Origin of the sequence: Dyadobacter luticola, from assembly GCF_005860805.1 — a bacterium.
In the GTDB taxonomy this organism is placed as follows: Bacteria; Bacteroidota; Bacteroidia; order Cytophagales; family Spirosomataceae; genus Dyadobacter; species Dyadobacter luticola.
Window position 1 is genome coordinate 1 of record NZ_VCEJ01000002.1, and the last position, 57671, is coordinate 57671.

At 49.2% G+C, this 57671-nt stretch carries 40 protein-coding genes (1 of these 40 running past the window's edge); 24 read left to right on the forward strand and 16 right to left on the reverse strand.

Features of this window, described 5'->3' with window-relative positions:
- Nucleotides 1–470 precede the first annotated feature (470 nt).
- A complete protein-coding gene (locus FEN17_RS00055; RefSeq protein WP_138363287.1) occupies nucleotides 471–653 on the reverse strand; it encodes a hypothetical protein in 183 nt (60 codons plus the stop codon).
- Nucleotides 654–935: 282 nt separating this feature from the next.
- Between FEN17_RS00055 and FEN17_RS00060 the strand changes: the two genes are divergently transcribed.
- The 15 genes from FEN17_RS00060 to FEN17_RS00130 all read left to right on the forward strand — a co-directional run bounded on the left by FEN17_RS00060 (nucleotide 936) and on the right by FEN17_RS00130 (nucleotide 27887).
- The gene (locus tag FEN17_RS00060) at nucleotides 936–1556 is read left to right on the forward strand and encodes an RNA polymerase sigma factor (RefSeq protein ID WP_138363288.1); all 621 of its coding nucleotides are present in this window, start codon (nucleotides 936–938) and stop codon (nucleotides 1554–1556) included.
- An 87-nt stretch (nucleotides 1557–1643) separates the two neighbouring features.
- The gene (locus tag FEN17_RS00065) at nucleotides 1644–2732 is read left to right on the forward strand and encodes a FecR family protein (protein WP_171037788.1); all 1089 of its coding nucleotides are present in this window, start codon (nucleotides 1644–1646) and stop codon (nucleotides 2730–2732) included.
- Nucleotides 2733–2880: 148 nt separating this feature from the next.
- Complete coding sequence (locus tag FEN17_RS00070) at nucleotides 2881–6447, forward strand: SusC/RagA family TonB-linked outer membrane protein (protein ID WP_171037789.1); 3567 nt, start codon at nucleotides 2881–2883, stop codon at nucleotides 6445–6447.
- A gap of 12 nt (nucleotides 6448–6459) precedes the next feature.
- Nucleotides 6460–8133, forward strand: coding sequence for a SusD/RagB family nutrient-binding outer membrane lipoprotein (locus FEN17_RS00075; protein ID WP_138363291.1), 1674 nt, complete (start codon nucleotides 6460–6462; stop codon nucleotides 8131–8133).
- A gap of 266 nt (nucleotides 8134–8399) precedes the next feature.
- The gene (locus FEN17_RS00080; RefSeq protein WP_138363292.1) at nucleotides 8400–11468 is read left to right on the forward strand and encodes a SusC/RagA family TonB-linked outer membrane protein; all 3069 of its coding nucleotides are present in this window, start codon (nucleotides 8400–8402) and stop codon (nucleotides 11466–11468) included.
- Nucleotides 11469–11493: 25 nt separating this feature from the next.
- Nucleotides 11494–12948 carry a RagB/SusD family nutrient uptake outer membrane protein gene (locus FEN17_RS00085; protein ID WP_138363293.1) on the forward strand — a complete coding sequence of 485 codons (1455 nt, stop codon included), beginning with the start codon at nucleotides 11494–11496 and terminating at the stop codon, nucleotides 12946–12948.
- Entirely contained in the window at nucleotides 12948–15308 is a 2361-nt protein-coding gene (locus FEN17_RS00090) for a GH92 family glycosyl hydrolase (protein WP_138363294.1), read from the forward strand. Before FEN17_RS00085 ends, FEN17_RS00090 begins: the two co-directional genes overlap by 1 nt.
- Before the next feature lie 52 nt (nucleotides 15309–15360).
- Nucleotides 15361–17922 (forward strand): glycoside hydrolase family 38 C-terminal domain-containing protein, encoded by a 2562-nt coding sequence (locus tag FEN17_RS00095; RefSeq protein ID WP_205748076.1) that lies wholly within the window; start codon nucleotides 15361–15363, stop codon nucleotides 17920–17922.
- A 26-nt stretch (nucleotides 17923–17948) separates the two neighbouring features.
- Entirely contained in the window at nucleotides 17949–19427 is a 1479-nt protein-coding gene (locus FEN17_RS00100) for a sialate O-acetylesterase (RefSeq protein WP_138363295.1), read from the forward strand.
- Between the two features lie 99 nt (nucleotides 19428–19526).
- Nucleotides 19527–20543, forward strand: coding sequence for a LacI family DNA-binding transcriptional regulator (locus tag FEN17_RS00105; protein ID WP_171037790.1), 1017 nt, complete (start codon nucleotides 19527–19529; stop codon nucleotides 20541–20543).
- A 36-nt stretch (nucleotides 20544–20579) separates the two neighbouring features.
- The gene (locus FEN17_RS00110; protein ID WP_138363297.1) at nucleotides 20580–21815 is read left to right on the forward strand and encodes an MFS transporter; all 1236 of its coding nucleotides are present in this window, start codon (nucleotides 20580–20582) and stop codon (nucleotides 21813–21815) included.
- 75 nt (nucleotides 21816–21890) lie between these two features.
- Nucleotides 21891–25187 (forward strand): VCBS repeat-containing protein, encoded by a 3297-nt coding sequence (locus FEN17_RS00115; protein ID WP_138363298.1) that lies wholly within the window; start codon nucleotides 21891–21893, stop codon nucleotides 25185–25187.
- Nucleotides 25188–25546: 359 nt separating this feature from the next.
- Complete coding sequence (locus tag FEN17_RS00120) at nucleotides 25547–26344, forward strand: glycosyltransferase family 2 protein (RefSeq protein ID WP_138363299.1); 798 nt, start codon at nucleotides 25547–25549, stop codon at nucleotides 26342–26344.
- Complete coding sequence (locus FEN17_RS00125) at nucleotides 26322–27173, forward strand: glycosyltransferase family 2 protein (protein ID WP_138363300.1); 852 nt, start codon at nucleotides 26322–26324, stop codon at nucleotides 27171–27173. Before FEN17_RS00120 ends, FEN17_RS00125 begins: the two co-directional genes overlap by 23 nt.
- Nucleotides 27174–27179: 6 nt before the next feature.
- Nucleotides 27180–27887, forward strand: a complete 708-nt coding sequence (locus FEN17_RS00130; protein WP_138363301.1) for a glycosyltransferase — start codon at nucleotides 27180–27182, stop codon at nucleotides 27885–27887.
- Here the strand turns inward: FEN17_RS00130 and FEN17_RS00135 are convergent.
- Nucleotides 27884–28753, reverse strand: coding sequence for a glycosyltransferase family 2 protein (locus FEN17_RS00135; protein WP_229208627.1), 870 nt, complete (start codon nucleotides 28751–28753; stop codon nucleotides 27884–27886). The genes FEN17_RS00130 and FEN17_RS00135 overlap by 4 nt on opposite strands.
- Nucleotides 28744–29751, reverse strand: coding sequence for a glycosyl transferase (locus FEN17_RS00140; RefSeq protein WP_171037791.1), 1008 nt, complete (start codon nucleotides 29749–29751; stop codon nucleotides 28744–28746). Before FEN17_RS00140 ends, FEN17_RS00135 begins: the two co-directional genes overlap by 10 nt.
- A gap of 114 nt (nucleotides 29752–29865) precedes the next feature.
- Between FEN17_RS00140 and FEN17_RS00145 the strand changes: the two genes are divergently transcribed.
- Nucleotides 29866–30663, forward strand: coding sequence for a methyltransferase, TIGR04325 family (locus tag FEN17_RS00145; RefSeq protein ID WP_138363302.1), 798 nt, complete (start codon nucleotides 29866–29868; stop codon nucleotides 30661–30663).
- Here FEN17_RS00145 and FEN17_RS00150 read toward each other — a convergent pair.
- Nucleotides 30644–31807, reverse strand: a complete 1164-nt coding sequence (locus tag FEN17_RS00150; RefSeq protein WP_138363303.1) for an FAD-dependent oxidoreductase — start codon at nucleotides 31805–31807, stop codon at nucleotides 30644–30646. The two genes, FEN17_RS00145 and FEN17_RS00150, sit on opposite strands and share 20 nt — an antisense overlap.
- Before the next feature lie 87 nt (nucleotides 31808–31894).
- Here FEN17_RS00150 and FEN17_RS00155 point away from each other — a divergent pair, with 87 nt between their 5' ends.
- From FEN17_RS00155 to FEN17_RS00165, 3 genes are all read left to right on the forward strand, one after another.
- Complete coding sequence (locus FEN17_RS00155) at nucleotides 31895–32860, forward strand: helix-turn-helix transcriptional regulator (protein ID WP_138363304.1); 966 nt, start codon at nucleotides 31895–31897, stop codon at nucleotides 32858–32860.
- 248 nt (nucleotides 32861–33108) lie between these two features.
- On the forward strand, nucleotides 33109–34023 hold the full coding sequence (locus FEN17_RS00160) for a ClpXP adapter SpxH family protein (RefSeq protein WP_205748077.1): 915 nt from the start codon (nucleotides 33109–33111) through the stop codon (nucleotides 34021–34023).
- Nucleotides 34024–34143: 120 nt separating this feature from the next.
- The gene (locus FEN17_RS00165) at nucleotides 34144–35883 is read left to right on the forward strand and encodes a DUF885 domain-containing protein (protein ID WP_138363305.1); all 1740 of its coding nucleotides are present in this window, start codon (nucleotides 34144–34146) and stop codon (nucleotides 35881–35883) included.
- A 33-nt stretch (nucleotides 35884–35916) separates the two neighbouring features.
- Here FEN17_RS00165 and FEN17_RS00170 read toward each other — a convergent pair whose 3' ends face one another.
- From FEN17_RS00170 to FEN17_RS00220, 11 genes are all read right to left on the reverse strand, one after another.
- Complete coding sequence (locus tag FEN17_RS00170) at nucleotides 35917–36879, reverse strand: amidohydrolase family protein (protein WP_138363306.1); 963 nt, start codon at nucleotides 36877–36879, stop codon at nucleotides 35917–35919.
- Between the two features lie 25 nt (nucleotides 36880–36904).
- Nucleotides 36905–38077, reverse strand: a complete 1173-nt coding sequence (locus tag FEN17_RS00175) for a cytochrome-c peroxidase (RefSeq protein ID WP_138363307.1) — start codon at nucleotides 38075–38077, stop codon at nucleotides 36905–36907.
- Between the two features lie 429 nt (nucleotides 38078–38506).
- Nucleotides 38507–40672: a glycogen debranching protein GlgX gene (gene glgX / locus FEN17_RS00180; protein ID WP_138363308.1), complete on the reverse strand. Its 2166-nt coding sequence runs from the start codon at nucleotides 40670–40672 to the stop codon at nucleotides 38507–38509.
- Between the two features lie 103 nt (nucleotides 40673–40775).
- A complete protein-coding gene (locus FEN17_RS00185; protein WP_138363309.1) occupies nucleotides 40776–42500 on the reverse strand; it encodes a HAMP domain-containing sensor histidine kinase in 1725 nt (574 codons plus the stop codon).
- 21 nt (nucleotides 42501–42521) lie between these two features.
- Nucleotides 42522–43646 carry a sensor protein KdpD gene (locus tag FEN17_RS00190; RefSeq protein ID WP_138363310.1) on the reverse strand — a complete coding sequence of 375 codons (1125 nt, stop codon included), beginning with the start codon at nucleotides 43644–43646 and terminating at the stop codon, nucleotides 42522–42524.
- A gap of 48 nt (nucleotides 43647–43694) precedes the next feature.
- Nucleotides 43695–44798, reverse strand: coding sequence for a porin (locus FEN17_RS00195; protein WP_138363311.1), 1104 nt, complete (start codon nucleotides 44796–44798; stop codon nucleotides 43695–43697).
- A 31-nt stretch (nucleotides 44799–44829) separates the two neighbouring features.
- Nucleotides 44830–45387, reverse strand: coding sequence for a K(+)-transporting ATPase subunit C (locus tag FEN17_RS00200; RefSeq protein WP_138363312.1), 558 nt, complete (start codon nucleotides 45385–45387; stop codon nucleotides 44830–44832).
- A gap of 12 nt (nucleotides 45388–45399) precedes the next feature.
- The gene (gene kdpB, locus FEN17_RS00205) at nucleotides 45400–47439 is read right to left on the reverse strand and encodes a potassium-transporting ATPase subunit KdpB (RefSeq protein WP_138363313.1); all 2040 of its coding nucleotides are present in this window, start codon (nucleotides 47437–47439) and stop codon (nucleotides 45400–45402) included.
- Nucleotides 47440–47505: 66 nt separating this feature from the next.
- Nucleotides 47506–49191 (reverse strand): potassium-transporting ATPase subunit KdpA, encoded by a 1686-nt coding sequence (gene kdpA, locus FEN17_RS00210; RefSeq protein ID WP_138363314.1) that lies wholly within the window; start codon nucleotides 49189–49191, stop codon nucleotides 47506–47508.
- Between the two features lie 12 nt (nucleotides 49192–49203).
- Entirely contained in the window at nucleotides 49204–49299 is a 96-nt protein-coding gene (locus FEN17_RS00215) for a potassium-transporting ATPase subunit F (protein ID WP_205748078.1), read from the reverse strand.
- Between the two features lie 300 nt (nucleotides 49300–49599).
- Nucleotides 49600–50421: a Panacea domain-containing protein gene (locus FEN17_RS00220; RefSeq protein ID WP_171037792.1), complete on the reverse strand. Its 822-nt coding sequence runs from the start codon at nucleotides 50419–50421 to the stop codon at nucleotides 49600–49602.
- A gap of 119 nt (nucleotides 50422–50540) precedes the next feature.
- On the opposite strand from FEN17_RS00220, the gene FEN17_RS00225 reads away from it, so the two are divergent.
- The 5 genes from FEN17_RS00225 to FEN17_RS00245 all read left to right on the forward strand — a co-directional run bounded on the left by FEN17_RS00225 (nucleotide 50541) and on the right by FEN17_RS00245 (nucleotide 57220).
- Nucleotides 50541–52946 carry an outer membrane beta-barrel family protein gene (locus FEN17_RS00225; protein WP_138363316.1) on the forward strand — a complete coding sequence of 802 codons (2406 nt, stop codon included), beginning with the start codon at nucleotides 50541–50543 and terminating at the stop codon, nucleotides 52944–52946.
- Nucleotides 52947–53006: 60 nt separating this feature from the next.
- Nucleotides 53007–53684 (forward strand): response regulator transcription factor, encoded by a 678-nt coding sequence (locus tag FEN17_RS00230; RefSeq protein WP_138363317.1) that lies wholly within the window; start codon nucleotides 53007–53009, stop codon nucleotides 53682–53684.
- A complete protein-coding gene (locus FEN17_RS00235) occupies nucleotides 53681–54961 on the forward strand; it encodes a sensor histidine kinase (RefSeq protein ID WP_138363318.1) in 1281 nt (426 codons plus the stop codon). Before FEN17_RS00230 ends, FEN17_RS00235 begins: the two co-directional genes overlap by 4 nt.
- A 69-nt stretch (nucleotides 54962–55030) precedes the next feature.
- Complete coding sequence (locus FEN17_RS00240; protein WP_138363319.1) at nucleotides 55031–55864, forward strand: HAEPLYID family protein; 834 nt, start codon at nucleotides 55031–55033, stop codon at nucleotides 55862–55864.
- A gap of 39 nt (nucleotides 55865–55903) precedes the next feature.
- Nucleotides 55904–57220 (forward strand): voltage-gated chloride channel family protein, encoded by a 1317-nt coding sequence (locus tag FEN17_RS00245; protein WP_138363320.1) that lies wholly within the window; start codon nucleotides 55904–55906, stop codon nucleotides 57218–57220.
- On the opposite strand, the gene FEN17_RS00250 is transcribed toward FEN17_RS00245, so the two are convergent.
- Nucleotides 57212–57671 carry the end of a GntR family transcriptional regulator gene (locus FEN17_RS00250; protein ID WP_138363321.1) on the reverse strand. The gene runs 518 nt beyond the window's last position, so 460 of the gene's 978 nt are visible here — the last part of the coding sequence; its start codon lies off the right edge, out of view; the stop codon is at nucleotides 57212–57214. The two genes, FEN17_RS00245 and FEN17_RS00250, sit on opposite strands and share 9 nt — an antisense overlap.

Below are 57671 nucleotides of genomic sequence, written 5' to 3' on the forward strand. Positions count from 1 at the left end.
AGAAGAATACAATCAACGAAGACCTCACGAAGGACTCAGCAATATGACACCTTTTGAATGGAAAGACCTGCTGATGAAAAAGGAAATACAACAACTAATAGCTGTCTGAGAAACGGGGTACATACAAACAGCTGTTAAATAGCCTGTTCCTGCATCTGGCAAGCCCGTCAGTATCCTCGCAAATCATTGAAACTGCCTTGTTCGGATTGCTTTCAAAAAGCTCGATCAGGATTGATGAAACGGTGTCAATAATTCTTGGGTCATGCTTTTGATTTAAAGTTTTTGATACCCTCGTTCCTAAATAAATGGCTTCACGATGTTCCCCAAAGGGTTCGAACGTGAAGCCTAAAATGTTGTTATTGAATTCCGGATAGTCTAAAAAATATCCCGATGAATCGGAAAAATATGCAACGTATTCAACTTTTGCATCTGTTTGAAACCAGTATGTGTGTTTACCAGTATCAACAATTTTATATGGGTTTAACAAGTTTGATACCTCTCGCGTTTAAATCTGATTCTGTTACCTTACCTCTGATGTGGTCGGATAAAACTTTTTTGTCTTCCAACATTTGTTGAAAGAGCGTTTTGGGTCTCACCTGATTTTTTGCACCATCAGCAACTTTTACTTCCGGGGCATTTGCTGTTTTTTTCATGGTGTTATTTATGAAGGAATGTTGGTAACCCGTTTCTGTTTAGACGATTCGAGTGAACAAAAGTAATCAATCCGCACCTGAGTTTAAAATCTCTCCGGATAGTCCTATCCAAACAAAAAATAAATTTCTGCCATCTTCTAAATCCAGAGGTACGTTTTCCGCCTAATCCAGTATAGCATTAAACAGTTAAAAAATATAACTGAAAACCGGCGCTTTGCCAGCCACACGCTTTTCCGATAAGAGTTTCCTGACGACCTGTTAACATCGGCTAAACTTGTGAATATGCCCCATCTGTCTGAAAACAACAGATTGCGAGATGCCCAGCTTTGGAAAGAGCTGGTGCTCGGCAGTGAGCAGGCTTTGGGCGCGCTGATGCACATTCACTACCGGTCGCTGGTCAATTATGGCCAGAAATTTATCAAGGACGAAGAATTCCTCAAAGACTGCATCCAGGAAATGTTCATTGAAGTCTGGAACCGCCGGGGCGCCTTATCCAGTCCCAACAATGTGCGCGCCTATCTTTTTACCTCGCTCCGCCGGAAAGTTTACCGCGAGGGTCACAAGCTCCAACTTTTTGAACACCACGACATGGCCGACGCTGAAACTACGGGCAGCACGGACATTGAATTTTCTCCGGAATGGTGGCTGATCGAAGAAGAAAGCCTGGCCGAGCGCACCCGCAAAATGGGCGATCTGCTCAATCTACTTCCCAAGCGCCAGCGCGAAGTCATTTATCTGAAATATTACCAGGAACTCAGCCGCGAGGAAATTGCGCAGGTCCTGACCATTTCACCCCAAACCGTTTCCAACCTCATCCAGCAGGCGTTCATGAACCTGCGCGACCGGATCAAGACGGTCGCCATCAGTCTTTGTGCTTTAATAACGCTGTTTCTGGGCTATTAAAGGCACTTTCTTATAAATTTTAAAAAAATAATACAAAAATCTGGTATCTGAGGTGCGTCCCCTGCATCTCTTAATTGAAGCATGATCATGACCGACTACCGCAACTATACGACTGAAGATCTCCTGACCGACGCGCTCTTCCGGGCGTGGGTGCTGAATGCTGATCCCGAGGCAACCGCATTCTGGCATTACTGGCTGGTAGACAATCCCGATCGCTCCGAAAGGGTAGAGGCGGCACGGGCGCTTTTGTTGGCGATGCAGGAAAAAAGGCAGACGGTTTCTGATGAAGAACTGGGCAAGATCGTGGAGGCAACATTGGGCCGGCTGGGTAATGCGGACGTTACTGAAAAACCTTCGAGCAGACGGATCTATTTCATACTCTCGCGGATTGCTGCCGCCATCGTGCTGGTGGCCGGGCTGGGCTGGCTGGTGCACAAATTTCCGGGCGGTTCTTCTTCCAATGTTATTTCAAAGCAATCAACTTCTGACGAAATCAGGACGGAGCGCAAGAACAATACGGACAAACCCATGACGGTGCTGCTGGGCGATAAAAGTACCGTGATCCTGCAACCGGGCAGCCAGCTATCATTCAGCCCGGCGATGGAAAAGGCTTCGAAACGCATCGTGTACCTCGATGGCGAAGGTTTTTTTGATGTGGTAAAAGATCCTGCACATCCGTTTTTTGTTTATACCAATCAATTAGTAACCAGGGTTTTGGGTACCTCTTTCCGGGTGGTAGCTTATAACCGCGAAAAGCAGGCCTCGGTGAGTGTAGTCACGGGGAAGGTGACGGTTTTTGCCAAAAAAGATCTGGAAAAAACGGACCGGGTAGCGAACCCGCCCGCCTCCGGCGACGTGGTGCTGTCGCCGAACGAGCAGGCAACATTCACGCAAAATGCTGCCAAACTGACCAAATCCAAAATAGAAGGATTGGTCACGCTATACCATTCTCCTGAATTTTCCTTTGACGAAACGCCGGTTACGGAAGTTTTCACCGCACTGGAAAAAGCGTACGGGATCGATATCAAATACGAACCTGAAAAAATCGACGGATACCTGCTCACTGCCACATTTGCCGACATGAGCCTCCACGACGAGCTGCAACTAATCTGCCGCATTATCAAGGGAAATTATCATATCGAAGAAGGCAAAGTCATCATTGAAACCGGCCCGTAACCTTTCCAAAACCACCAACTATTCACTAAACCCGCTTAATCTTTTTATGACAAAAACCTTACTATTCCTAAACCCAAGGCGCTTTGGTGCACGGTGCGCCGGGCGGGGCACTGCAGTCACCAAAATTTCGGTGCTGCACCTTTTGATCATGCTGTTCTTTACCAGCCTGTCTTTTGCCAGCACCGGTAAGGGACAGGAAATCCTGGAAAAAAGGATCAGCCTGCAAATGGAGGGCATCACATTGAAAAAAGCATTATCCGCGCTGGAAAATCGCTCGGATGCGCGCTTCATGTACAACCCAAACGAAATCCAGTCTTCGCTGGAAGTGAATGTTTCGGCCAGTAACGAGCGGCTGAGCGTGGTGCTCACCAAGTTGCTCAGCCCGTTGCAGATCTCGTACGAAGCCACCGGAAAGCAGATTTTGCTTTTCAAAGAAGTAGGCAATGTGCCCAAATCCTCCGGCCCGATGTCGATCTCGGTGGCGGAAGTTCGGCCCGCTCCGGCAAAAACCGTGACGGGTTCGGTGTTGGCAAATGCTGATAAAGCAGGGATTCCGGGCGTAAATGTGATGCTGAAAGGGACGCAAACCGGTACAACCACGGACGCCAACGGTAAATTTTCGATTGATGTAAATGGCGACGGCGCGGTGCTGATCTTTTCTTATATCGGTTTCCAGACGCAGGAAGTGCCGGTGGGAAGTGGCAATTTGCTGGATATCATCATGATGGAAAGTGTGGAAACTTTGCAGGAAGCGGTGGTGACGGCCCTGGGTATCAAGCGCGACAAAAGATCGCTGGGCTACTCTGTCGGCACGGTAGAAGGCACTGCCATCACGCAAACGCCGCAGAATAATGTGCTGAATGCGATGGCGGGTAAGGTGGCCGGGGTGCAGATTTCACAAATGGGCGGCGGCGTCGGTTCTTCGGTAAGTATGATCATTCGCGGGGCAAATTCCTTGAACGGGGACAACCAGCCGCTTTTTGTGATCGACGGTGTGCCGGTGGCCAACAAGCTTTCCAATGGTTTTGCCGGTGCAGATATGGGTAACCCGATTTCCGACATCAACCCCAACGACATTGCCAGTGTATCGATTTTGAAAGGCCCCAGCGCAGCAGCATTATACGGTTCACGCGCAGGGAATGGTGTGGTTTTGATCACAACCAAATCCGGTGCGGCGGGTAAAAAAGGCATTGGTGTTTCGCTGAACACTTCGGTGGTAGCTGATGTGCCGCTGCAATATGTGCAGGTGCAGAACAAATTCGGCTCGGGTAAAACCGGGGCGCATATTCTGGAAGAACCTGAAAATGAGAGCTGGGGCGCCGCGCTGGACAAAGGCGAGCAGTGGGTTTTGTGGAACAGCAATGGTCAGAAAGTGCCACTGGTTTCTTATCCCAACCGTTTCAAGGATTTTTTCCGGACCGGCATTACCAACACCAACAACATTTCGGTGAATGGTAATTACGACAAAGGAAATTTCCGGTTGTCGCTCGGGAACATGAAAAATACCGGCATCATCCCGAATACCGATCTCTCCCGCCTGACGCTTGCTTTAAATACAACCTACAACCTGACTGACAAGCTGCGGGCTTCGGTGAATATGAACATTACCGAATCGGGCTCCGACAACCGGCCTATCATTGACCAGAGCCGTAATGATGTAGTTCGCAGCGTCTATGAAACCGGCGCGCAAGTGAACATTAACGATCTCCGCGACTACTGGCTGCCTGGCCAGGAAGGCATCGCGCAGCGAAAATACAAGGACAAACAGAATAACCCTTTTTATCTGGTATACGAAAACCCGACGGGTTTCAAACGCGACCGGATCGTGAGTAAAATCCAGCTCGATTACGAAATTTCCAAGGAATTTTCGATCACCGGCCGCTTCTCGCGCGACTCTTATGAAGAAATTTTGGAAGCCAAAAAAGCCTACAACAATTTCGAGGCCGTGAACGGTGCCTATCAGGTTTCGAACAACTATAATAAAGAGACGAACCTGGACCTGATTTTGAGCTACAAGAAAAACTTCGGTGAACATTGGAGCGTAAATGCGCTGGCTGGGGTGAACCGCCTGCAACAGTACGGACGCAGCCTTGCCACAGCCGCTACGGCACTGGTGGTACCGGGCGTGTACAACATTTCAAATGGTGCGCCGGGTGCGGTTTCCTACAATAGTCTTTTGAACAGAAAAAAATTGTACGGTGCCTACGCCTCGGCTTCAGTGGGTTTCAAAGATATGGTGTACCTGGACCTGACCGCCCGCAATGACTGGACGAGTACTTTGCCGAAAGGGAACAATTCCTACTTCTATCCATCGGCTTCGCTGAGCGTGATCGCTTCCGAAATGTTTGAAATGCCGCGCTGGGTGAGCTTTGCCAAGATCCGCGCCGGATACGCACAGGTGGGAAATGATGTGGCGCCTTACGCTTACAGCCGCATTTACCAAACTGCCCTCGACTGGGGCTCGGCCAAAAATATGTATATGGACGGTACGCTCAAAAACGCCAACCTGAAACCGGAAATCGCGACTTCCAGCGAGATTGGTGTGGATCTGAAATTTTTCAGTAACCGCCTGGGACTGGACGCGACATTTTATCAGAGAGGAAATAAAAACCAGGTGCTATCGATCCTGACGCCCATTGAATCAGGCGCTAACACAAAGCAGATCAATGCTGGTCTGGTAGAAAGCAAAGGTTTTGAGCTGGCGCTTTACACGACGCCGATCAAGCGGGAAAATTTCAGCTGGGACATGAATTTCACATTGACCCGCAACCGTACTTACATTACCCGGCTGGCCGAGGGCATCAAATATTTTTCTTTTGCATCGTACTCCGGCGCCGAGGTGCGCACCTACGAAGGCGGCCAGGTGGGCGACATTTATGCAGCGCCGATCCTGAAAGTGAAGGATACCAGCTCGCCTTATTATGGCTACCCGATCGTCACCAACGGCGGACTTTACCAGACCGACAATGATGTGAACAACCTGAAAAAGATCGGGAACTTCAACCACAAGTTCCTGATGGGCGTGCAGCCGTCGATCACTTATAAAAATGTGACCTTATTCGCGAATGTAGACTGGCGCCTGGGCGGCTCATTTTATTCCAATACCATGATGTTCCTCGGGAATAATGGTCAGCTCGAAAAAACATTGACGGGCGAAAGCTACGATCCGAACCAGAGCCTGGAAGAGCAGATCAAGGCCAATCCTGAAAAATACCTGGGCAGCTGGGTAGGCGGCCGCAATGCCGAGTACCACGGATTTGCCTGGCCGGAAGGCAGCGTGGAGGCCAGCAGAAGGGTGCAGGATGCCAGCCTGAACCCCGGCGTACTTGCTACCAAAGATGCGGATGGAAAAACAGTTTATACCGAAAACCTCGGCGGGCCCGGCAGCAAGTGGCTCGACCCTTTCAGCGCCTACCGCTACGCTAACCGCCCTTTTGCCGAAAAAAATATGTACAGCGCGACTTATGTAAAAGTGCGGGAGGTTTCGATCACTTACCGCCTCCCCAAAACATTCGTAAACCGTCTGCATTTGCAGAATGCGTCGCTAGGATTTGTGGCGAACAACATTTTTATGTGGACTGCGGCGGGCATCAAAGGCCTCGATCCGGAGCGGGCTTTCCGGCCAAATGGCGTCGGCTGGTCGCAGGGGGTGGAGTATTATAATGTACTTCCTTTCACCGGTTCTTTCGGTCTTAAATTGAATGTAGACTTTTAATTGCAAGCGAAAATGAAAACGATAAAAGCATTAAGAATTTCCTTCCTTGCGACGATGTGTCTGTGGCTGAGCGCATGCGGGGATTTGACCGAAATCAATAAAAATCCGAATAGTCCGGAGAATGTATCTTCCAATTATGTGCTGACTTACTCGCTGGTGAACAGTGGCAAGCTGGTTTTTAATTTGGGTAAAAATAGCTCCAAAATCGCCGCCGCCATGCAATATATGCAGGCGGGGACCAACGAAGGCGCTGCCGAAACCAACCAGTACGCCTGGACGCAGGAAAGCTGGGCCGGTTACTATGATATTCTGCGGAATGTGCAGATCATTTATGACAATGGTGTGCGCGATGATAACAAGTTTTTCCAGGGAATCGGGTTGACGATGAAGTCGATGGTTTTCGGTCTGCTGACGGATCTTTACGGCGACATTCCTTACAGCGAGGCCCTGCAAGCTAGTAACGGTCAGTTTTTTCCAAAATATGACGCGCAGGCAGACGTTTACAAAGGCATTATGACGGACCTGAAAACCGCGGATGGATTACTTCAAAACCTGTCGGCAAAAGATGCGGTGAGTGCTACTTCGGATGTGATGTACAAAGGTGATGTGACCAAATGGCGGAAATTTGCCAACTCGCTGCGACTGCGGTACGCCCTTCGTTTGGCTGATAAAAAAGCGGAAATGGCGGCACTGGGTATCAACCTGGAAACCGAATTTAAAGAAGCGTCCGCCAATGCATTTACCAGCAAATCCGACGACGCCTCGATCGCCTTCCTCGGTACCAACTCCGACAACTCGCAACCAGGCGGCCCGCTCGCCTCGGCCACATTCAACTGGCTGACCAAACCAGCCAAGCCGCTGGTAGACAAGCTGATCCAATTGAATGATCCCCGGTTACAGCGCTGGGCGAACCCGGTAAAAAGAAAATGGGACGCGACGGTGAAAACGGAAACCACGAAATCCTATACAAACCTTTTTGGCGAAACTTACTCCGTCGTTTATGTGCCAGCAGTTGCTTCCAGCGCGGATACCAGTCTGTACGTGGGCCTGCCGGTCGGTTTGCCGATCACGCAGGGAATTGTTTATAACAAAGGAAATGATGTGTCGGTGTACCCCAACGAGCAGAATCCCTACATTTCCTTCATCCACGACCGCTACCGCAAAAACATCGATCCGTATGTGGCAATGAATTTCATGAACTATCCCGAAGTAGAATTCATCCTCGCAGAAGCTGCCCTGCTCGGTGGATTTGGCGCGACAGACGCAGAGGTACATTATAAAAAAGCAGTGCAGGCTTCTATGGATAAGGAAGGTGCATTGACAGCTGCGACATTCAATTTTGAAAATTACTACGCACAGCCGGGTGTAAGCTACGCCAGCGCCACCAACAAGCAGGAGCGGATTTTGGAGCAAAAATGGATATCCTCCTGGTTCAGCATCCAGTCATGGTTCGATTGGAGACGCACCGGTTTCCCGGCATTAAAAACCGGTCCCGTAGCACAGTTCGGCCCGGCATTACCGATCCGCTACATGTATCCCTCCCCGAACCTCGACCCGAAATACATCGCCAACTACACGGACGCCGTCAACAAGCTGGGCAGCACCAACTACATCCCCGCCGGCCAAAGCAAAGACCATCATTACGCCAAAATGTGGCTGATACAAGGCACGAACAAGCCTTACTAAAAGATGCATCGGGTTAAAAATTTAAAACCCGATGCATCTTTTTACCCTCCCACGATCAGTATTTCTGACCTGCCATTTTCCGGCGGCAGAGGTGCTGATCTTGGCTTTTCAGGGTGTTTGTTTTTTTTAAAATCAGTGGTTGTAAAGTCTATTTATAAATATTTCGCGAAAGATTTTTATTTTAATGCTAAACCGGTTTATTTAGCGTACTAAATCGGTTTAGTAATCATAAATCGATGGAGTAATCACTAAATACCCTGTAACCTATGAGAGTCATTTTACCTTTTTTGCTGCTTTTCGCCCTGTTTTGGACGGATGCGGCTGCTCAGCAGCAGGTGACCGGCAAGGTCACCGATTCCCGGGGAGAACCTTTGCCCGGTGTCAACATTATCGTTAAAAATACTTCCACGGGCACCGTCACCAATGTCGACGGGACGTATGCCTTGAAAGTATCGGAGCAGAACGCCGTGCTGCTCTTTTCGTTTATCGGCTACGCGCCCGTGGAAATGCCGGTAGGCGCGCAGACGAGTATCAATGTCACCATGAAAGAGGACCTGCAAAACCTCGACGAACTGGTGGTGGTAGGTTATGGTACGGTCAAGAAATCGGATCTGACCGGCTCGGTTGCTTCCATCACTTCGGCAGAGCTGAAAGCTACGCCAGTCACCACTTTCGACCAGGCTTTGCAGGGCCGCGCGGCGGGTGTGCAGGTGGTGCAATCCAATGGTGTGCCGGGCGGCGGGACCAACATTCGTATCCGGGGTACAACGTCGGTGAGCGCCAGCAGCGAGCCGCTGTATGTGATCGACGGCATGTTAATAAACAACAATACTGCTGAAATGTCGGCGGGTGGTCGCGGGCCATCATTGAACCCGCTTTCGACCATCAACCCCAGCGATATCGAGTCCATCGAAGTGTTGAAAGATGCCTCGGCCACGGCGATTTATGGTTCACGCGCCGCAAATGGTGTGATCCTGATCACGACGCGGAAAGGCAAATCGGGCAAGGCTTCTATCAATTTTGAAACCTATTACGGCAGCCAGCAGGTGACCAAAACGCTGGATATGCTCAATGCGACGCAGTTTGCGACGCTGGTCAACGAGGCGCAAACCAATGCTAAACTGGCGCCGGTATACACCAATCCGGCCAGCCTGGGCGAGGGTACCAACTGGCAGAAAGAGCTTTTCCGCAAAGCGTCGATCGCCAATTACCAGGTTTCGCTCACGGGCGGCAATGACAAGACGCGCTATGCCGTGGGTGGGGGTTATTTTAAACAAAATGGCATTGTGCTCGGCTCGGATTTCGACCGCTATTCTTTTAAGCTTAACCTGGATACCGACGTCAGCAAAAAACTGAAAGTGGGTACCAACCTGTCCTTCAATCGAATGTCCACGAACGGGGTGCTTACGGGGCCGGGCAATGTGGTGCAGGGCGTGGTGACCAATGCTCTGCAATTCAACCCGATCCTGCCGGTATATGATCCGACCCGGCCGGGCGGCTACACTTTCCAGCACGACCGCAAGGACGCCGTCGCCAACCCGATCGCTGAGGCCAAAGAGTATCAGGCGATCACGACTACTTCGCGGATGCTGGGTTCTGTTTTTGCCGAATACCAGATCATCCAGGGGCTGACATTCAAATCGAGTTTTGGCATAGACGCTTTGAATACCAAGTCCAACACATTCGGTCCCAATTTTTTGAAAAGGACAGAAAACAGCATGGGCGAGGCTTCGGTAACGACATTACAGGCACTTACCTGGCTGAACACCAATACATTCAACTACAACCGGCAGCTCAACAAAGACAACAGTATCAACGTGCTGCTTGGATTTGAAACGCAGAAATTCAGGAACGAATCGGTCAATGCGTATGCCTTCGGTTTTCCCGATTCGCGCACCGGCTGGCATGATATCGGTTCTGCCGAAAATCCGCAGACGACGACAAATGGTGAATTACAGTGGAGTATGCTGTCTTACTTTGGAAGGGTGAATTATTCTTTGAAAAACAAATACTTGTTTACCGTCACAGGCCGCAGTGATGGTTCTTCCAAGTTTTCCGAAGGCCGGAAATTCGGTTTCTTCCCTTCGGCGGCATTTGCCTGGAAGGTTACCGAAGAGAATTTCATGAAATCGGCGACATTTATCCAGGATTTGAAACTTCGCGCCAGCTACGGCCGCACGGGTAACCAGTCGATCCCGCCTTACCGCTCACTGGCATTGATCGCGGCGATCGGGCAGGGTGTCTTCTCGACGACGGGCCAGGAAGTGATCCGCGGCCGCGAGCCGGTTTCCTATCCGAATAAAGAATTGAAATGGGAAACGACCGACCAGTTGAATGCGGCCGTCGACCTCGCTGTATTGAAAGGCCGGCTGAACCTGACGGTGGAGGCTTATAATAAAAATACCATTGACCTGCTCCTGGATACGCCAATCCCGTTTACCACAGGTTTTGAAAATACACTCCTGAACATCGGGAATGTAAGAAACCGTGGGATAGACATTGCGGTAAGCTCGGTAAACCTCGACGGAAAAGTACAATGGAACACTTCGCTGAATGTTTCCATGAACCGCAACAAAATCACGAACCTGGCCCGGAGCGGTGATGTGAACCTAGGTGTGGGCGGCAACATTCTCCGGGAAGGCCAGCCGATTGGAACGTTTTTCGGCTACGTGTTTGACGGCATTTACCAGACCGACGAAGATGCAAAAAGCAGTCCCGCTATTGCAGGGCAGACGCCTGCCGCCGGTGACCGCCGCTACAAAGATATCAGCGGCCCGGGTGGTAAACCCGATGGCATCGTCAACGATTTCGACCGTACCATTATCGGTTCCGCCCAGCCCGATTTCACCTGGGGACTGAATAATTCCGTGACTTACCGGAACATTACATTATCCCTCTTTCTGCAGGGCTCGCAGGGAAACCAGATGGTGAACCAAAACCTGGGCGACCTGGCTAATGTGAACGGAAAACAGAATGTGCTGGCCGAGCCTGGCCTGGGCCGCTGGACACCGGAAAACCACAGCAACAAGTACGCCCGCGCACTTTCTACGGCCAATGACAATGTGTTTTCGTCCCGGTTTATCGAAGACGCTTCCTATATGCGACTCAAAAATATTACGCTGGGCTACAACTTCCATGCGGGTGTGCTGAAAAAGCTGGGGATGGCAAATGCGCGGCTGTATGTGAGCGCAACCAACCTTTGGACATTGACCAATTACAGCGGATATGATCCGGAAGGCAATGCGTATGGCGGCACGACCAACATTGTCGGCGTCGATTTTGGCGGGTATCCCCAGGCGAAGACTTACACGGTCGGCCTCAATTTTGGATTTTAGTTCCACAGATTTTTCAATGATTGAAATGAAAAGATATAACCTTATAAAAACATCCGGAATGGTGCTGGGCGCGGCGATTTTGTGGCTGAGCTCGTGCCAGGATTTCCTGAAAGAAAACCCGCAGGACCGCATTGCGCAGGACCGTTTTTACCAGACTGCCGAAGACGCGAATGCGGCCGTTAACTCCGTGTATTCCAATCTTGGCTCAACGTCATCCGGCCCGGAAGGTATTTACCACAGCACTACCTGGATTTCGGCTGGGTTGGCTTCCGACGAATTGATCAACAAGCAGGAGGGCGCGATTGCGAATGATCAGCTGGCAACGTTTTCGTGGAATGCGGAAAACAGCAGCGTGAGCACGATGTGGCGCATTCATTATAAAACCATTACGCTGGCGAACATTGCCATCGAGCGCATCCCGCCGATCAATATGGACGAAACTTTGCGGACGCGCCTGGTGAATGAGGCGAAATTCCTGCGGGCAATGTCTTATTTCAACCTTGTGAGAATGTTTGGCAATGTGCCTTTGCTGCTGACGGAAGAGGAGCCCCTCGACCCGGAAGTGGCCGGTGTGAATACGATCTACGACCAGATTATCAGCGATTTAAAATCAGCGGAAGGCCTGCCGCTCGACGGCGCGATCCAGGAAGGACGTGCCACCAGCGGTGCCGCGAAAGCTTTACTGGCGAAGGTATATTTGACGAGAAAAGATTTTCAGAACGCCTCGGCGAAGGCTTTGGAAGTGATCCAGTCCAACAAATATGCGCTCTGGGATAATTATGGGGATGTTTTCAAGCATACCAGCCGCAATGGTAAGGAGGCGCTTTTTTCTGTGAGTTTTGGCGATGGCGGCGGGAGCATTTCTTTCTGGGAGTTCGGGCAGTTTAATGTGCGTTTGCTGCCGCCGGAGCTTTCAAAGGAAATTGCCGGAATACGGAATACCCAGGGCTGGCAGGCAGCTACGAAGGATTTGTACGATTCTTTTTCGGACCAGGACGAGCGCAAGAAAGTGACGTTTCTGACGGAATTTCAGAATGACAAAGGCGCGACGATCAAGCTGAAAGACATTTATATACAAAAATATTGGGACCGCACTGCCGAGCCGGTTGCCGGTGATTCGCAGCAGGATTTTCCGGTGATCCGTTATCCCGACGTGCTGCTGACCTACGCCGAAGCGCAGGCTGAGCTGGGAAATTTCGCGGTGGCCAACCAGTATGTGAACCTGGTGCGGGAAAGAGCGAACCTGCCAAAGGTTAACCTGGCGGGCGCGGCTGCTTTAAAAGAGGAGATCCTGGACCAGCGGCGGAAGGAATTTGTGGCCGAAGGTCACCGCTGGTACGACCTCGTGCGGACCGGGACGTTGGCAGCCAAGGTGCAAAAAGCCAAATCGATTGCCGTAAAATCGACTTACGATCTGTTCCCGATCCCGCAGCGTGAGCGCGACGTAAATACCAAATTGCCGCAAAACCCTGGATATTAATGAAGCATCGGATTATTGCCCTGGCGGCCCTGGTCGGCCTTTTCTCATCTTCCTGCGGCACCGATCGTGATGCGGGGAAAACTGCTGAAAAGCAAAATGCCGCCGCGCAGGAACTTACCCCGGCCGAATATGTAAACCCGCTTATCGGTGCGAGTACCAGCACCGGTAAGGCCGGGATTTACCATGGTTTAGGCAAGACTTTTCCTGGCGCAACTACGCCTTACGGGCTCGTGCAGGTAAGTCCCAACACGATCACCGGCGGCGATAATGGTTCGGGTTACAGCTATGAGCATACTTCCATTGAGGGTTTTGCATTTACCCAAATGAGCGGGATCGGCTGGTACGGGGATCTGGGAAATTTCCTGGTGACGCCTACGACCGGAACATTGCATACTGCGCGGGGCAAGGAAGGTGTGGCAGGCAGCGGCTATCGATCCGGTTATTCCAAAAAAGAGGAAAAAGCTGCCGCCGGATACTATGCGGCCACATTGACCGACTACAACATTAAGGCTGAAATGACGGCCGCGCCTCACAGCGGCATGCTGCGGTTTACATTTCCAGAAAACAAAAAGTCGCGGATACAAATTGACCTGGCGCGCAGGGTAGGGGGTACCTCTACGCGCCAGTATGTGCAGGTGGTGGATAATCACACGATCAAAGGCTGGATGAAATGTACGCCCGACGGCGGCGGCTGGGGAAATGGCGATGGACATGCCGATTACACGGTTTATTTTTATGCACAATTCAGCAAACCATTTAAAAAACTGGGTGCCTGGAAAGCCGACATTCCCAAAAACTGGACGCGCAAACGTGAAGACATTGAAAGCGACCGCTACCAGGAACGCGTGGCAAAAGCCGCGATTCTGGACTCGGTGACCACATTGGAAGGCGATCACCTGGGTGTTTTTGCAGAATATGAAACCCGGAAAGACGATCCGATTTTGTTCAAATCGGGCATTTCATTTGTGAGCATGGACGGTGCGGAGAAAAACCTGCAAAAGGAAATTTCCGGCTGGGATTTCGACGGGCTGCACAAGCAGGCAGTGGGGCTTTGGAACAATGCTTTAAGCGCTATGAATGTCTCCGGCGGCAGCGACGAGGACAAGCACATTTTCTATACAGCTTTGTACCACACGATGATCGACCCGCGGATGTTTGCGGATGTGGATGGAAGCTTTACCGGCGGGGATGGAAAAATCCATCAGTCAAATGACTACACGCGGAGGACGATTTTCAGCGGCTGGGATGTGTTCCGCAGCCAGTTTCCACTGCAAACATTGATCAATCCGAAGTTGGTAAATGATATGGTGCACTCCCTGCTTTCCCTCGCCGACGAGCGCAAGAAACCGTACCTCGAACGCTGGGAAATGCTGAATGCGTACAGCGGCTGCATGATCGGGAATCCGGCCTTGTCGGTCATCGCCGACGCCAATTCAAAAGGTATCGCCCGGTTTGACAAGGAAAAAGCATTGAAGTATGCCGTGCAAACCAGCAACGAGTTCGGGAATGGGGAGCGCGGATTTACGGTGGAGCCTTTCGGGATTTCGAATACATTGGAATATGCTTATACCGAATGGTGCACGTCGGCATTAGCCAAGTCACTCGGGAAGAGTGATATAGCGAAGGTTTTTGAAAAGCGCGGGCAGAGTTACCGGAATATTTTTGACAAAACAAAAGGCTGGTTTCGTCCGAAAGACAAAGCAGGTAACTGGCAGCCGTGGCCAGCGGAAGGTCGGATGCAGGACGGATATGGTTGTGTCGAAAGCAATCCTTACCAGCAGGGCTGGTTTGTTCCGCAGGACATTCCGGGCATGGTAACATTGATGGGCGGTAGCGAAAAAGTAGCCACTGACCTGACCACTTTTTTTGATAAAGTACCTGAAAACATGATGTGGAACGGCTACTACAACCACGCCAATGAGCCGGTGCATCACGTACCGTTTCTGTTTAATTGTGTGGGAAAACCGTGGCTGACACAGAAATGGACGCGTGAAATCTGCCGCCGGGCTTACCACAACTCGGTGGAAGGGCTTGTGGGGAATGAAGATGTGGGCCAGATGTCGGCCTGGTATGTGCTGGCAGCCAGCGGACTTTACCAGGTATGTCCGGGAAAAAACCGTTTTGAAATCACCAGTCCGGTTTTTGAGAAAGTCACATTACGCCTTGATCCGGCTTATGCAAAAGGCAAGGATTTTACCATTATCGCCCACGAAAATTCTCCCAAAAACGTCTACATCCAAAGCGCAAAACTTAACGGAAAAGCACATAACCAATGTTATTTGGATTATAACGATATCGCCGCGGGCGGCACATTGGAACTGACGATGGGACCTCAACCCAACCAAAAATTCCGTAAATAATTTCTATTCCTAGGCCCTGTACAGGCAGCCTTTAACTACTAATCCTAAACCCTTGAAAAATAACTTTCTGACATTCCTAAACCCACTTTTAATCGCCGCGCCGCTGACATTGCTGGCGACAGAAACCCACGCGCAAAAAGCCTATTTCATCGATGGTTATCATGGCGGTGTTTACGGACATTACCCGGTGGGCTACACCCAGTTTGTGGTAGACCAGCTCAAAAAAAATCCCAACTGGCGGGTGAACCTGGAAATCGAGCCGGAAACCTGGGATTCCGTGAAAGTACGGGAGCCCGAGGCGCTGGCGGAGTTTCAGAAACTGTTTGCAGACCAGTCGATTGCTGGCCGCGTGGAGTATGTAAGTCCGGCTTATGGGCAGAGTTACCTCTACAATATTTCGGGCGAGAGCATTATCCGGCATTTCGATTACGGGATGAAAAAGGTGCGCCAGCATTTCCCGACGGCGGTTTTCACAACTTACTCTTCCGAAGAACCTTGTTTCACGAGCGCACTGCCGCAGATTTTGAATTCTTTCGGCTACAAATATGCCTCTTTGAAAAACCCGAATACCTGTTGGGGCGGCTACACGCGGGCTTTTGGCGGGGAACTGGTGAACTGGATCGGGCCGGATGGGTCAAGGATTACGACCGTGCCGCGCTACGGCAGTGAAGGATTGGAACCGAACTCGACCTGGCAAACCGAGGGCTGGACGAATGCGCCAAAGTACATAAATGATGCATTGAAATCGGGCATTAAAAATCCGGTGGCGATGACCTTGCAGGACGCGGGCTGGCGAAATGGGCCGTGGATCGGGAATGGCGAAAAAGGTTATCAGCCAACAGAATACAAAACCTGGCGCGACTATTTCGCTAATGCTTCCATCGGAAAAGCGACACAGGATTGGCAATTTTCACAGGAAGATATGCAGGTGAGCCTGGTTTGGGGCTCGCAGATTTTGCAGAAAATTGCCCAGCAGGTGCGGGTTTCGGAGAATAAAATCGTGATGGCGGAGAAAGTCGCCGCATTCAATAAAGTGTACTACGGCATCCCGGTCCCGCAAACTTCCATCGACGAAGCCTGGCGGACACTCATGCTTTCCCAGCACCACGACTGCTGGATCGTACCGTACAATGGTAAACCCGGTCACACCTGGGCCGATAAAGTAGTCGCCTGGACGGATACCACCAATCACATCAGCGACGGCATTATCACAGCTGCGAAGACGAATGTGGCTGGTGAGCAGTATGTCAATGTTTTTAATACAACTGGAAATACCAGAACCGAGCTGGTAACCCTGCATTTACCGGCAGGAATTGACGCGAAAACATTCAGTTTGGTTGATTCAAAAAACAAGGAGATACCGGTGCAAATCGGCGCGGATCAGGCTGTTTATTTTAAGGTGAATGTTCCTGCGATGGGTTTTTCTCAATTTAAAATAGTAAACAAAAAACCTTCGCAAACTGGGGGCGCGAAAGCTGGCGTCACGGCTTCCGGGGATGTGATTTTGGAAAATGACCATTATAAACTGGTTTTGAATAAAGCGAAAGGTGGCAGCATAAAAAGTCTGATCGTGAAATCGCTGGGTAACAAGGAATTTGTGGATGTGAAAAGCGAACGGTCTTTTAATGAACTGCGTGGGAATTTCTACGATGACGGCGGATTTCATTCTACGACCGAAAATCCGGTGACGATCAGCATTATTGAAAATGGTCCGCTGGTGGTGACGGCGCAGATCAAAGGCGAGCTGCTGTCCAATCCTTACACTCAGACAATTACCCTCAAACAGGGCGACCGTAAAATTGCCTGTGAGCTGAACATTGACTGGCAGAAAAATATCGGGATCGGCAGCGATTACAAGCAGCACGAAAAGATCGATCCGAAAGATGTTCACAAACCTTTTTATGACGACAGCCAGAAGCTGCTCGCCTTGTTTCCAGTCAATTTTAAATCACAAAAAATATATAAGGATGCGCCTTTTGATGTGACGGAAAGCAAGCTGGAAAATACGTTTTTCAGCCGCTGGGATAGCATTAAGAACAATTTGATGGTGAGCTGGGTAGATTTGTATGACGACAAAAACCATGTAGGCCTGGCCTTACTTTCCGACCAAACAACAAATTATACCCACGGCGAAAATTTCCCGCTAGGACTGAATGTGCAATATTCCGGCGCCGGGCTTTGGGGCAGAAACCATACCTTGACCGGCCCGAACAAAATGCGCTACGCCCTGATCCCCCACGCCGAAAAATGGGACAAAGCAAACATTTCCAAAGAATCCCAAAACTGGAACGAACCAGCAATAGCCCAAATAACCGACAGGTCAAAAGAAGCGGACAAATCCCTGGTCGATTTATCGACCACCCCTTATCAATTGCCGGCGATTTCAATCGCCGGAAAGGAGTTATTGATCAGGCTCTTCAATGCCGATGGCGATGATAGCGCCCAGAAAATTGTATTGGGCGGCAAGGCAGATTCAGCAGCTTTGGTGGAGTTGAACGGAACAGTAAAAGAAGAATTGAAAATGAGTAACAAGGATGGCAAAACGGTTTTGAATGTAGCCATGCCGCGGTTTGGCATCCGTACCATCCGCCTGACGAACTTTGTAGCGGAGTGATTTTTAGCTTTGGAAAAAAATAAAATATGAAGCAGATACAGATCATTCTCGCATTGTGTTGCCTGACATTTTCGGCTTACGCGCAGAAACTCAAACTGAGCCCGGTTTTGCAAAATAATATGGTGGTGCAGCAAAACCAGCCTTTCAAAGTGTGGGGCCAGGCGCCTGCCGGGACGGTGATTTCCATTCAGGCCGACTGGCAAGCAGCGCCGTTAAGTGTGGCGGCCAATGCCGAAAACCGGTTTGTAGGCATTATCCCGGTGCCGGTCGCGCGGAAAGGTGATTTTTCAAAACACCAGATCACGGTTTCCACTCCGGATGAAAAACGGGTGCTGGACAATCTGCTGATCGGCGAAACCTGGATTTGCAGCGGCCAGTCGAATATGCAATTTTCGATGCATGAAACATTGGATTCGGCCAGGGAGGTACCGGCGGCAAATTATCCGCAGATCAGGCTTTTTAGCGGCAGTCTCAATTTCAGTAACGAGCCTTTGGACAGCATTCAAGGCACCTGGCAGGAATGTACACCGGCGACAGTGTACAAATTCAGCGCGGTGGGTTACCATTTCGGGCGGGAGCTTTTTGCAAAATTGAATGTGCCGATCGGCCTCGTTTTTACCGGCATAGGTGCGTTGGCAGCGCAGGCGTATGTGCCCCGCGAGGTGCTTGCAGCGGATACAATGCTGAACCGCGTGTATTTGCAGCCTTATCTGGACAGCCCGAAATCGAAGGAAAAAATGGATGGCGGTTTTACTTTTGAGAAGGTGACGCGGCCATTTTTACTGTATAATGCGGTGATCCATCCGTTTATTAATCTGTCTGTCAAAGGTTTTATCTGGTACCAGGGCGAGTCCAACCGCGGCGAGCGCGAAAGTTATACGCGGCTGACGCAAACCATGATCCAAAGCTGGCGGGCGGCGTTCGGGCAGGGAAATCTGCCATTTTATTACGTACAGGTCGCACCGTTCTGGTACGATAAGCCCGATTCAACTTTGGCGGATTATGCGTTTTTCAGGGAGGCGCAGGAACGTGTGAGCGATTTGGGAAACACCGAAATGGTGGTGACGATGGACGTGGGCGAATCCAGGGACCTGCACCCGAAAAACAAAAAGCCGATCGGGTTACGTCTGGCAAAAACCGCCCTGAACCGTACTTACGGGCTTCTGGACGAAGCTTATCAGGGCCCGAAGTTTGACTATGCCGAGTATGGGAGCAAAGAAGTGAAGGTGTACTTCCGTCCCGAAACAGTTTTGAAAGGATTGGAAACCAATAATGCCAAGGCACCGGAGCACTTTTTCATCGCAGGAGCTGACCAGAAATTTTATCCGGCTACTGCCAAAATCGAAGGTAAACATTTGGTGCTGACCAGCTCAAAAGTGAAAAAGCCAGTGGCCGTGCGGTATGCATTTACCAACTTTCCGGTGACCAATTTACAAAACAAAGACGGCCTGCCGGCATTGCAATTCCGTAGTGACAACTGGCCCGAGCCTGCGCCTGCAAAGTGACGTCCTGCGCCGCAGCAGCGTATATTCGCATTTGTTGCGTATTTTCGAAGGTTGGGCACCAGGCAACTGCGGCCCGGCCAGGTAATCTCAATGAAAATAATGACAGATCCGAAACCATCGATGGGCGACCTCGCCAAGAGGCTCAATGTTTCAAAAACCACCGTATCATTTATCCTGAACGGAAAAGCGAAGGAAAAGCGGATCAGCGAATCCCTCGTGGAAAGGGTGCTGGCGGAGGCCGCAAGCCTGGGCTACCGTCCCAACCAGTTTGCCCAAAGCCTGCGCACCGGCCGGACCAACATTATCGGTCTGATGGTCGAGGACATTTCCAACCCGTTTTTCGCCAGCATTGCCAAGCTTATCGAGGAAAAGGTGTACCAGAATGGCTATAAAATCGTGTATTGCAGCACGGAAAACGACGTGGCGCGCGGTAAAGAATTTTTGACCATGTTCTCGACATTGAGCGTCGACGGCTGCATCATTGCCCCCACGCAGGGGATGGAGCAGGAAATCCAAAGCATGCTGGATAGCGGTAAAAACCTGGTGCTTTTCGACCGGATCTTTGGCAACGAGGGTGCGGAGGCGATCATGGTGAACAACCAGGGCGGCATGTACCAGGCAGTGGAACATCTGGTAGCGCGGGGCAGGAAGAACATCGGGCTGGTGGCGCTGGCGCTGGACGATCCCGAAAAGGAAGACCGGATCATTGGGTTCAAGCAAGTGATTGCAGACCATGGTTTACCGAGTTATGTGTTCCCCATGCCATTTAAAGGGGGATATGAATTTTATTTGCAGGATATCCGGGACATTTTAGAGAAAAATCCGGAGCTGGACGCGATGGTATTTGGTACCAACTACCTCGGCATTGCCGGGCTGGAAGTGATCAATGATATGGGCCTGAAAATCCCGGACGATATGGCGATGATCTCTTTCGACGACCATGATCTGTTCCGCATTCACCGCCCGGGCATCACCGTCATCGCGCAGCCCATCGAGGCGATTGCGCAGAAAGTGATCGATACCCTGATGCTGAAATTGCAGAGCCCGGTGGGTACGAGGCCCGCCGGAGAGGTGATTACATTGGCTACGTCGCTGATTGTCAGAGCATCATCATAGTGTATGGGGAGTAGCTGGGGGAGCGGATTTTTGAACATGGATTCCCGAATTTTTCGCTGCGTACTGATCGTCTCGCTCACCGGCTTTCTGTCCGGGTTCGATTCCATCGTCATTTCGGGCATCAACCTGCCCGTCCGCCACCTTTGGCACACTTCCGACTGGTTTCACGGCACATTCATCATTTCCATCGCCTTGTGGGGCTCGGTGGCTGGCGCGGTGATTGGCGGGTATCCGACGGAGCGCTGGGGCCGGAAAAGGGCATTGCTGCTCACCGGGGCACTTTTTGTGACGGCCTCGCTCGGCACGGCGCTGTCGGTTTCGCCTTATATGTTTGCATTTTTTCGATTTATCGGAGGTTTGGCTTCGGGCATCGGTACCATCGCTGCCCCGACTTACATTGCCGAAGTGAGCCAGGCCAAAGACCGCGGCAGGCTGGGCATTTTGTTCCAGGTTAACCTCGTTACCGGCATTCTCATGGCTTACATTTCCAATTACGCACTGGCCGGCGTGGGCGGCGCGCACGAGTGGCGCCTCATGGCTGGCGCGACAGGCGTAGTTGCATTGATTTTTACCCTACTAGCTACGGGTATTACCGAAAGTCCGCGCTGGCTGACGCGCACCGAAACATTGACATTGAAAACAAAACCTTCCGGCCTTTTTTCAGGAAAGTATACTAAAATCCTGCTCATAGCCTTGCTGATGGTGTTTTTCAACCAGTTTTCCGGGATCAGTTTTGTGCTTTTTTATGGTCCGCAGGTTTTGAAGGAAGCAGGTTTGGGCATGTCGCAGTCGCTGCTTGGCGGGGTATCTATCGGGATCGTGAATTTGCTGGGGACGTTTGTCGGGATGTATTTTATTGATAAAGTCGGCAGGCGGCAGCTGATGTTTGCCGGGTCGGTGGGGTATGTGGTGAGTTTGTCGATGATGGCTTTGGGATTATACATTGGATGGCCGGGCTGGTTTGTGCTGATTTTTATGCTAAGTTTTATCGTCTCCCACGCTATCGGGCAGGGGGCGGTTTTGTGGGTTTTCCTGGCTGAAATATTTCCTACCAAAGTTCGCGCATTCGGGCAGGCCTGGGGCTCGGGGATGCTGAATGTCTTCGCCGGGCTGATCACACTTTTCGGTTCAGTACTGATCAATCAGTTTGATGCCTGGGTCATTTTTGCCGGTTTTGCCTTCCTAATGGTTTTACAGTGGTTTTTCGTATTTTTTCTGATGCCCGAAACGCGCGGTATTTCGCTGGAAGAGCTTGAAAATCAGTTTTCCTGAGCCGCTGCCTTATTTTGTTTTTATATAAAAAATCAATTTTGTGAATGTTTGCTAAACCGATTAACTTAGCTCTTCATGAAAAGATTTTACCTGCATTGCTTTTTACTGCTACTCACGTTTTCGGCCTGTAAAAAAAAGGCACCCGATGTCTTGTTCAGCCTGATGACGCCGGCAGAAACCGGTATCACGTTTTCCAATGATATCCGCCAGACCGATTCGCTGAACATCCTGAAATACATGTACTTCTATAATGGTGCGGGCGTGGGGCTGGGGGATATCAACAATGATGGACTGACGGATATTTTCTTTTCGGGCAACATGGTTTCGTCCAGGTTATATCTCAATAAAGGGAATTTACAGTTTGAAGACATTACCGAAAAAGCCGGCATTACCACCAAAGGCTGGTGCACGGGCGTGGCGATGGTGGATTTGAATGCGGATGGTTTGCTCGACATTTACGTCAGTCGCGCGGGAAGTCCTGATCCGGCTGAGCGGGCTAATCTGCTATTTATCAATAAGGGAAATAATACATTCAACGAATCCGCCGCAGCTTACGGGCTGGCAGATACGGGTTACACGACGCAGACTGCATTTCTGGATTACGACAAAGACGGCGACCTGGACGCGTACGTGCTTACCCACGATCATTCACCAAAAGCCGTCTCCAACCTTATGCCGATCCGGACGCACGGCGAGGCAGCCAATACGGACAGATTATACCGGAATGAAGGCATCGGGCCGGAGGGTCATGCTGTTTTCAAAAATGTGTCTGCCGAAGCCGGCATTCAGATTGAGGGCTATGGGCTGGGTGTGGCGGTGAATGATCTTAATGAAGACGGCTGGCCGGATATCTATGTTGCCAATGATTTTCTGAGCAACGATATTTTATATATCAATAACCACGACGGCACCTTTACAAACCGGATCGGCGAGTACATCAAGCACCAAAGCTATAATGCGATGGGCGTGGATGTTTCGGATTTTAATAATGATGGTTTGCAGGACATTGTGGTGCTGGACATGCTGCCCGAGGATAATTACCGGCAGAAAATCATGGCCGCCGGGATGTCTAATGAAAAGTTTGACCTCATGCTGCAAACCGGCTATCAGCCTCAATATATGCGCAATACCTTACAGCTGAACAACGGTAATGGACATTTCAGCGAGATCGGTCAGCTGGCGGGCATCGATAAAACCGATTGGAGTTGGAGCCCGCTTTTCGCCGATTTCGATAATGACGGTTATCGCGATTTGTTCGTCAGCAACGGACTTTTGAAGGATATGACTGACAAGGATTTTATCAAATACAGCCAGCAGTCCACGATGTTTGAGGAGAAGGAAGTGATTGATAAAAAGCTATTGAAACTCATGAATGATATGCGGGGCGTGAAGGTAACGAATTATGTTTTTCAGAATAATAAAGACCTGACATTCAGCCACCGAAAAGATTGGGGGATGGATAAAGCCTCTTTTTCAAACGGCGCTTCTTTTGCAGATCTGGACAATGATGGTGACCTGGACCTGGTCGTCAATAATGTGAATGAAGCACCATTTTTCTACAAAAATGAATCGCAAAAGCTGTCAAAAAATAACTGGCTGCAACTTGCATTGCAAGGCGATTCGCTGAACCGGCTCGGGCTGGGGGCGAAGGTAACATTGCGCTACCAGGGTCAAATGCAGGTTTATGAGCATACTTTATATCGTGGTTTTCAATCGACGGTGGGGAGTACTGCGCATTTCGGTTTGGGAAATGTAAACCGGATTGATACTTTGGAAATTCGCTGGCCGGACGGTCGCGTGCAGCAAATGCGGAATGTCAATGCAAACCAGCGGCTGGTTTTGAAACAAAAAGATGCAAGTTCTCCGCCTACCGGCAAGCCCAAAAAGTTAAGTCCGATTTTCACAGAAGTTTCACAAGAGCACGGACTAGATTTTACACACATTGAAAACCAGCATTACGACGTAGCAGCGCAGATTCTCAGTCCGCAAACGTACGCGACGATGGGGCCAACAATGTCGGTCGGCGATATCGATGGTAATAGCTTGGAGGACCTTTTTATCGGTGGTGCGGCGGGCATTCCAGCGGTCTATTTTTTGCAGCAGGGCAATGGTCGTTTTGTTAAAAAGGCATTTTTTCTGGATTTGGCTTGCGAAGATACCGGCAGCCTGCTTTTCGATGCGGACGGTGATGGCGATCTGGATTTGTATGTCGCGAGCGGTGGTAATGAGTTCAAGGCAGATTCGCCGCTGTACCAGGACCGGTTGTATAAAAATGACGGTAAAGGAAATTTCACCAAAGATATCACCGCGCTGCCCAAAATGTTGGCGAGCAAAGCCTGCGTCACGGCCTCGGATTTTGATCAAGATGGAGACCTGGATCTTTTTGTCGGCGGGCGATTATTGCCGGGAGAATATCCCTCCGCGCCGGAAAGCTACATTTTAAGAAATGACGGCGGGAAGTTCACGAATGTGACCGCCCAGGTTTGCGCCGGTTTGAAAAACATTGGTATGGTAACTTCTGCACTCTGGACAGATTTTGACCGTGATGGATTAACGGATTTGCTGGTAGCCGGAGAGTGGATGCCAATCACATTTTTTAAAAATAAGAATGGTAAGTTGGTGAATGTCAACGCTTCTGCCGGTCTGGGCGAAACCTCAGGCTGGTGGAGGAGCATGGCCGCCGCGGACCTCGACCACGACGGCGACATGGATTACATTCTCGGAAATCTCGGTGCAAACCTGCCTTTCCGCGTGACCGAAAAAGAGCCGCTGACGATGTACAGCGGTAACCTCGACGGTAGCGGAATCCACCAGTCGCTGCTGACCTGGTACATTCAGGGAAAAAATTATCCCTGGCCTTCCCGCGACGCATTACTACGTCAGATGCCGCGGCTGGGAAAGCGTTTTTTTTTATACGATGAATATGCCAAAGCGACGGTGGAAGATGTGGTTTCGCCCGAAATTCTGCATAAAGCTGCCGTGCTTAAAAGCAGTTATTTCTCATCTTCCATCGTCGAAAACCTGGGAAAAGGCAAGTTCCGGATCCGGCCGCTGCCCGTGGAGGCGCAGTTTGCTCCGGTCCAGGGCATTTTACCCAAAGACATCGACGGCGACGGCAACATCGATCTCATCCTCTCGGGCAACTCCTACGCCCCGGATGCGTCCATCGGGCGGTTTGACGCGATGACCGGGCGGTACCTGAAAGGCGATGGAAAAGGGAACTTCAAAACTGTCAGTTCCGCCACATCCGGGCTTGGGCTTTCGGGCGATAACCGTGCTCTGGCAGAGCTGGTTATGCCAAGTAAAAAATCGCTGATTATTGGTGCTGCCAACTCGGGGAGGCTCGAAGTCTATACCCGAACCGGGCACTAAAAATCCGGTTTGGTGAAGCACAAAAATCCGTTCGCAAAATAAATTTCACGACGCGTCCAACCTATTGGCCCGCGGCAATCTCTTTGCACTAAATAGTAACCGGATCTTGACATTTAGCGATACAATGGTGACTTAATGTTGAAAAATAAATTTCCATTTCGACTTGAAAAGTTTAGTTTTCGCTCCTTACCTTGTATCAAACCCTTTTGACATTCATCCCTAACAATAATTAGAGCAATGATCGCTATCAGCATTTTAAATTTGCGCGTGTTATCGCATGCACATCCCCCCGACCTGCCAACGTATAATCTTCTAAGTCACCACCTGTTTCTTTTTTAAGTTTTTAGTTTGATTCGTTGATGGGCTATGCTCCGCCAACTTCGCTCATTATAGCTACCTATAATTGGGCCGAAGCATTGTATTGTAACCTTTTGAGTGTTGCAAAACAAAGGATTTTACCAAAGGAAGTGATTATTGCTGACGACGGGTCGGATAATAAAACGCACAGTTTAATCGTCCGGATGCAGGAAACATTTCCTGTACCGCTGGTGCATGTATGGCATGAGGATCAGGGTTTTAGGAAAAGCGAAATACTCAATAAAGCCGTCGCGCAAAGTACAGGCAGCTACGTGATCCAGGTGGATGGCGACGTGCTGCTGCACCCGTCTTTTGTAACCGATCACCTGGCGGCCGCCGAGCAGGCTGTTTTTATTCGGGGTAGCCGCGCCAGGATTACCGCCGCCAAAACCGAAACTTTGCTCCAAAATGCCGATGTGAACCTTAAATTTTACTCTCCCGGCGTGTATAACCGCTTGAATGCTTTGCGCATGCCAGGCTTATCTCGCCTCGGCTATCGCAAGGAAATGAAGAGCCGCAGCGTGCGGGGAAGTAACCTGGCTTTCTGGAAGGACGATTTTGTGAAGGTCAATGGCTACAACAACGATCTGAGTGGCTGGGGGCATGAGGATGAGGAACTTGCGGCAAGGTTTATCAATAACAACATTGAAAAAAAGATCGTGAAGCTGGGCGCGGTCCAGTTTCACCTGCATCATACCGAGTTACCAAAGCCTAACGAGCCGCATCATCGGCAAGTGATTGAAAAAACGCTGGATAAGAAAGTTAAAAGATGTACTAATGGATACCAGGAACTTCTCTAGTTCGCTTATTATTTCCACTTACAATTGGCCCGAGGCGCTGCGGCTATGCCTGCTGAGCGTCAAAATGCAGTCCGTTTTGCCCTGCGAAGTGATCGTGGCCGACGACGGATCGACAGCCCAAACGGCCGAGCTCATCGAGGCGATTCGGGCCGATTTCCCGGTGAAGCTCATCCACATCTGGCAGGAAGACGAGGGTTTCCGCCTTTCCAAGATCCGGAACAAAGCCATCGCCACCAGCTCCTGCGATTACGTGATCCAGATCGACGGCGACCTGGTGCTGCACAAACATTTTATCAAAGACCACCTTGCGATGCGGAAGCGCGGCACATTCGTAGCGGGAAGCAGGGTACTCATGGACAAGCCTTTATCTGATAAACTGGTACAGCTGCAAAGGCCGCGGGTCGATTTGTTCCAGCCGGGTTTGAAGAACATTTGCAACCGTTTCAGCATCCGCTGGCTGAGCCGGTACATGGCCGACCGGTATAAAAATCAGGATATTTTTACGTTGCGTGGCTGTAACATGGCTTTCTGGAAAGAGGATCTGGTGCGGGTAAATGGTTACAATGAGGTTTTTCACGCCTGGGGCCGGGAGGACAACGAAATCGCCGTGCGGCTTCTGAATTCCGGTTTGAAAAAACGCGCGATCAAGTTCGGCGGCGTGGTTTTCCATATTTTTCATCCCGAAGCCGACCGGGCGCGTTTTCGCGAAACGGACGAACATTTACTGGAAAGTGTGCTGCGGAAATCGGTGTATTGTGCGCAGGGATTGCATCAGTATATGGGCAGCCTGGCGCCGGTAATGCAGGTTGAAAATGAAGTTTTGGTTTAATTGATAATGGAAAAAAGTCGGCTGATTTCCATCATTCTGGTCACATTCAACGCAGAGGAGTATTTGCAGCGGTGCCTGGATAGCATCTTTTCTCAGGCATTTCCGCACATTGAGATCATTGTCATGGACGGAAAAAGTACGGACCGTACTGTCCAGATCCTGCAGCAAAACGCGAAGAAACTGGCTTTCTGGAAGAGTGAAAAGGACGCCGGGATCTACGATGCGATGAACAAGGCGCTGGAACACATTCAGGGAAGCTGGGTCTATTTTATTGGCGCAGATGATGTGCTGACACCCGAATTCTCAAAGTTTGCTGAGCATTTAGCAAATCCCAATCTGATCTACTATGGGAATGTGATCAAGTCCGGCAAGAAATATCTCGGCCAGCTTTCTCCGTATCAGCAGGCTAAAACCGGGATCAACCATCAAGCCATCATTTACCCGGCTTATTTCTTCAAAAACCGCAGATACGACACCCGCTACGCGATTTCCGCCGATCACGTGCTCAATATGGGCTGCAATAATTTGCAAGATTACGCTTTCAGATTCCTGGATTTTGACATTGCGGTTTTCAATGATACCGGCATTTCGTCGACGCAAAAGGATCTGATTTTTGAAAAGGAAAAAGGCAGATTGATCCTGCAACATTTCGGGCTGGCAATCTACCTGCGGTTTGTTTTTAAGAAAATGAAGGAGCGGATTTCGGGTCGCTAAAAGTCATTTTTACTGCTGAGTAACATTCCTTTTTCCCGGTCGAAAATGATCTTTGGCGGGAGTTGCAGGATTTTGGCCAGGAGTTTATTCCGCCACTTTCTTTTCGGGACGATTTTTATTAAACCAACTAAAAAGCGGTAAAATGCTGGCGTAGTGCCACTTTTCCTTTCTTTTTCTAACAAATTCCTCACTTGCTTTAAATATTCATCGCGCTGCTCGTAGCTTTTTTGGTTCACTGACCTAAATCGAAAACCGGCCAATAGAAAAGACGTGGTGTACAACTTCTGGTACCGCGAAAATCGCAGCCATAACTCGAAATCTGCTGCCAGCGAATAATCCCGCGCCATATAGCTCCCGGCTTCTTCCCACAATTCCCGCCGCCAGAAAACCGATTCCTGCTGGATAAACTTTCCGTCAAACATCAAAAGCCGCCGCCGCGACCAGCGCTGGGTATAGTTTAGGTCATCGTACAAAAAACATTGCCCGGCTTCATTGAAAAAAGAATTTGCGCCCATCAGCCACTTTACCTCCTTGAAATGCTGAAAAATTTCACCCACGGTAAATAAGCTTTTCGGATGATGCAGATCGTCAGCATTGATCCAGGTCATGATTTCGCCGGTCGAGCACGCAAAACCTTTTTGAATCGCATCATATAATCCGCCATCTTTTTCACTCACCCAAAATGCCAGTTGATTTTCATATTTACGGATAATTTCCACTGAACCGTCAGTGCTGCCGCCGTCGATAATGATGTATTCGAGATTGGGATATCTCTGATTCAGGATGGAGCGAATCGTTTCTTCCAGGTAACTGGCTTGGTTGAAGGAGGGCGTCACGACGGTGATTCTGGGCAGATTCAGGGACATTTTGCGCGCAAGTTCAATGCTTTACTTTTGACATAATTTTTATAATGTCCTTTAAACAAGAACTTTACACGCCGCGACAGACTTACCTTGATCCATTTCAAAGGCAATAAGTTTTCATGAAAAACCGCAGCCGGGTCTAACGCCTGAACTTGCGCCGCCACGTTTGCCAATGCTTTGAGATAAGCTCCGTAAACGATTTTTTTTAGATCATTCCCCAGCACATATTGTTCGGCAGTAAGTCGGAAGCTGTTTTCAACGCAATACCTGAAATCGTGAAAATGATAAAATATGAGCCGGTTTTTTGCGCCATCGGTCGACCGTAAATATACGTTGCCAGACTCGGTAAAATAGTTATACTGTGTTGAATTCCAAGGTGCTACGCCACCGCCGGGATGTTCGAGCACGTGTACGCCTTCGAAGCGCTCCGTCCAGTCGTCGAGGTATTTCTGGTCACCGAACTTGCGGTCTTCGAAGCGGGCATAGCACCATTCGAGGCAGGCGTCCATCCACCATTTTAATGCTGTCAATCCGTCCGGGGTATTTTTGAATGTCACAAATTGTACGCAGTAAATGCCGCTGAGCGCCGCCTGGTCATATTCCGGGCTATACCGGTGCTCGGTGATAAGGACGGATTTTTCGCCCATTTCGTCCGTCAGCACTTTTGGATCTTCGAAAAAAAGCAGGTCGGCATCCAGGTAAGTGCAGTGATCAAGGTCGTAATGTTGAATGCAATGCCAGATTGTAAACGAGGTGCACGTCCAGCAATATTCGGCGGCGGTACGATTGCTTTTTACCGAAAGCAGCTCCGGTGTTTCAAATTCTTTCAGGGAAATGATGGTCGCATTTGAGAGGTTCATCCGGCGTAGCAAATCGCAGCTGATGTCATCAAACGCGAAGATATAGAGCTGAAAATCAGTGGTTTGTTTTAATAGCGATTGGTACATCGCCACGCCACGCGAGAGATAAAACGAATTGAAAAGCGTGCAAAAATTCTGCATTCAAAAATGTACTTAGCGGAAGGATTTTTTGAAATACAAATATCAAAGATTATCCCGAAACCCGTGCCGTTTTGAGGCAATAAGCTAACTTGCGCGAGTACTCTATCAAAGAAAATGTCATTTTTCAAACGTAAAAAAGACGTCAAAAACCAGTGGGGCTGGTTTGGAAATTACGATAGCTGGGAGGCATTGACGTCACTTTCAGGCGGATATGAAGCGGCAAGCATTCTGGATATCACCAAAAATGCGTTACTGAAAGTTAAAAACGGGGACGCGGCTTACGAGCGGGATTCTGTTTTGTTTGACAAAAAAATCTATCCCTATGCTGTGATCTCGGCATTGCTGTATGCTGCGCTGGAATGTGATAATGTACTGAATGTCATTGATTTCGGTGGCTCACTGGGGAGCACATTTTACCAGGTGCGCGATTTAATCCCGACTTCCGTAAAGCTAAATTGGAGTGTCGTGGAGCAGGAAAATTATGTGCGCTGCGGGCAGGAAATGTTTGAAGATGATACCCTGAAATTTCATTTTACTGTAAAGGAAAGCATGGCTGAAAAGCAGGCCAATGTGCTCCTGCTTTCCAGCGTCGTGCAATATCTTCCTAAGCCGCACGAATTTTTAAAAGAAATGATAACCTACGGCTTCCAATACATCATTATCGACCGCACGGCATTTACCAAAAACAACCAGCCCGACCGCCTCACATTACAGATCGTGCCGCCCGAAATCTACGAAGCCCGCTATCCTGCCTGGTTTTTAAATGAAGAAATATTTCTCGCGCATTTCAAAGACTACGAACTGAAAACCGAATTTGCCTCCTACGTCGATGGTGAGCAGGAAATGGAAATCGACGGTATCAAAGCCGGGTACGATAAGGGATTTTTCTTTGTCAGGAAGCAGGTTCGCTGAACATATCTATCAGAGTCCCCATCGCGCTTTCCAGGTGCATCCAGCCGACGGTCTCCATCGAAACTTTTGCTTCGGCGGTACCTCTTTCCTGCATTGGTTTTTCGTAGACAGCGATGGCGGCTTGTACGTCGGTAAACTCCTCATTGGTAAGGCATTCGCACAATTCCAGCGCATCCAGCATGGCCAGGTTGACGCCCTCGCCGGAGGGAGGCATCAAATGTGCCGCATCGCCTAGCAGCGTCACATTGGCCTGCGGCTCCCAACTTTGATCAAACGGAATGCTGTATTGCGGACGGATCAGCAGCGGCAGGCTTACATTCTCAAACATTTCCCGCCAGACTGGCGCCCAACCCGCAAACTTTTCATCAAACCATTCCAGTAGCTGCGCCCGGTCAGAAAAACGTATTTTGTTTTCACTGCCCCAATGTTCATCCACGAGGCAGCTCACATAAAAATCAATGCTGCCATCGCCCTTCGCTGATACATGATAAAACAGCCCGTCGGCATGCGTATAGATTTTTCCGCCTTTCAGCAGCGCGTGCATGTTTGGTGCGGTAGTCTCGGCGTTTTCAATGTTTCCCTGCAAAATGGTGCTGCCCGCATAAAAATAACGCGCATCCGTCACCATAGGGCGCACTTTGGAATTACCGCCGTCCGCGCCGACAACGATGTCCGCGATTACCTTTTTACCATTTTTAAATGTCAGTTCCCACTGATCGCCCGCTTTCGTCATGCCGGTAAACTGGCTGTCCCAAACCACCGTTTCCGGTTCCAGCGAATCCAGCAGCATATCCCGCAAGTCGCCCCGGTCGATCTCCGGCCTGAATGCTTCTTTGCCAAAATCGTTCTCGTATTTCCGTTCGTGCTCATCGTAGAGGATGTTTCCATCTTTATCCACCACGCGGCCCAGATCGGCGCCAGGGCGGTAGGTTTCTTTGAAAACTTCCATCAATCCCATCGCTTCCACCGCTTTCAGGCCCGATTCAAAATGTAAATCGAGCGTCGCGCCCTGCACGCGTACATTTCTGTCGGTATCCCGCTCATATACTTTCACGTCCGCGCCTTTGCGCTGCAATAATCTGGCGAGCGTCAGTCCACCCGGACCGGCGCCTAGTATGGCTATTTTTTTGTTGTCCAATAACATATCTGTGTTTCTTATTTTTATCTGAACACAAAATTCTTACTATTTTTAAGGATAAAATAGTCTGCTGTGATCTTAAAATAGTCGTGAATGAAAATTAAAGCCAGTGGGCCGGGTATGATGGCGGACTTTACCCAGGGAATAGGTGCTCATGTCCGCGGACGTTTTATTGAGATCCCTGAAAGCAAAGGGGCGGGCTACATCACAGGATTCAACTGGGGGAGCGACCTGCGTATGCTGATCCGGAATTTCTATTTAAAAGAGCAGGTTTTTGTTGAGTGGACCAATAAGTCGATCGACGACCAGAAGCATGTGGTATTTCTGCTTAGCGGCATTTTTCCCTCGATGATTCCGTCTGACGAGCTGTCGCCCGAGCGGGCCAATGTGCTGATTTGCGGGCAGCTGTCTTCGGCGGTTGTCAACATGCCGTCGAACACAGTTTTCGGTAGTGTCACAATCGGGGTATCCCAGGAATTTCTGCACAAGCTTTTCGGACATCTGGACCACCCGCTGGTGACGAGCATCCTGGAAGCCAGTGATAGTTTTGTTTTTGAAACCGGTATTTCGCCCCAAATTGTCAACGCCGCCAGCGATATGCTGAACGAACCGGTACCGGAAGATCTTGAAAATCAATATTACAGGCTAAAATGCGAGGAGTTGCTTTGTCACATTTTTGCTCTGTTACTAAAAAGGGACGCAATACCCGCCAGCCGGATGCATATCGACGAGATCAAAGCGCTTTATGCCGTCAAGGAAAAGTTAATGTCCCGCCTGGCCGAGCCGCCCAATATTTCCTCGCTGGCGCGGGAAGCAGGGATGAGCGAGCCGAAATTGCGGAAACTTTTCAGGCAAACCTTCGGGAAAGGTGTTTTTGAATTCTACCAGTCAGCCAGGATGCAGGAAGCCGCCCGGCTGCTGAAAGACAAACATTTAACCGTTTCGGAAGTGGGTTATCAGCTGGGTTTCACCAATCTGAGCCACTTTTCGCGGGTTTTTGAAGAGTACGCCGGAATAAAGCCGAAGAAATATTCTTCCACGGTCACAGCTCCGGCGTGACGTACAGCACCTTCCCGCTGACCCGGATTTCGGTTTCGACGAGGTATTTACGGCGGCGGCTTCTAGCTATCTGCGAATCATGAGGTTTGGGGACTTAGTGCCGAGAAGGAAAACGGACAAATTCTTGGTAGTTGGCCTGGCTGGGATGGGAAGTGGACTCCGTTGGAGGAATTTTTGAAGAACAAAAAATAGCCGACTGCGGTTTAACTTCAATACCATTCGAAGACTTAAACCAACCCAATTTAAAATTGAGCTCAACCATTAACCCCCTCCTCTGCGACCCGGCGACCGGCGTTTGCGAGATTCCTGGACTTGACGTTTCTTCGGAAGGCCGGATTAACATGCAGTCGGATAAGCCTGTAAAAGTGACTTATTTCACCGATCCGATTTGCTCGACTTGCTGGGGGATTGAGCCGCAGTTGCGAAAGTTGAAGCTGGAATATGGTGATTATCTGGACATTGATTACCGAATGGGCGGGCTGCTGCCGGATTGGAATTACAACAGCGGCGGAATCAGCAAACCTTCGGATGTGGGGCCGCATTGGGATGAGGTGAGCGCGCATTATCAGATGCCGATCGACGGGGATGTTTGGCTGGAAGATCCTTTGCATTCTTCTTTTCCGCCTTCGGTTGCGGTGAAAGCAGCCGCTTTGCAGGATGAAATCAAAGCCGCCACATTTATGCGGAAGCTGCGGGAAGCGGTATTCTTGGAGAAAAAAAACATTACGCGCTGGGAAGTGATCAGCGAGGCAGCTGCCGCAGTAGGACTGGATGTGGATCAGCTGAAAACTGATTTTGAAGGTCTCGGAAATGATTTGTTTGAAGAAGATCTCGCGCTCGCTAAGGAACTCGGAGTGCGCGGTTTTCCAACCATGTTATTCACAGACCAGGATAGTAACCAGCTGAAAGTCTATGGGTTTAAACCTTACGAAACTTTTGAAAATGCGTTGCTGGCGATTTACCCCGATGCCGTGAAAAAGCCGGTCAATTTGACCTCGGACATTTCCTTATTTGAACATTATCCAACGTTGACGCCGAAAGAATTTGCCACAATTACTGCTATTTCTTTTGAAGAGGCCGAAGAACAATTAGATAAGCTTTTCGAGCAAAATCTGGTTGATAAACTAACCATTAAAAATGGGTCGGTTTACAGATTAAAATAACCAGAAGAAGGGAGATGAAGTAATAATATCAGTTTGCTTCTGATTTTGATAAAATTGGCGGTTGCATTGCTTTGAAATCAATATATTCAGGCATTGTAAACCGCCAATTTCTTTTCACCGATGAAAAACTTTCTGCTTTTTCTGTTCGCTGCGTGCACATTGCTTTCCTGTAAAGAAAAATCTGAAACCGGTTCCGGCGATTTTGGGAAAATGTCGGATAGTCTTGTGAACGATTATTTGGCCTGGCGTCCGCAATATGGCGTTTATCTGGGTTATCACGAGTATGACGGCAAAATGACGGACCTCAGCAAAGCATCCATCGATGCCGAATTGGCGAGGCTCAAAATGATGGACGCGAAATTGTCTGCCATCGATTCTTCTACATTGAGTACCAGGGACTTTTATGACCTGCAGATTTTGCAGCACGGGATCAAGACGGAGATTTTCAATATGGAAGAGCTTGGGATTTTTACTAAAAATCCGATGACTTATGCCGGTGCAATTGACGCAAATATTTATATCAAAAGGGCTTACGCACCGATAGAGGACCGGTTGAAGGCGATCATTGCGATGGAAAACCAGGCGCCGGCATTGTACGAAAATGCCAAAGCAAACCTGCTCGATACACTCGCGAAACCTTATGTGGAAACTGCGATCCAGATCGCGAGAGGTTCGACGGCATTTTTGGGTGGCGATCTGGTGACGGCGATCAAGGATGTGAAGAATGATACGTTAATGTCCTCATTTAAAGCGGCTAATAAAAAAGCGATCGACGCAATCAATGCTTATGCCGATTATCTGGAAAAGGAAAAGTTGCCAAAGTCACACAACCGGTACGCGATCGGGCGGGAGAAGTATCAGAAAATGCTGACTTATAACGAGGGGATTACGTTGACGCCGGAGCGGATTTTGGAGATTGGTTTGCGGGAATTGAAAAAGGAGCAGGAGATTTTCAATGCGGCGGCGAAAATCATTGACCCTGCCAAAAAGCCGGTGGAAGTTTATAATGATCTGCAAAATGAACACCCGACGGCCGAGAAATTGCTGCCCGATACGCGCAAAACATTGGAGTCGATTCGCCAGTATCTGATTGATAAAAAGATTGTTACCATGCCTTCGGAGGTTCGGGTGAAGGTGGAGGAAACGCCTCAGTATGCCCGCGAAACGAGTACGGCTTCGATGGATTCGCCGGGGCCTTTTGAGAAAAAATCGACGGAGGCTTACTACTATATCACGCCGGTCAATAATAAGTGGACGCCCAAACAGCAGGAGGACTGGCTGCGGCAATTCAACTATTTTTCAAATGATGTGGTCACGATTCACGAGGCGTATCCGGGACATTACACACAGTTTTTACATTTGAATGCATCATCGGCGAGCCGGATTGAAAAGATATTTGCGAGCTATGCCTTTGTTGAAGGCTGGGCGCATTATACCGAAAAAATGATGCTGGACGATGGTTTTGGCAACAATGGGGATGCCAAACATGCGGCGAAATACCGGCTGGCGCAGTCGGGAGAGGCTTTGCTGAGGTTATGCCGCCTGTGCGTTTCAGTGAAAACACATTGCCAGGGTATGACAATCGACGAGGGCACGAAGTTCTTCATGGACAACTGGTACCAGGGCGACAAGCCGTCGCGGCAGGAGGCGCTTCGGGGTACTTTTGACCCAGGTTATCTTTATTATACGATCGGCAAACTGCAAATTCTGAAACTCCGGGCGGACTATCAAAAGCAGGAAGGTGCCAATTTCTCCCAACAAAAATTTCATGATTTGATACTGGATAATGGCATGCCGCCCGTGCGATTGCTACGGGAAGTTTTGCTGAAAGACAAAAGCATTTGGGGCGATATCTTATAGTGAATCAATGTGATACGTTTCCCGACCGATATTTTAACCTGGCTGGGAAGCGTCGCGTTTTCTCCAGGAATAAGCAGCAACCGAGTTTTTCCAGAAATACTTTTCCGCTACTTTCTCGCCTTTTTCCATGAAATAAGTGCGCACCAATTTCAAACCATCTTCAAAAGGCAGCCACTGATCACTATTGGGCCAGTCGCTTCCGTAAAGCAACCGGTCTTCGCCGAAAATGCCATAAAGTTCGTCCAGGTGATCACGATAAAAATCCAACGTGGTCGGCACTTTTCCCTCGACCCGGCGCAAAACTTCCGAGACCTTGCTATATACTTTCGGGCGTTGACCTAATTCTTTCAAATCGGTCAAATAACCTTTTCTGACCATCTGACTTTCGGGAATTGTCATTTGCGGCAGGTGATCGATCACAACTTTCAAATCAGGCACTTTGTCTGTGAGCTTTACAATTGCGGCAAGCAGCTCCGGGTTTGGATTTGCAGTATCGAGCACCATTCCCGCCCGCGCAAGTAATTTAATGTCAGTGATGAAAGCAGGATTTTCCACTTCTTTGGCCAAATCATTCCCCCAAAGATTGCCATAGCGAATCCCCCGAAAAAGTGGATTCGCCTGAAAACGTGCCAGTTGTTTTCCAAAGTCCGCCTTGCCCGGTTCCAAATTCCCAATCACACCGACAATGATGTTATCCTTCGCCGCAGTATCCAGCACCCACTGATTATCTTCCAGCCACGGACTTGCTTCCACGACAATTGCGCCGCTGATTCCCAATGGTTTGGCAATTTTACCATATCGCTCTGGCACTGCTGGTTTATACAGAATTTTATCCTTTTTTTCAGGCCAGGGAATGCCCTGAGGCCGGTTTGGATCGAAGAGATGAATGTGCGTATCAATGATCGGGATCGGCGGATTTTGTTCGGATTGGAATGTCGGAAGTCCGGTGGCTAAAGTGGCGCTGGCGGAGACGGTCAGAAATTTTCTTCGGTTCATTTCAATGTTATTTTGATGTAATACCTTACAATCCACCTACGCGTAACCCACTTGGCACCGACGTCGGTACCGTCTTGTGAAATTCATCATCATTAAGCGTATTTAAAAATTCCACGATGCGGGAGATGTCTTTGAAATTCACGTCCATGTGGGTCGCAAGCGTATCGATCTGGCCGGATTTTACGTGCGGGTTCAGTATTTTGCCGCCAGCTACATCTTCGTAAAAGAGCAACACCTGGTCCAAAGTGGCGAATTTGCCGCTATGCATGTATGGGGCGGTGTACCGCAGGTTTCGTAATGTGGGCGTGCGAAAGTCGTATTTTTTAGTGGCGCCGGCGTCGGTTTCTTTGCGGTTTTCGGTGTCGGGTACGCCCAATGTGTGGAGTTTGAAATCGGAAAACATCGGTCCGGAGTGACATTTGGCGCAGCCTGTGACCAAAAATGCATTCAATCCTTCTTTTTCGCCGGTCGATAATGCATTGCTGTCGCCGCGCATGTACTGGTCGAAGCGTGTGTTGGTGGCGATCAATGTCCGCTCGTAGGCGGCGATGGCTTTTGACAGATTTTTGTGATTGACCGGCTGTGGCTCACCTGCAAATGCTTTGGAAAACAGTTGATTATATGCCGGAATTTTCCTGATCCGCTCCACGATCTCTTCGAGAATCCGGTGATCTTCAATGGTAGCGCCCCGCATTTCTTCCAATGTTTTGATTGGCTCCAAAGCCTGATTTTCAAGACCTTTTGCCCGCAAATCCCAAAACATCGGTGCCGATTCCGGATCGTACGGCTGGTTATTTGTAATACCATTGAAGGCCGTATTCAGCACGCTTTGCGAATTTCTTTTTACAAACTGAATCGTATTATTTGCTGCAAAACGCCGGTTACTGCCTGTACCCAAGCCATTTACGCCGATCGAAGTTTCCAGAAACTCCGCGTAATTAAACTCCGGCTGATGACAAGTTGCGCAGGAAACATCTTTATTTCCGGAGAGCACCGGATCAAAAAATAACATTCTGCCGAGTTCCACTTTCTCGGCACTCGAAGGATTGTCTTTTGGGTGGGTAACTTCTTTAGGCAACGCGCCTAGATCCGCGATTGTTTCCACCACTTTATCCTTCCGCTGACGCAGCTCTCTGCGATCCTGCCCGCAGGCGAGGCAGAATAAGGTTAGGAAAAATAACAGGCAGATTCGGGGCATAATTATTAAAGCCCGGGCGCGGTTAATTTTAATGCAAACAAGGCATTTCCAGGATGCCCCTACGGGGCAATGGAAATTTTGTCAAATGTTTTTTCTAGAAACAGGTTGCCGCGCTGCGGCTTTTTTGGCACTTCGCTGCAAATATCCCCCGTGCCAAATTTGCTTGTCAGAAAAATCCTGAGAATATTCGCATTCCTTAATAAATCACAACATTGTTATGAAACATCTTGTAAGTTCTGCCCTGTTATGGTGCGGGAGTGGTGAAAATCCCCCGGAGCGCTTGTTGTAAGCGTTAAGGACACCTTAGACAGGGCTTTTTCAAATCCATTAAGTCGGGAAAATGAAAGAGGAACTGAGGCCTGTTTGAGAAATTAATAAAAGGGCAACCAGTATTTGACTGGTTGCCCTTTTACTGAAATATGATCCCCACTACCGCGGGCAGCGCAGGATCGTGATGGAGCGATCGGCTACGGGTACTTTGCCGGAAGAGGGGATAAGTTCCTCTTTTTCACCGATAAAGCTTTCGCTCGTATCGATCACAACGCGCCAGCACGCGCCGCATTCTTCCGACGGCATCTGAAATTCGATTGACTCTTCGGTGGGATTGAAGATGATATGAAAATGATCGTCATACAATTTTTGACCGTCCATGTTCACGCAGCGGATACCAAGACCATTTAGAAAAACTGAAAACGGACCGGCATTCGCCTCGCCCCAGCTTTCTTCGGGGATCACATTGCCGTCGGGCAAAAACCACATGATATCCTTGATGTCGCTGCCTTTCACCGGCATATCCTGGAACCACCGCCGGCGCTGGAATGACGGGTGACTTTTGATAAAAGCAATCAGCTGCTGCGTAAATGTCAGCTGCTGCTCGTCTACCTTGTTCCAGTCGAGCCACGAAATTTCGTTATCCTGGCAGTATGCATTGTTATTGCCCTGCTGCGTTCGGCCCCACTCGTCGCCTGCTACCAGCATCGGTACTCCTTGGGAAATCAGTAGGTTAACAAGAAAATTCCGTCTCTGCTTCGCCCGCAGCGCATTGATTTCCGGATCGTCGGTTGGACCTTCCACACCATAATTGTACGAATGGTTGTTTTCTTCGCCGTCCTTGTTATCCTCACCATTGGCCTCGTTATGCTTTTCGTTGTAGCTCACCAGATCATTGAGCGTAAAACCGTCGTGCGCTGTGATGAAATTGATGCTTGCGGTAGGCCTGCGGTAACTGTTATAATAAAGGTCGGGACTGCCGGTGAGGCGCTGGGCCATAGCGGTCATTTTAATCTCGCCGCCTTTCCAGTATTCCCGCACCTGGTCACGGAAAAGCCCGTTCCACTCACCCCAGCCAACCGGAAATTTACCCACCATATATCCGTCCTCATTAATGTCCCAGGGTTCGGCAATAAGCTTCACTTGCGAAATGATCGGGTCCTGGTGAATAATGTTGAAAAACGAGCTCAATGTGTCTGTATCATGCAGCGTCCGGGCCAGCGCCGCGGCCAGGTCAAAGCGAAACCCATCAATGTGCATATCCGTGATCCAGTAACGCAGGCTATCCATGATCAGCGCCAGCACATTCGGCAGCTGCACATTGAGCGTGTTTCCGGTACCGGTATAATCCATATAATGACGCGGATCGTCCTCCATCAGCCGATAGTAAGCAGCATTGTCAAGTCCTCTGAATGAGAGTGTTGGCCCCATGTGGTTTCCTTCGGCAGTGTGGTTGTAAACCACGTCGAGGATCACTTCAATGTCGGCTTTGTGGAGCGCTTTTACCATCGCTTTAAATTCCTTCACCTGCTCGCCCGGCTCCGAGCATGAGCAGTAGCGCGGGTCGGGCGCGAAAAAGTTGAGCGTGTTATAACCCCAGTAGTTGGTCAGGCCCTGATCGCAAAGGTGTCGGTCGGCCAGGAACTGGTGTACCGGAAGCAGCTCTATGGCGGTGATGCCCAACGCTTTAAGGTACTCGATGGTTGCCGGGTGCGCCATACCGGCATAGGTGCCGCGGTGCTGCTCGGGGATCTGCTCATTCATTTTGGTAAAACCCCTGACGTGCGCTTCATAAATGATCGTCTGGTGATACGGCCGGTCAATGCGCTGGTCGTCTTCCCAGTCAAAAGATTCATCCACGACCACCGATTTGGGAATATACGGGGCGCTGTCATCGGTATTCATGCTCAAATCTTCTTCGGGATCACCGATGCGGTAGGCAAATAGCGCATCGTTCCATTCCAGCGTGCCGCTCAATGCCCTTGCGTAAGGGTCTACTACGAGCTTCGCCGGATTAAACCGGTGACCATTATCCGGCTCGTAAGGTCCGGAAACGCGATAACCGTACAGTTGTCCAGGGCCGAGACCGGGGACGTATACATGCCAAACGTGATGCGTAATTTCCTCAATTCTGATCTTGGCATACTCTTTATTTTCCTCATCGAACAAGCAAAGTTCGATGCTCTCGGCATTCTCCGAGAATACGGCGAAGTTGACGCCCTGTCCATCCCAGTGTGCTCCCAGCGGATATGGCTTGCCTGGCAGTGCCCTAAGGTCTACATCTGCCTCGGTTTCTTCTAGTTCGTTTTCAATGTGTGAGTCCATTTTAGTCAATTAGGTGGAAAATGGCCGTTTGATTATGATTTTCATGCCAGCAAAATTTGTGCAAGGCAGAAAATGGGAAGCCACAACCGGATATTAATTTGTGTCAGGCTTTGGCAAGCTCAAAATAAAAAGTACTTCCCATCCCGATTTCGCTGGTGACCCCGATGTTCCCGCCCTGGGCCTCGATGAATTCTTTGCTGATAGCCAGGCCGAGCCCGGTGCCAGTTTTGGAGCTGCCGGGGACCTGAAAATACCGGTCAAAAATGCGGGTGCGGTAGCGGCTGTCGATGCCTTTCCCGTCGTCCCGCACCGAAAACTGAATGCTGTTTCCCGCATCGGCTACCCGGATGTGGATTTTGCCCTCTTCCTGAGAGTAGCGCACCGCATTGGTCAGAAAATTGATCAGTACCCAGGCTGTTTTTTCCATGTCCGCCTTCACGTCGGGCAGCAGCTCGTCGGCTTGTATCACCAGCTCAATGTGTTTTTGGTCAACCGGGTTCTTAACGGCGTCGGCGGCGTAGTTCAGGATGGCATACGGACTGCTTTGCTGAATGTTGAGCTGAATGTTGCCGGTCTCCACCTGCGACATGCTCAGCAGCTCACCCGTGATTTTCAGCAGGCGGTCGCTGTCTTCCCGGATACTCGAAACCAGTTGCTGCTGATCATCATTCAAAGTACCGGTTTGCTGCGTTTCCAGCAGTTGGAGGCTCATTTTGATAGATGAGATCGGCGTTTTCAGCTCGTGGGAAACTGTCGCGATGAAGTTGGTTTTTGCAAAATCCAGTTCTTTGAAAGGCGTAATGTTTTTAAGCAAAATTACCTGACCGATGAATTTCTTCACCCGCTCGCCCGTCGGTACGATCGTGATATCGACGACCTCTTTTTCAAAATAGCTTTCTTTATTATCTGCGTAAATTTTAAGGGAAGCAGGATGGTTTTGTCCATTCAGTTTTTGGTTTTCTTCAATCAAAACCCGGATCAGATCATTTTGCACCGCCAATTCCGTGGCTGACTTTCCCAGTAAATCGCTGACAGCCAGACCAGAAATTTTAACTGCTTCCTCATTCGCAAACAATACATTTTTATTTTCATCCAACCCGATCACCGGCTCGTGCATGTTGCTGATCAGCGCCTCGATGCGTTTTTTCTCCACCAAAATCTGGGACAAATTGCTGTTATCATATTCTTCCAGCTTTTCGGCCATGGTATTAAATGAACTCGCCAGCTCGCCAAATTCATCATTACCAGCAAAATGCAGCCGCTCGGAATAATTTTTCGCCGCGATCGCCCGGATACTTTCCGTCAGCTCGCGGATCGGGTTGCCAATGTTGCCAGGGAGGTTTACCAGCAATGTGAGCGCGATCACAAAACAAATCGTCCCCGCCACCGCAATCCACAAAAAAGCCGACTGGACCGTCAGCAGCGCCTTGTCGCTTTTAGCCAAAATCGCCTGCATATTGATCCGCGTCAGCTCAGCCAGGTCCCGTCGGATTGCTACCTGCAAGGCTTCATCATTGGTATTGATTTTAAGTGATTTAAACCGTGCCGCTATCTTCTGCGTGATTTCGCCTTCGCCAGGTTCCGTCACGTTTTTCAGCTGATTTTCAAGATTTTGTTCAAAAACTTTCCACGCTTTCGGGTCGACTTTTGCATCATCTACGGCCAGCAGCATGTTGCGGGTATAGTCCAAAGTTTTGTAGTTGTCTTGCAGGATATTTTCTGTGTCTTCTTTCAAAACATACACATACCGCGCGGCAATGAGCGATAATGCCAGGATCATCAGGAAAAGGAGCCCGAGCCCAAGCCGCAGTTTGGTTTTAATTTTCATACTTGAAATTTGCTAAAAATGTCATGAAAGGATCACGAGGTCAATGTCGGAAGAAGACAGCTTTTTCAAAAGGTTGTTGAAAAGATTGGTCGCTAAAATCACCCGGATCAGTGTGATATGTGGCTTTCCGATGCAAATAGTCGTGATTTCCCGCTGCTCGGCCACCTCTATGATCGCCTCCGAAATGTTGGAGCTCTGCACCCGCACAATCTCCGCACCCATTTCCGTCGCCAGCTTAAAGTTGTTGATCAGATGTCGCTGCTTGTCCAGCGCAATGTTATCCTGGCTTTCCTTGGGCGTCTGTACATAAAGCAAAAACCATTTGCTATTGTAGTAGCTCGCCAGCCGGGCGGTTTTCCGGATCACATGACGGGCAGTACTTTCGTTGCTGCTGATGCATGCCAGAAATTTTTCACGGCGCGAAGCCACCAGCCGCGGTATCTCCGACTCCACTTTCCGCTCCACCTGGCTCGCCACTTCTTTCAGCGCCAGCTCACGGAGTTGCAGGATATGGTCGGGCTTGAAAAAGTTGTTCAGTGCCGTCTGAATCTTTTCGGGCCGGTAAATTTTGCCTTCTTTTAGTCGGGTAATCAGCTCATCCGCAGTGAGATCGATGTTCACCACTTCGTCGGCAGCCCCCAAAACACTGTCAGGTATCCGCTCCTTTACCTCCACGCCCGTAATGTTTTTGATCTCCTCGTTTAAGGATTCAATATGCTGAATGTTGACGGCGCTGATCACATTGATTCCCGCTTCCAGTACTTCCAGCACATCCTGCCAGCGCTTGTCGTTTTTGCTGCCCTCAATGTTGGTATGCGCCAGCTCGTCAATCACAACTACCTCAGGACGAAGCCCAATCACCGCCTGCACATCTAGCTCGTCAAGCTCTTTTCCCTTATAAAAAAGTTTTCTGCGCGGGATCACCGGCAAGCCTTCCAGCAAGTCGTGCGTCTCCTTGCGGTTATGCGTTTCAATGTACCCGATCTTCACGTCGATCCCGTTTCGGAGCAGCGCCTGCGCCTCCTGCAGCATTCGGAAAGTTTTGCCCACCCCGGCGCTCATACCAATGTAAATCTTGAATTTTCCCCGCCGCGATTTGCGGATCAGGTCGAGAAAATGCTGGGCGCTGGGGTTGGTTTCGGACATGGTAAGGGGTGGAAGATTGATGTTTTTATATCAAAAAGATTGGCTAAATCAGAATGCGAGGGACAAAGAAGACGTTAGAAAAACATTGTTTTTGTCAAAACCGGCATCACTACGCTGAGCGAAAATGCGGTCTTTGCTGCTCAGATTTCGCGCCTCAACCCGCCAGAGCACATTGGGAAAAATCGCATAATCGATGTTAGCCGAATATCCGAATGTTTGAAAACCGTTGTTAGTGCCGGTGGCAATGATCACGCCATTTTTATCCTGAAAATATTCGCCCCGTGCCGCTACATTCAGTTTCGGCGAGATCGTATACCGCGCAACAATCACCGGAACGAACCATTTGTTATAACTGCTGCTGCCTTTCGATTTCTGCTCCATCCCGTAGTCAAATCCCAATGTTACACCGAATTTTTCCGCAAGCTGGAATATGCCATAAAAGTTATGATAGTAACGCATCTGGCGCAGGCTGTCGGGTTTGTCGTTTCCAATAAAAGTGCTGTAATTCAATGTAATAACGGATGAAGGTTTAAATGTCACCTGCGTACCGAATGCCGGCGTCGTGTTTCCATCCACCCGCTGGATCCGCTGCCAGCCATTTAAGTACATGGCAGAAAGATATAGCTTCTCGTCTTTGGTCGTGAAACCTAGTTTTACCCCGGACTCAAAGTAAGGTGTATTCTCAGCCACCAAACTTCTGGTCAATGTCCAGTTATCCTTCCCGATCGCACTTTCAAAGCCAATATGCGAAGGCATAATCCCTGCATCCAGCCACAGATTGCTGTTTTGAGAAAGTTTAACACCGATATTTGCTTCAAAGATATTCTTCAAAACACCCGGTTCAGCGGCGTAATTGGCATTCACATAAGTACCCGCAGCGAACGCCAGATTGGCCCGGACGCGGTCAGTATTGTAATTTGCTTTAACCAGTCCAAGGTTGAGATTCGCCTCGCCGGTCCGGTTGAAGTTGTACAAAAATCCAGGTGCTGTATTATTGACCGGCCTGCTGAAATTATAGCTGTAGTAAGCTTCAAGATAGCCACTAATTGTGAACGGACTTTTGGTTTCGGTGGAATCCTGTGCCAGCGACATCGTCGGAATAATCAGACTTAATGTGCTGACTACAAATGCCCTTACTATTAAATTTTTCATTTTTTCAAATCAAGAATAATCAAATCAACATTTAAAGCTTTTCCAAAGCCAGGTTCAGACCGAGCACATTTACTTTTGCAGGGCCGAACATGCCGAAAAGTGGTTTTTCAGTATGAGAATCAATCAGGTTTACGATAGCGTCCTCGGAAACTTTGCGCACCGCGGCAATCCTTTTCACTTGTACCAATGCTGCTTTGGGAGAAATATCCGGGTCCAGGCCACTTCCGCTGGCGGTCACCAGCTCGACAGGAATGTCTTTTAGGTCAACGTCCGAATTGTGTACACGGAATGTATCGATCCGCGCTTTGACCATCGCCAGATACTCCGGATTCGAGGGGCCTTTGTTGCTCCCTGCACTTCCGGCTGCGTTATAATCCACCGCCGAGGGGCGGTTATTGAAAAATTGGTCTTCCGTAAAAGTCTGACCCACATTGGTGTAATACTTCTTACCATTTGCCACCACGACTTCACCATGCCCTCTGTTAGGCGCCAGCTGCGCCACCCCCCAAATCAACCCAGGATACAACACGCTAAAAAACACCAGCGTCACAATCGTTAATCTAATCGCAGGAATTATGTTCGTTTTCATTTTTGATATTGTTTAAAGCCAGATACTTACCAGTAAGTCAATCACCTTAATCCCCACAAAAGGAACCAGAATACCGCCCAGGCCGTAAATCAGCAGGTTTCTTCTGAGTAGCGCGCTGGCGCCGATGGGTTTGTAGGCGACACCTTTCAGGGCCAGCGGGATCAGGAAGGGAATGATGATGGCGTTGAAAATGACTGCGGAAAGGATAGCGCTTTCAGGGCTGCTAAGTCCCATGACATTCAGGCCTTTCAGTGCCGGGATGCTGGCTATGAAAAGCGCCGGAATGATGGCGAAGTACTTGGCAACATCATTCGCGATGGAAAATGTGGTCAACGTTCCGCGGGTCATCAGAAGCTGTTTCCCGATCTCGACAATCTCGATCAGCTTGGTTGGGTCATTGTCCAAATCGACCATATTGCCGGCTTCCTTGGCGGCCTGGGTACCACTGTTCATCGCCACGCCCACGTCGGCTTGCGCAAGTGCGGGCGCATCATTGGTACCGTCACCCATCATCGCGACGAGCTTGCCGGCTTCCTGTTCCTTTTTAATGTAGTTCATTTTGTCTTCAGGCTTGGCCTCCGCAATGAAATCGTCCACCCCGGCTTTTTCAGCGATAAACTTGGCAGTCAACGGGTTGTCCCCGGTTACCATCACGGTTTTGACCCCCATTTTCCGTAGCCTTTCAAACCGCTCGCTGATGCCCGGCTTGATAATATCCTGCAATTCGATCACACCCAAAATCCGCTCGTTTTCCGATACCACCAGCGGCGTACCTCCGTTGCTCGAAATGGCTTTTACAGTTTCTTCTGTTTTTGCGGGAAATGCATTTCCAGCCTGTGTGACCAGGTTTTTGATCGAATCAAATGCGCCTTTCCGGATCCTGGTTTCTGCAAAATCAACCCCGGAGCTGCGCGTTTCAGCTGTAAACTTGATGAATTTAGGGTCGTTAAGCTGGTAAGTCGCTGGGGTAGCATTGGCCAGTTCGAGGATGGATTTTCCTTCCGGTGTTTCGTCCGCGATAGAGCTGAGTACGGCGTTTTTAACGAAATGCTGCTCATTTACACCTTCGGCGGTATGGAATTTCGTGGCTTTCCGGTTCCCGATGGTGATCGTACCCGTTTTATCAAGCAGCAAAACATCAATGTCTCCGGCGGTTTCCACCGCTTTCCCTGATTTCGTAATCACATTCGCCCGCAGTGCACGGTCCATCCCGGCAATACCGATCGCAGAAAGCAACCCGCCGATCGTCGTCGGGATGAGGCAGACGAAGAGTGAAATGAATGCGGCGATCGTGATCGGCGTGCCGGAAAAATCGGCGAAGGGTTTTAAGGTGATACAAACAATGATGAATACCAGCGTAAAACCGGCCAGCAGGATCGTCAGCGCAATTTCGTTAGGCGTTTTCTGGCGGCTGGCACCTTCCACCAGTGCAATCATTTTGTCCAGAAAACTTTCGCCCGGTGCAGTGGTGACCATGACTTTGATCTTGTCCGACAGTACCTTGGTACCGCCTGTGACGCTGCTTTTATCGCCGCCAGCCTCACGGATCACCGGCGCAGATTCACCGGTGATCGCGCTTTCGTCGATGGTGGCAAGTCCTTCAATGATCTCGCCGTCGGTAGGAATGTTGTCGCCGGCTTCGCAAATGAAGATATCGCCTTTTTTCATCTGGGCCGACATCACATGCTGGGTAGCGACCGAAAATCCAGGTTTTTGGTCAATGACCAGTTTTGCAGGCGTTTCCTCCCGGGTTTTTCTCAAACTATCAGCCTGCGCTTTTCCACGCGCCTCGGCGATGGCTTCGGCAAAATTGGCAAACAGTAACGTTAGCAGTAAGATCACAAAAATAACCAGGTTGTAGCCAAAAGTGCCCTGACTGCGCTCGCCCGATAATACCCAGAGGCAGACAACGAGCATGATCAATGTGCCGATTTCGACGGTAAACATGACCGGATTTTTGAATAAAAACCTGGGATTTAATTTGATAAACGACTGCCTGAGTGCTTCGTTTACGAGATCCTTCTGGAATAAGGATGCATTTTGATTTTTCATTGGAGTGGTGAGTTGACTTTTAGCTGTTCTCTTTTAGCTATTAGTTTCGCTCGTTTTATGTTGGATTTACAGACTGAAATATTCGGCAATCGGGCCTAATGTGAGGGCCGGGAAGAAGGATAATGCGGTGATAATTGCGATGACGGCCAGGATCATCATGCCGAAGGTGGCAGAGTCGGTACGAAGGGTGCCGGCGCTTTCGGGAATGTATTTTTTCTGTGCCAGAAGTCCTGCAATCGCTACCGGGCCAATGATCGGGATGAAGCGGGAGAGTATCAGCACAAAACCCGTAGTAATGTTCCACCAGAGATTATTGTCGCCAAGTCCCTCAAAACCACTACCATTGTTGGCAGCAGAAGAAGTATATTCATACAACATTTCACTGAAACCGTGAAAGCCCGGATTGTTCAGATTGGCCGAGGTGATTTCCGGAAATGCTGCCGCCAACGCGGTACCAGCCAGGATCAGCAGCGGGTGAAGCAAGGCTACGATCATCGCGATTTTCATCTCACGTCCTTCGATTTTTTTACCCATGAATTCGGGAGTACGACCTACCATTAATCCGCTGATAAAAACGGCCAGAATGATGAATATCAGGAAGTTCAGTATCCCCACGCCGCAGCCGCCGTAAAAAGCGTTGGTCATCATCGCAAGCATTTGCATCATTCCCGACAGGGGCATGGCGCTGTCGTGCATCGAGTTGACCGAACCGGTCGATATGACGGTGGTGGCTATACTCCAAAATCCTGAGGCCGCGCTTCCAATCCGGGTTTCTTTTCCTTCCATCGCACCTGAACCCATATCAATGCCCATTTTGGCGATAGCAGGATTACCTTCGATTTCCCAGACGATCGTCGGAAGGCAGAGCAGCAGAAATCCCACAGTCATTACCCCGAAAATCATCCACGCCATTTTCTTTCTTTTCAGGAAAAAACCGAGTGCAAAAATCATCCCGAGCGGCACGATCATCTGCGACATCATTTCGACCATATTGGTCAGGTAATTAGGGTTTTCGAGCGGGTGTGCGGAGTTGGCGCCGTAAAATCCGCCGCCGTTTGTGCCCAAATGTTTGATCGCAACAAACGCTGCCACCGGCCCCGTCGAGACGCCGACCGTATCACCCTGCATTGTCACCATGCTGTCTTTTCCTTCGAAAGTCATCGGCATCCCGTTAAAGGCGAGGATACTGGCGACGATGATTGCTGCGGGAAGCAAAATCCGCGTGCAGGAAATCAGCATCAGGTTATAGAAGTTTCCTAGCTTGTCGGTGGTTTTTTCTTTTAATGCTAAAAAAATCACTACAGCCGCGGCCATACCCGTACCGGCGCTGACGAAGTGCAGGAACATCAGGAACATTTGTGACAGATAGCTCACGCCGCTTTCACCAGAGTAATGCTGCAAATTACAGTTGACGACGAAGGAAATGCTGGTATTAAATGCCAGATCGGCGGTTTGCCCGGGGTTACCGTCCGGATTGAGCGGCAGCCAGCCCTGGTTCATGAGGATAAACATGCCGAGCAAAAACCAGACAAAATTGATAGTAAGCATGGCCACCATGTGCTGTTTCCAGTTCATTTCAGCTTTTCGTTCGATACCGCCAAGACGAAAAAATGCGTTTTCGAGTGGTGTGAAGATGGGGTCCAGCAGCGTTTTTTCACCTGCGTAGACTTTCGCAATGTACCTGCCAAACGGAACCGCCAGCAGGATTGTGAGTGCGTACATGGCGACGACGCCAAATATTTCAGTGTTCATTGGAGTGAGGTGTTAAAATTTTTCGGGTTTGACCAGCACGTAGCACATATAGCCAAACACGCCGATCGATACGATGAATAATGCAGCCATGATTTCAGATTTTTTCAAAAAATGAGATGGTTTTGTAGAAGAGCGCGAAGCAGAGACAGCCGGCGGTAACTAAGAGGATTGTTAACATGCTTTCAACTTTTTAGGTGAATGTTTGCCTAAGTAGTTTCAAAGATGTGCCAGGAAGTGATCTTTAAGTTTAAACTGCTGATTAATAGTATTTTAAGTGAAATTGAGGGATGCTTTGTCTGCATAAAACCCTATCATTTTGATAAGAATGTTATCAAATGTGATAGGGTTTTGTTAAGAAGGATTTTACTCTTGAAACACAGTATTTTGCTGCAAATGATTTTTGCGCAATTACACTTGCGACGCTGTATCAGGCGAAGAATGTTCAGAGGGATACGGTCGGTCCAGCATTTCAAATGCCGCCTCCTGAAAATTAATGTATGATTTGGCTGCCTGGTTGTCCAGCCATCCTTTTTCTAGGTGACTGGCCTCTACCAGCTCGGTGGTGAGCATTTTACCATAAGTGTCACAAACCGATTGTAAAACGTCAATTTCGGATTTTGTGAAAAGCGCATCGTTGAAATGGTCTTTGCTGGTAATCAGCTCGCCATAATTTCCATTTCCGACTTCCACTTGCTCTACGGTCAGCTTCGCGTCATCGCAAAGTTTGATGTACATTTTCTGGTATTGCGAAGGCACCGGCCCAAACTGTATTGCGCGGTACGAAATGCCAGAAATGGCAAAGCCGGTGCGGGAATACGCCATGAAATCGGCGTAGAAGAGAAGTTTGTTCAGCTTGGTTTTATAAAGGCCTTTTACTTTTGAATCAAAAAAAGAAATCATGTTGGATATCCGCTCCAAATCGGGACGACGGTAGCCATTGAATTTGGAAGGTGCCTGATTTTCAAAGATCTGGTCCACAAAAAGCAGGTCCCAAGGATTCTTATTATTCTCTGCAATGATTTGCTCTGCTTTCGCAACCAGTTTGTTCACTTCCGGAAAGGGAATACGGTATTTTTCGCGGTATTGGTTGTGCACCTGCGCCACATTTAACTCATCCAGTTCGAGCGTGGTATATTTTTCTCCCAAATCCTCGTCAATACTGTAATGCCAATATATAGTGTACTTTTCTTTCCGAAATGTAAAAGTGTCTAGTTCTCGGTATATCGGCATTTTCTGTTCAGTGATATGACTTTTCATTACTCACGTTGCCAAGTTTGCAACATTATCAGGGGTCGGTCGTCTTTGCGTTATGGGAGCATTTTGCTGCCGAACGAACATTTAGCCATGATATGAAACGATTACTACTCACCCTTGTCGCGGTGGCGACTTCCTTCGGCCTGACGCTGGCCCAAACATTCAAAGTTTCAGGTATACTTGCCGATTCGGCGACTGCTAAGCCGGCGGAATTTGCTACCGTCGCGCTGATGCAGGGCGGGAAAATAGTGGAAGGAACCACGACCGATGCCAAGGGTGTATTTGAATTCGGCAAAGTTTCGCCCGGACATTATGCTGTCCAGGCTTCGCTGATTGGATATACTACCAAAAACAGTGAAAGTTTTACGGTAAAATCAAAGGATGTTGATTTGGGCAGCATTAACATTGCAGCCTCTGTCCAAAATTTGAAGGAGGTGACCGTATCCGAGCAGAAGGCATTGTTTGAAGAGCGCTCGGACCGGATGGTTTATAATGCTGAAAAAGATATTAGTATCCGCGGCGGCGATGCGACGGACGTTTTGAAAAAAATACCTTCCATAGCAGTTGATATTGAAGGCAATGTGCAACTGCGGGGCAGTGGTAACATTAAGGTTTTGATCAACAACAAACCTTCCAGCGTCGTGGCGCGCAGCATTTCGGATGCATTGAAACAAATTCCGGCCGACATTATAAAACAAGTGGAAGTAATTACTTCGCCCTCTGCAAAATACGATGCGGAAGGCACTGCGGGGATCATTAATATTATCACGAAAAAGAATACGCTAAAAGGCACGAACGGATCTGTAAGTCCCAATTTCGGGCAGTGGAATAACTGGCCGAATGCAACAATTAACCACCGGAATAAAGGTATCAGCCTCACCGGCAACGCGGGTTTCAGCAACTGGCGCAATAAGCGACTGATGGACCAGGTGCGCTCGTCCACAAATGGGGACACGCTGAGCCTGCAAAACCAGGAGCAGTGGATCAAAGGCAGCGGGAAGAATTTCTGGGGCTCGTTTAATGCCGACTGGGACGTTGATTCGCTGAACCGCATCGGCGCGGGCATCAATTATTATAATGGTAAGAATACCAACGGTTTTGACATTGATTTTGAAGAAACCCGAAATGGAATGCTCAGTGAATATTTTCGTCGCTATATGAGCCGGACTTACGACTGGTCGGGTGCGACAATTAATCTGGATTATACCCGCCTTTTTAAAAAACCAAAAAGAGAACTGAATTTCCTGAGTATGTATTCCTTCGAGGGCGAAGACAGCGATTATTGGGCGAATGTGCAAAACAGGGAAGCACAGATATTTTATCGCGAAAAAAGCTACAATATTAGCAACAATAAGGAAGCCACTTTTCAGCTCGATTTTACCAACCCGATCGATAGTATCAGTACCCTTGAAATGGGCGCAAAATCCATTTTCCGGCAAATCCTGAGCGATTACCGTCTCGCCAGCGCGCCCGATGGATCGACAAATTTCCAGGATGTGCCCGAGCAGGCGAATGTTTTTGATTACAACCAGCAGGTCGCGGCGGCGTATGTGGTTTACAGTCGCACTCCTAAAAAGCGCTGGGGTATCAATCTCGGCGCGCGGTATGAGCATACATTTATCAATGCCAATTTCTTGAATGGTACCCGTCCGTTTTCAAATAACTACGGCAATTTTATTCCCAGCGTGAGCCTCTCCCGCACATTGCCGAAGAACCAGCAAATCCGCATCAGTTATTCCCAGCGTATCCAGCGTCCGCAATTTTATTACCTCAATCCGTATGTAAATCAGTCGGATTCTAAAAACCAATACGGCGGAAATCCGTACCTAAGGCCTGAGCTAACCCACTCGGCAGAAGCGAATTATAGCATTTCGATTGGCCAGACGAGCATCAATGCTTCTTTCTTTTTGCGAAAAACAAAAAACGCGATAGAGAACATCAGCTCGGTGGATAGCGCGGGTGTTTTGAAGCAGATTTTTCAGAATGTTGCTGAAAATGTGGCTTATGGCGTGAACCTGAGCGCAAATACGAAAATCGTGAAGCAGTGGACGGTCAACGGTTCGCTCAACCTGTTTTACAATGTGCTCGAAAGTGTCGAGCTGAAAACGCGGAATGCGGACTGGATGTATCGCCTGAACCTCAATTCGACGGTCGATCTGGGGAAAGGTTACAAGGCGCAATTTTTCGGATTTTACAATTCGCCGCGCGTCAACATTCAGGGCAGGTACGGCGGTTTTGGGTTTTATAACATTGTGTTTCAGAAGGAAGTGTTGAAGAAAAAAGGTACGATCGGCGTCGGTTACGACAATCCGTTTAACCGCACGGTCAGCTGGCGAAATGATTTTGTCGGGCCGAATTTTGTGCAGGTCCAGCATGTATCGATGTACCGCCGAGGCTGGCGCATCAACCTGAAATATGAATTTGGGAAAATGAACGGGTCGCCGCGCCAGAAAAAACGGATTTCGAATGACGATAAAAAAGCAGGTGAGGGGAACATTTAGCCTGCCATAGCAGGGAATCTTCCAGAATCTTTTCAGTTTTGCGACGCAACTTTGTGCGCTATGAAGATACTGATCATTGAGGATGAGCCGGATTTGCTGGATGTGATACGGCAGTCGCTGGAAATGGAGCATTTTTTGGTCGAGTCGGCGGGGACTTACCTTGCTGCGCTGGATAAGATTGTGGACTTTGATTATGACTGTATCTTGCTGGATATCATGCTCCCGGGCGGCAGCGGCCTGGATCTTTTGCGGGAGCTGAAAAACCTGGATAAGTCTGATAATGTGATCATTATTTCTGCCAAAGATTCGCTGGATGATAAGCTAGCCGGGCTTAATCTTGGCGCCGACGATTATCTCACCAAACCGTTTCATATAGCCGAACTTACCGCGCGTGTCAAGTCCGTGCTGCGCCGGAAATCCTTTCAGGGCAAAAACCTGGTCGTGATCGGAAACCTCAAACTCGACCCAGAGGAACGAACATTGACGATCGGCGACGAGCCGCTGCCGCTGAACCGCAAGGAATTCGACATTCTCACTTATATGCTCGTGAACAAAAACCGGCTGGTGAACAAAACTTCGCTGGCCGAGCACGTGTGGGGCGATCACATGGACCAGGCCGACGACTACGAATTTATTTATTCTCAAATAAAAAATCTTAGGAAAAAACTCAAAGAAAGGCAGGCGGACGTGGAGATACAGGCGGTGTATGGTATTGGTTATAAACTCGTTAGGTTATGAACCTGCTTAATTACACGCTCAAATATCTTGCTATCGCATTGTTCGGGATCATCAGCGTCTGGGCGGTGATTTTTTATGTGAATATGCTCGATGAAGTGTACGACAGCCTGGACGACGGCCTGGATAATTACAAGCTGCTGATCATTGAGAAAGCGCACGAAGATCCGGGTACGCTGACGCGCAATGAATTTGCGGAGGGGAATTACGAGATCCGGGAAATTTCGAAAGATCAGGCAAAACGGACGAAGGAGGTGTACCAGGATACTCTGATGTATATGGCCAATGAAAAGGACCTCGAACCCGTGCGAATGCTGACGACGACCTTTAAAATGGACAAAAAGCATTACGAGCTCAAAGTCATTTCGTCGATGGTGGAAGAGGATGATTTGATCGAAGACCTGTTTTATTCACTCATCTGGCTGTACATTTTTCTGCTTGCAAGTATCCTGATTGTCAATAATTTCCTGCTGAAAAAAGTTTGGCAACCGTTTTACGGACTAGTGGATCAGCTCAAAAATTTCCGGCTTGGGAAAAACCAGAACATTCAGTCAGTTGAAACAAGCGTGAAGGAGTTTAATGTGCTGAATGATACCGTGGGCGCGCTGGTGCGGCACACTTTGGAAACTTACAATAATCAGAAACAATTCATCGAAAACGCCTCTCACGAGCTGCAAACGCCGATTGCGATCAGCATTAACCGGCTCGAATTACTGGCGGAGAAGAACGAGCTGAACGAATCTACGCTGGAAACGGTGGGGCAGGTGATACAAACATTGGAACGCCTGACGCGCCTGAACAAGTCGCTTCTATTGTTGTCGAAGATCGAAAACCGGCAGTTTGAGGATGTGGAGGAAGTTTCTGTAAATCAGGTAGTAAATGCTTTGAAAGAAGAATTTGCTGATTTTGCAGAGTTTAAAAATGTCACGATTTCGGTGAAGGAAAAGGCTGATCTGTATGTGGTTATGCAGAAAGATTTGGTGACAATCCTGATTTCCAATCTGCTGAAAAATGCGATCGTGCATAACCATACAAATGGTGCGGTTGAAATGGAAATTGGCGAGGATTATCTGCTGATTTCTAATTCAGGATCAGCAATTGCATTGGATCCGGACAAGATTTTCAAGCGGTTTCACAAAGATTCCGGCGATCATAACAACACCGGTCTGGGGCTGGCCATCGTCAAAGCGATCATCGATTTGTACAGCTTTTCGATTTCCTACGGGTTTACAGGAAAACACAACATCCGTATTCATTTCCAGGTTTTGCCAAAAAGCTGAGCTCATCGGGTTTATTCCCAATTCCTTCCGGTTTTCACTTTTAACATTGCATAAACAAATGTTAAGAGCATGAAAACGAACAGCATTTATACCTTCATCTTCGCGATAATCAGCCAGTTAGCCATCGCGCAAACCAGTAGTGATTCGGTCAGCATTTTTCCGGCCGAAAAACCGAAGCCGCTGAAAATCCGTCACGCCGAACCTTTATATATGGACCTCATCCGCGACCTGGGTGCGCGCAAAGGCGAAAAGGAATGGAATGTGGGCTATGGGATTGAGGGCCACAAGGATTACACGATCAATCACTCTTTTGTGGAATACGAATTTTCGCCCGTCAACCGACTGGGGCTGGAAGTGGAAGTTCCTTTTGCATTCTACCGGTCGGCTGCCTCAAATGAACATGTGGAGATACCCCGAAACCGCATAGAAGGCCTGAAACTGGCCTCACAGTACACTTTTCTAGTTTCCAAGAAACATCAAATGTCGATGGCGGCGGGGTATATGCACGAATTCCGCGCACATTCTTTTTACTCGATTGATCACGGCCGTGGGATGCTGAAAGGACATTCGGTCAGCCCGTTTTTTATTGTGGCCAAAAAGTGGGGGAGCCGCATCAATACCATGCTTTATACCGGGCCGGAGTGGGAAGTTACGGCTGGTGAAAACAAGTCTGAGCTGTTTTATCAGACCAATGCCAGCATGCATTATGTGCTTCCGTCGGGCAATTTTGTTGGAATTGAGGTGAATGATGAGCGATCGGCGGTGAGCCGGCAGACGGTTTTACGGCCGCAGGTCAAATTGATCCTCACCCCGCGACTGGCGCTCGGCCTGCTGACCGGTATCCCTACCAATTTCCACGAAAACGGGATGAGTTTCATGGTCAGGGTGATTTTCGAGCCGTGAAAATGATGGAGGTTTTTGTTCGCTGGTTTATATTTACAAATGCCCCGATCCCGCATCCGCCTCCACCGAAAATTAGTCTCCCTTTTCTGGAAGCATCCTATTCTCTTTTTTACGGTTAAATGGCTGATCCTCTCCGGCTTGGTAGGCATCCTAGTCGGTTCGGCTTCGGCCTTTTTCCTGGTATCGCTGGACTGGGCGACGCAGTTCCGGGAAGCAAATCGCTGGATCATTGCCCTGCTGCCCGTGGCGGGTTTCCTGATTGGCTGTATGTACCATTATTTTGGCAAGGAAGTGGAGGCGGGAAACAATCTTTTGCTCGAAAATATCAATAAACCTTCCGGGATCATTTCACTGAAAATGGCACCGTTTGTGCTGATTGGCACGATTGCCACACATTTGTTTGGCGGTTCGGCAGGCAGGGAAGGGACAGCTTTACAAATCGGCGGGTCGATTGCCGACCAGTTTACGGGATTCTTAAAATTCAGGCCGCGTGATCGAAGATTGATCCTCATCGCCGGGATCGCAGCTGGTTTTGGCTCTGTTTTTGGGACGCCGATGGCTGGGGGAATTTTTGGTTTGGAAGTATTTTTAATCGGCCGGATACGCTATGACGCACTTGTTCCCGCATTCGCCGCGTCCATTTTCGCCGATCTGACCACCCGCGCCTGGCAGGTTGGACATACACATTACCACATTCCGGTTGTGCCCGAATTGTCGGCGCTCTTTGTTTTTTACGCGGTTTTGGCTGGTATTGCTTTCGGGGTTTGTGCCATATTTTTTAGTAGCCTGACCCACGCCATCGGCCATTTTTTCAAAAAATACATTGCATTTCCTCCCCTGCGCCCGGTGGTCGGTGGTGCGCTTGTGGCGTCGGCTGTTTTTGCGATGGGCAGTACGCGGTACATCGGGTTGGGTATCCCGGTGATTTTGGAATCTTTCAAGGGACCGCTGCCGCCTTATGATTTTTTACTCAAAATTATTTTTACCGCTGTCACATTAGGTGCGGCTTTTAAAGGAGGCGAGGTGACACCCTTGTTTTTTATTGGTGCCACATTGGGTAATGCACTTTCTTACCTCATTCCGCTCCCGGTCGGCTTGCTGGCGGGGATGGGTTTTGTGGCGGTTTTTGCCGGTGCTGCCAATACGCCGCTAGCCTGTATTTTAATGGCGATCGAATTGTTCGGAGCGCCCTGCGGTGTTTACGTGGCGATCGCCTGCATGATATCCTACCTGTTTTCCGGGCACCGCGGCATTTACGGTTCTCAGCTGATCGGTGAGCCTAAACATTTGGTTTACAGTCGCCAGGTGGGTCGGATTTTGTCGGTTTTAAAAGCAGATATCAACAAATCAAAGTGAGCTGCGGATGTTTAGTTGCCAGGGATTTTCTATTGTGAGGATCGCTTTGGTATCGATCAGCCTTGCCATGGTTTTGCCCATGAGCCGGAAATCCGTCGAAAGCGTCGTGATCCCGCCGGCCAGGACTTCTTTCAGCGGCGTATCATTGTAGGAAATAATACCGAAATCCTCACCGGGCCTGACTTGCTGCACGGCAGCTTGTTTGATCAGATCGGCCAGATCTTCGTCTTTTACTACAATAAAAATATCCCCTTTCTCAATTTGCCGGCCTGCGGTTTCAGAAATGTAGTTGTGCTCGAAGCCGTATTTGTCACAAAAGGCTTTCAGGCCATCGTATCTTTCATCCGGCTCTTTTTCCTCTTTTTGAACCATATAAATGCGTTTATATTTACGCAGTAGGTCTAATCCAGAAACCAGGGCGTCATAAGTATTTTTCTCAAAATCCTGGGAA

What these genes read in the sequence shown, in the direction of transcription:
- FEN17_RS00070 (WP_171037789.1), top strand. Translation starts at nt 2,881, where the DNA reads ATGCTGTTCTTTACCAGCCTGTCTTTTGCCAGCACCGGTAAGGGACAG.
- FEN17_RS00245 (WP_138363320.1), top strand. Translation starts at nt 55,904, where the DNA reads ATGCCCCGATCCCGCATCCGCCTCCACCGAAAATTAGTCTCCCTTTTC.
- FEN17_RS00175 (WP_138363307.1), bottom strand. Translation starts at nt 38,077, where the DNA reads ATGCCCCGAATCTGCCTGTTATTTTTCCTAACCTTATTCTGCCTCGCC.
- kdpA (WP_138363314.1), bottom strand. Translation starts at nt 49,191, where the DNA reads ATGAACACTGAAATATTTGGCGTCGTCGCCATGTACGCACTCACAATC.
- FEN17_RS00230 (WP_138363317.1), top strand. Translation starts at nt 53,007, where the DNA reads ATGAAGATACTGATCATTGAGGATGAGCCGGATTTGCTGGATGTGATA.
- FEN17_RS00190 (WP_138363310.1), bottom strand. Translation starts at nt 43,646, where the DNA reads ATGTCCGAAACCAACCCCAGCGCCCAGCATTTTCTCGACCTGATCCGC.
- FEN17_RS00195 (WP_138363311.1), bottom strand. Translation starts at nt 44,798, where the DNA reads ATGAAAAATTTAATAGTAAGGGCATTTGTAGTCAGCACATTAAGTCTG.
- FEN17_RS00125 (WP_138363300.1), top strand. Translation starts at nt 26,322, where the DNA reads ATGGATACCAGGAACTTCTCTAGTTCGCTTATTATTTCCACTTACAAT.
- FEN17_RS00120 (WP_138363299.1), top strand. Translation starts at nt 25,547, where the DNA reads ATGGGCTATGCTCCGCCAACTTCGCTCATTATAGCTACCTATAATTGG.
- FEN17_RS00155 (WP_138363304.1), top strand. Translation starts at nt 31,895, where the DNA reads ATGAAAATTAAAGCCAGTGGGCCGGGTATGATGGCGGACTTTACCCAG.
- FEN17_RS00115 (WP_138363298.1), top strand. Translation starts at nt 21,891, where the DNA reads ATGAAAAGATTTTACCTGCATTGCTTTTTACTGCTACTCACGTTTTCG.
- FEN17_RS00060 (WP_138363288.1), top strand. Translation starts at nt 936, where the DNA reads ATGCCCCATCTGTCTGAAAACAACAGATTGCGAGATGCCCAGCTTTGG.
- FEN17_RS00085 (WP_138363293.1), top strand. Translation starts at nt 11,494, where the DNA reads ATGAAAAGATATAACCTTATAAAAACATCCGGAATGGTGCTGGGCGCG.
- kdpB (WP_138363313.1), bottom strand. Translation starts at nt 47,439, where the DNA reads ATGAAAAATCAAAATGCATCCTTATTCCAGAAGGATCTCGTAAACGAA.
- FEN17_RS00090 (WP_138363294.1), top strand. Translation starts at nt 12,948, where the DNA reads ATGAAGCATCGGATTATTGCCCTGGCGGCCCTGGTCGGCCTTTTCTCA.
- FEN17_RS00165 (WP_138363305.1), top strand. Translation starts at nt 34,144, where the DNA reads ATGAAAAACTTTCTGCTTTTTCTGTTCGCTGCGTGCACATTGCTTTCC.
- FEN17_RS00235 (WP_138363318.1), top strand. Translation starts at nt 53,681, where the DNA reads ATGAACCTGCTTAATTACACGCTCAAATATCTTGCTATCGCATTGTTC.
- FEN17_RS00145 (WP_138363302.1), top strand. Translation starts at nt 29,866, where the DNA reads ATGTCATTTTTCAAACGTAAAAAAGACGTCAAAAACCAGTGGGGCTGG.
- FEN17_RS00065 (WP_171037788.1), top strand. Translation starts at nt 1,644, where the DNA reads ATGACCGACTACCGCAACTATACGACTGAAGATCTCCTGACCGACGCG.
- FEN17_RS00140 (WP_171037791.1), bottom strand. Translation starts at nt 29,751, where the DNA reads ATGCAGAATTTTTGCACGCTTTTCAATTCGTTTTATCTCTCGCGTGGC.
- FEN17_RS00170 (WP_138363306.1), bottom strand. Translation starts at nt 36,879, where the DNA reads ATGAACCGAAGAAAATTTCTGACCGTCTCCGCCAGCGCCACTTTAGCC.
- FEN17_RS00075 (WP_138363291.1), top strand. Translation starts at nt 6,460, where the DNA reads ATGAAAACGATAAAAGCATTAAGAATTTCCTTCCTTGCGACGATGTGT.
- FEN17_RS00240 (WP_138363319.1), top strand. Translation starts at nt 55,031, where the DNA reads ATGAAAACGAACAGCATTTATACCTTCATCTTCGCGATAATCAGCCAG.
- FEN17_RS00135 (WP_229208627.1), bottom strand. Translation starts at nt 28,753, where the DNA reads ATGTCCCTGAATCTGCCCAGAATCACCGTCGTGACGCCCTCCTTCAAC.
- FEN17_RS00220 (WP_171037792.1), bottom strand. Translation starts at nt 50,421, where the DNA reads ATGCCGATATACCGAGAACTAGACACTTTTACATTTCGGAAAGAAAAG.
- FEN17_RS00150 (WP_138363303.1), bottom strand. Translation starts at nt 31,807, where the DNA reads ATGTTATTGGACAACAAAAAAATAGCCATACTAGGCGCCGGTCCGGGT.
- FEN17_RS00200 (WP_138363312.1), bottom strand. Translation starts at nt 45,387, where the DNA reads ATGAAAACGAACATAATTCCTGCGATTAGATTAACGATTGTGACGCTG.
- FEN17_RS00185 (WP_138363309.1), bottom strand. Translation starts at nt 42,500, where the DNA reads ATGAAAATTAAAACCAAACTGCGGCTTGGGCTCGGGCTCCTTTTCCTG.
- FEN17_RS00225 (WP_138363316.1), top strand. Translation starts at nt 50,541, where the DNA reads ATGAAACGATTACTACTCACCCTTGTCGCGGTGGCGACTTCCTTCGGC.
- FEN17_RS00130 (WP_138363301.1), top strand. Translation starts at nt 27,180, where the DNA reads ATGGAAAAAAGTCGGCTGATTTCCATCATTCTGGTCACATTCAACGCA.
- FEN17_RS00105 (WP_171037790.1), top strand. Translation starts at nt 19,527, where the DNA reads ATGACAGATCCGAAACCATCGATGGGCGACCTCGCCAAGAGGCTCAAT.
- glgX (WP_138363308.1), bottom strand. Translation starts at nt 40,672, where the DNA reads ATGGACTCACACATTGAAAACGAACTAGAAGAAACCGAGGCAGATGTA.
- FEN17_RS00110 (WP_138363297.1), top strand. Translation starts at nt 20,580, where the DNA reads ATGGATTCCCGAATTTTTCGCTGCGTACTGATCGTCTCGCTCACCGGC.
- FEN17_RS00100 (WP_138363295.1), top strand. Translation starts at nt 17,949, where the DNA reads ATGAAGCAGATACAGATCATTCTCGCATTGTGTTGCCTGACATTTTCG.
- FEN17_RS00080 (WP_138363292.1), top strand. Translation starts at nt 8,400, where the DNA reads ATGAGAGTCATTTTACCTTTTTTGCTGCTTTTCGCCCTGTTTTGGACG.
- FEN17_RS00055 (WP_138363287.1), bottom strand. Translation starts at nt 653, where the DNA reads ATGAAAAAAACAGCAAATGCCCCGGAAGTAAAAGTTGCTGATGGTGCA.